Below are 43,699 nucleotides of genomic sequence, written 5' to 3'. Positions count from 1 at the left end.
CAGATCACCAACGCCCTGTTCGAAGTCGGCGGACAGTACCGGCGAAACATGTAGCCCTGTTAGATCTACCGGGGGAAGGGCCTAAAACGCGGGCCCCAGTCGGCCAGCAGTGGCCTCGGCCCCCCCTGAATGCAACGGTTCCCCCTACATTCGGCCCCTGGGGAGCAGGCGCTTCCCTTTTGGTCGAAAAGGGGAGCGGGTGCCATCCGACGAATACATTCTGGAGACCCAGGGCCTCACCAAAGCCTTCAAGGGTTTCGTGGCGGTCGACCGGGTCGACCTGCAGGTGCGCCGTGGCGACATCCACGCGCTCATCGGCCCCAATGGCGCCGGCAAGACCACTTTCTTCAACCTGCTCACCAAGTTCCTGCAGCCGACCCGCGGGGCCATTCACTACCGCGGTATTGACATCACCCGCGACACGCCTGCGCGCACCGCGCGCCGGGGCATCGTACGGTCGTTCCAGATCTCGGCGGTGTTCCCGCACATGACCGTTCTGGAAAACGTGCGCGCAGGCCTGCAGCGTGGGCTGGGCACCTCCTTTCACTTCTGGAAGCCTGGGCTCTCCCTACACGGCCTGCACGAGCGGGCGCTGCAGCTGCTGACCGAGGTCGACCTGCAGAATTTCGCTGACGAGCTCGCCGCCAATCTGCCCTACGGGCGCAAGCGCGCCCTGGAGCTGGCCACCACCCTGGCTCTGGAGCCCGACCTGATGCTGCTCGACGAGCCCACCCAAGGCATGGGCCATGAGGACGTCGGCCGCGTCACCGAGCTGATCAAGAAGGTCTCCACCGGCCGCACCATCCTCATGGTGGAGCACAACATGAAGGTGGTGTCCTCGATCGCCGACCGCATCACCGTGCTGCAGCGCGGTGCGGTGATCGCCGACGGGCCGTACGCGGAGGTCTCCCGCGACCCGCAGGTGGTCGAGGCCTATATGGGCGCCGCCGCTGGCGCCCAGGCCGCGCTGCAAGGAGCGCACTGATCATGGGCCAGACCTTACGCCCGAATCCGCACCCGAGCCTGCAGCAGACGCAGGACCCGTCTTGGGGTCCTGCGCCGTCGGACGACGCATCCTCGCCGCCTGCGCCAGGCACTTCTGCCCGCGAATTGCTGCGCCTCACCGACCTGCACGCCTGGTACGGCGAGTCGCATGTGCTGCACGGGGTCAACCTGAGCGTGCGCGAGGGCGAGGTGGTGTCCCTGCTCGGGCGCAACGGCGCCGGCCGCACCACCACCTTGCGGGCCATCATGGGTCTGGTGGGTCGCCGCCGCGGGTCTATCCGCGTGTGCGGCCAGGAAGCCATCGGGCTGGCGCCGCACCAGGTGGCGCGCCTGGGGCTGGGCTACTGCCCCGAGGAGCGCGGCATCTTCGCCAGCCTGAGCACGCAGGAGAACCTGCTGCTGCCGCCGGTCATTGCGCCGGGCGGCATGCCGGTCGCCGAGATCCACGCCATGTTCCCCAACCTCGCCGAGCGCGCCAATAGCCCGGGTAGCCGACTGTCGGGCGGAGAGCAGCAAATGCTGGCGGTGGCGCGCATCCTGCGCACGGGCGCCCGGCTGCTGCTGCTCGACGAGATCTCCGAGGGCCTCGCACCGGTCATCGTGCAAAAGCTTGCCGAAGTGATCCTGCGGCTCAAGGCCCGTGGTTACACCACCTTGCTGGTGGAGCAAAACTTCCGTTTCGCCGCCCCCCTGGCAGACCGCTTTTACGTGATGGAGCGCGGGGCGATCGTGCGTGAATTCCGCCAGGACGAACTGCAGGCCAACCTGGGCATGTTGCAGGAGTTTTTGGGCGTGTAGCGAATGGAGGCTCTGGGCGAGTGCAGGGGCCTGGCAATAGCTCCCCTTGTCACCTGCACCTTCACTTACTTCTCTCCCACCCCTCTCCCCCCCCCGCTCTCCCACCCCTCGATCCCGCTCCCTTCGTTTTCCACTCTCTCTCCCCTTTCGCTCCCCTCTCGCTCCCCACCCGTCCCGCCTCGTCCCTGCGTTCAGCCCTGAACCCTCCCCTCTTCCCTTCGATCCACCCAAGGAGCTCCCCATGAACAACACAACACGTGCGGCCACCCTCGCCCTGAGCCTGGGCTTCATCGGCCTCCTCGGCGCCCTGTGTGCAGCCCCGGCCGGTGCCCAGCCGGCGCAGGGCCCGGTACGTATCGGTTTCATCACCGATATGTCCAGCCTCTACGCCGACATCGACGGCCCCGCCGGCGCAGAGATGGTGCGGATGGCAGTGCAAGACTTTGGCGGCAAGGTGCTCGGGCGAAACATCGAGGTGCTGAGCGCCGACCACCAGAACAAGGCCGACGTGGCCAGTGCCAAGGCCCGCGAGTGGATCGACAAAGACGGCCTGGCCATGTTGGTGGGTGGCACCAGCTCGGGCGCCGCGATCGCCATGGCCAAGGTGGCGGCCGAGAAGAAGCGCCCTTACTTCGTCATTGGCGCCGGGTCGTCGCGCCTGACCAACGAGGACTGCTCGCCCTACACCGTCCACTACGCCTACGACACGGTGGCCCTGGCCAAGGTAGCCGGTACCGCGCTGGTGAAGGCAGGCAACACGCGCTGGTACTTCCTCACCGCCGACTACGCCTTCGGCCACTCGCTCGAGGCCGACGCGTCGGCGGTGGTCAAGGCCAACGGCGGCACCGTGGTGGGGGCGGTGCGTCACCCGCTCAATGCGTCTGACTTCTCCTCCTTCCTGCTGCAGGCCCAAGGCTCCAAGGCCCAGATCCTGGCCTTGGCCAACGCTGGCGGCGACACCATCAACGCGATGAAGGCGGCCAAAGAGTTCGGCATCACCCAGGGCATGAAGGTGGCCGGTCTGCTGGTCTTCATCAACGACGTCCACAGCCTGGGACTGGCAACGACCGAGGGCCTGCAACTGGCCGACAGCTGGTACTGGAACCAAGACGATGCAAGCCGCGCCTTCGCCAAGCGCTTCTTCGAAAAGTACAAGCGCATGCCCTCCTCTCTCCAGGCCGCCGACTATTCGGCGACCATGAACTACCTCCAGGCGGTCAAGGCGGTCAACACCACCGACGCCAACACGGTGATGGACCACCTGCGCAAGAACAGGATGTCGGACTTCTATCACCGCAACGCCAGCCTGCGCGCCGATGGCCGGGTGATCCACGACATGTTCCTGTACCAGGTCAAGAGCCCGAAAGAGTCGACCACGCCCTGGGACTACTACAAGCTGGTGTCCAAGCTCAGCGGCGACATGGCCTTCACCCCGCTGGCCGAGTCCAAGTGCGCGCTGGTGAAAAAGTGAGGCCGGGGGCAACCTCACTGCGACAACATGGAAATTTTCGGCATTCCCCACCAGGCCTTCCTCGGCCAGCTGATGCTGGGCCTGGTCAATGGCGCGTTCTACGCCATGCTCTCGCTGGGCCTGGCGGTGATCTTCGGCCTGCTCGACATCGTCAACTTTGCCCACGGCGCCCTCTACATGCTGGGCGCGTTCGTCGCCTGGCTGCTGCTGGACTGGCTGGGGATTAATTACTGGCTGGCGCTGGTGCTGGCGCCGCTCCTCGTGGGCGCGCTGGGGATGCTGATCGAGCGCCTGCTGATACAGCGGCTGTATGGGCTGGACCCCTTGTACGGTTTGCTCCTGACCTTCGGCCTGTCCCTGATCCTCGAGGGGCTGTTGCGGGAGCGCTTCGGCGTCTCCGGCCAGTCTTACCCGGTGCCCGAATTGCTGCAGGGCGCCACGAACCTGGGCTTCATGACCCTGCCCAATTACCGGGCCTGGGTTGTGGTGGCTTCCCTGGTCGTTTGCCTCGGCACCTGGTTCCTGATTGAGCGCACCCGGCTGGGCGCCTACCTGCGCGCCGGAACCGAGAACGCCAAGCTGGTGCAGGCCTTCGGGGTGAACGTGCCGCTGATGGTCATGCTTACCTACGGTGCCGGCGCCGCACTGGCAGCGCTGGCAGGCGTGCTGGCGGCCCCCATCGTGCAGGTCACGCCGCTCATGGGCTCCAACCTGATCATCGTCGTCTTTGCGGTGGTGGTGATTGGCGGCATGGGCTCCATCCTCGGCTCGGTCGTCACTGGCCTGGGCCTGGGGGTGGTGGAGGGTCTGACCCGCGTGTTCTACCCCGAGGCCTCGAGCGTGGTGGTCTTTGTCATCATGGCCATCGTGCTGGTGCACAGGCCTGCAGGTCTGTTTGGAAAAGAGGCCTGACATGAAGCGTATATCGGATACCGCCACAGACCGCGCCCTCACCCGGGCTACCTACGCCGGCCTGCTGGCCCTGGCACTGGCCGCGCCCTTTTTGGGCCTGTACCCAGTGTTCGTGATGAAGCTGCTGTGCTTTGCGCTCTTCGCCTGCGCCTTCAACCTGCTCCTCGGGTTTACAGGCTTGCTGTCCTTTGGACACGCAGCCTTCTTCGGCTTTTCCGCCTATGTGACCGGCTGGTGCATCAAGAGCCAGGGCTGGACACCCGAGGTCGCGTTGCTGGCGGGCATGGCGGTAGCGGCGCTCCTGGGGCTGGGCATGGGTCTGCTGGCCATCCGCAGGCAAGGCATCTACTTCGCGATGATCACCCTGGCCCTGGCGCAGATGGTGTTCTTCCTATGCCTGCAGGCGCCCTTCACCGGTGGCGAAGACGGGCTGCAAGGCGTTGGGCGCGGCGCCCTCTTCGGTCTGCTGCCGCTGCAGGACGACCTCACGCTGTACTACGTGGTGCTGGCCGTCTTCCTGGCCTGCTTCCTGGCCATTGGCCGCATCGTCACCTCGCCCTTCGGGCAGGTGCTCAAGATGATCCGCGAGAACGAACCGCGCGCCATCTCCCTGGGCTACGAGGTAGACCGCTACAAACTCCTGGCCTTTGTTCTCTCAGCGGCGCTCTCTGGTTTGGCGGGGTCGCTCAAGACCCTGGTGATGGGCTTTGCCACGCTTTCGGACGTGCACTGGTCCATGTCCGGAGAGGTCATTCTCATGAGCCTGCTGGGCGGGGTGGGCACCCTCTTCGGCCCGGTGCTGGGTGCGGGCATCGTGGTCGGCCTGCAAAACTTGCTGGCCGACAAGGTGGGCGCCTGGGTGACCGTGATCATCGGCGCGATCTTTGTCCTGTGCGTACTGGCCTTCCGAAAGGGAATGGTTGGCGAGTTGATCGCCTGGCGAGAACGGCAGCGTTTGGCGGCGCGGGCCTGAGTCAGACCGCGGCCTCGGCTGTGGCCGTGGCCGTGTCCTTGCCCACACCGGCCTGCGCGCGCCAGGCCGCCAGCACCACCTGGCTCGGCCCGAAGGCCAGCTGCCTGCCCTCGGCCAGCCACAGCAGGTAGTCGGCCTCGGCCGCCAAGGCCAGGTCGTGGGTGGCAAAAACGAGCAGATTGACCTCGCGGGCCGCCCGCCACATGCGGCTCGCGACCGCCTGGGAACGGGCCGCGTCAAGTGCGGTGGTTGGCTCATCGAGGAAGAGGCCGGTCGAGGCCATCGCCTGGGTGGACTGCAGGGCCCGCGCCAGAAAAACGCGCTGGCGCTCCCCACCGGACAGGCCGGAGGCCACATCGCTCGCCTGCGGCAGGCGATCCAACCCGCCCGACGTGGTGGTGGGCCCAGTGCCGTCGGCCCGGGCGCCGGACACGTCGCGTCTGCGGTCGGGTGGCGAGTCCAACTCACTGAGCAGCCAATCCGGGCCTGCGCCTGACGCTGGCCGGCCCAAGAGGATGTTGTCGCCCACAGTGCCGCCAAACAAATACTCCTTCTGGGACAAATAAACGTTGCCAGGCATTCGATCGCATGGAAGGCCCTCGCGCCAGACGCCGCCCTGCGTTGGCCGGTACAAGCCGCAGAGCAACTTGAGCAAGGTGGACTTGCCAGCACCAGAAGCGCCGACCAAGCCCAAGGTTGCCCCCGCAGGCAATCCGAAATCGAGGCCGCGCAGCACCCACTGGCCCTCTGGCGCCCTGAACCCGAGATCGCGCACGGTCAGGGCGGGGTAGGCCTCGGAGTTCGCTCTTTGGTGAGCCGAGTTCGCACCCGAACCGCGCACAGCGCAGGGTTCGTCATCGCCCCCCCGATCAGCGGCCGGCGCGTCCGCACGCAGGGTCTCCCAAAAGGCCGCGCCGGCCCGCCGCGAGGCCTGATAGACGACGCGCCGCTGGATCAACTGGGCCATGTGACGCAACTGGCCAGAGAACTGCCTGAACAGCAAATTCAGAATGACCAACTGGCCAACGGACAGGCGACCCTCCATGGCCTCCATCGCGCCCAGACCCAAAATGGCGGCCTGGGTCAGACGCTCATAGGCCAGCCCGATCAGGTTGCGGCGCAGGACCCGTTGGCTATGACGGTCCACCGCTGCGTCGTGCCCTTGCCGCTCTCTCTGCCAGCGATGCAAGCACGCGCTCCACGCGCCATGCGCCCGCAGCGTGGGCGATCCGGCAAACGCCTCCTGTGCGGTGGTGGCGAGCTTGTCGCGCAGTGCCTGCACCGCCCGCGCGGCATCCCGCAGTGGGCCCTGGGCGGCCAGGAGCAGCAGCCCATAGGCCATGCTCATCGCCAGCACCATCGCACCGAGACCGGCATGTACCAGAAGCAAAGCCGTGGCGGTGACGCCCGCCCCAACGCCCAGCGCCACCCGGCCCACCGCCCAGTCAATCAGAAAGCGGACTTCGCCGCTGCGTGCCGCATACCGCTCCTGCACCAGGCCTGGCGGGAGCGACTCGAGATCCTGATAGCCAAGGCGGGCCAGGCGCGCCAAAAAAGCATCCTCCTCCCGCGCAGCCACGGCCTGGCTCATGTGAAGCAGCAGACGGTCGTTGAGCCAGGCAAACACCAGCTCGCAAAGATGGAAAAACAGGAAGGCGATCAGGACCGCCGCCAGCGTGGCCATCGCCCGGGTGTGAATGACACGGTCAAGGATCAGGCCGACGGTCAGCGCCGGCATGAGCGCCACCAGGGATAACAAGGTGGCCAGCACGGTGCAGGCCAGTCGCTCGGGCCGCCAGCCGACCAGAGCAGGATCAGGGGACTGTCCGCTGGCGCTCACCGATGCTCCCGTAGCGCCTCGCGCCCCAGACGGATAAAGGGGTCCAGCCAGATCTCCAGCGGTAGCCTGCGGCCGACGACGACATCGGCCTGCACCTTCATGCCGGTGCGCAGCGGGGGCAGGCCAGCGGCCAAGCCCGTGGGAGCGGCAGCCTCAGAAAACGCCGCCACCACGGTGTAGTCGGCGATGCCCTCGGGGGAAGGCAGTGGCTCGCGGATCAAGCGCAGCACCTGCGCGGGCCAAGTGCCATGGACGGTATAGGGATAGGCATCGAACTTCACCTCCACCGCCTGCCCGACCTGGACAAAGGGAAAGTCTTCGTTGCGCACCCGCAGTTGGATCTCGTAGCGCGCCGCGTCAGGCGCAATTGCCATCAGCCGATCGCCCGCGCGAAGGAGGTTGCCTGCCAGCTGCGGCGACATCTGCTCGATCACACCGTCAATGGGCGCCTCGACTGCGCCGCCGGCATGAAGCTGTCGCAGCCGCAACCACTCACGCCGCGCAAGCAGGTAAGACTGCTGAGCCTCCTCGCTGCGTTCGGCCCAGGTGCGGCGCTGGTCTGCCAGCAGCAGGGCCTGGGTCGCACGGCGTCGGGCCAGGTCTTCGGTTGCGCGCAGCACCCGGGCCTCCGCGAGTCCGGCCTGCTCCTGCGACTCGACCATCTCCTGCCGCAGCGCCAGCAGTGCCGTCTCGGAGAGAAAGCCCTCAAGCGCCAACTTCTCATGCCTGACCACCTTCTCCCGGGCCAGGGGCAGCAGGGCCAGTGCGCGCCTGCGCCCAGCCTCCTCGACCGCCAGGGCGGCCTGTGCCTCCGCCAAGTCGCGCTCCTGCGCCAGCCGCTGCGCGTGGCGCTGCGCGCGCTGCGCCTCGACGCTGCGTGAAACGGCCAAGGCGATGGCTTCGTCATCGGGCTCTGCCACCTCCTGCGGCGCTGCACCCATCTGCCGGGCGGCGGCGCCGGCATAGGCGCGATGGAGCGCGGCCGCGCGCACCCAGCGAAGCCGGGCCTCGTCCAGCGCAGGCAGAGAGGGCTCTGGCGCGATGGTGACGAGCCGCTCGCCACGCCGGACCCGATCGCCGTCCTTGACATGCACCTGCGCGATGCGACCGGCCAAGGGCGCCCATTGCGGGCTGGCCAGTTCGGTGGCCAAAACCACCCCGGGCGCACGGACCACCTGGTCGATGGGCAGCCAAGCCGCACCTGCAACCAAGCCGGCCAGCATCAGCGCCAGGCTGATCCAGACCAGGTGCAGCAGGCCGGCGGGACGCTTCATGCGGCTTACGCGCCCGCCGAAGTCTGCAGCCGCAACGCCAGCACATCACCCTGATGGCGGTATCCGCGCAGCGCCAGCAGGCGGCAGGTACGCGGTGTCTGGATTTCGCCCGAGGTCCCGAGGTACACGCCTTCGAATCCGTGGCTGGCGGCCAAGCGCGACAGGCCCTCGAACAGCGACAGCCCCACCCGGCCGCCGCGATGGGCGGGGTCCACGTAGAAGAAGCTGCTTTGCAACAGACGCCACTCCAGAGGCGCCAGCCATGCGGGGGCGGCTGCAATGAAGCCGGCCAGTTGGCCGTCTCGCAGGGCCAGCAAGGCGGCGGGGCGCCCACGGGAATCGGGTCTGAGCGCCTGCGCGATCAGCCGGTCGAGGTCGAGTTCGATCGGCCCCAGACCCGTGCGGCCGCTTTCACGGAAGAAGGCCTCGGCCTGGCGCCGCAACTGCCGATAGAGAGCGGCGTCGACTTCCTGGCGCGATGCAATCGGATGCAGACCCGAAGGCAGTTCCACAGCACGGGGTGGCGGACGCGGACCATTCGGCAGGCGTGGCGCCTGCGTGCACAAACCGAGATGCTGGGTCCCGATCCTGCGAAAACCCCGCCGCTCGCAGGCGCGGCGCAAGGCGTCGAGCCGCTGGGCGCCAAAGGTGATCAGGAAAACGTCGACCAGTTGCGGGCTGCGCCGGGCGGCCTCGACCAGGGCGTCGACGAGCAGTGCGCTGGCAGAGCGCAAAGAGCAGGCCACCGAAGGATCGACATACAGGTGCCGGCAGCGCAAGATTCTCTGCTCTGGGTCGACCTCATAGCCCCCGTATTGCGCCAGCGCGAAGCCCTGCACCTGACCCCGGCCCTCGCCCTCGCCCTCGCACTCGCCCTCGCCCTCGCACTCGCACTGGGGCGATCGAAGCAGCAGCACCAGCCACAGGTGCGAGCTCAGGATCTCGTGCAGCCAGGCCTGCAGGCGCGCCGCGTCCGGGCCGTGTTCACTGAAAGCAGTCGTCGCCAGGTAGCGCGTAAAGAGCCGGCTCACGCAGGGCAGGTCTTGCGGGCCTGCCGCGACGACCGATAGGCCGCCAGCCGTGCGGGGTACAAGGTTCTCATTCCAGCGGGTCATCGGGGTGGGACGAATAGGCGCTCAGGGAAAGGGCACCATCCTGGCCAGGCGCTCCGGACGGATCAGGGCGGCGAAGTCACGCGAGAAGGCGCAGTCGAGGTTGAAGTGGGAAGCGTTATCCAGATGGAGGAAGGCCCGCGGGCTCAGCACGCGCACGCACCAGATCCGTCGATGCAGCACGGTGGTCTGCGCGATGTAGGCCAGCAAGGGGCCAAAGCGGCGGTAGACCGAGGCGGCGAACGCCTCGTCGCTCTGAGAGCAGGTGCCAGCCTGGGGGGCACCCAAGCGGCCGTTGGCCTCGGCGTCGGCGTACGGCGCTCCAGCCAGGAGTTCGCGCGCCGTGTCCCTGGTGTTGCACTCGATGAAATAGCGGTGATAGCGGTCGTGCACCAGTGCCTCGGCGCCGGGTTCGGCCATATTGGTCAGAAACACATGGCTTTGCCAAAGCTCTCGCAGCGCCCGATCGGCAGCAGAGCCGATCTCAGCGGTACAGGACAGACCGACGCAATAACGGACCGGCCCATCTGGCTCGCCGCGATAGACCGCCAGCACGATGGCCGCAGCGACCTCCCCCAAGGACAGTTCAATGAAACGCAGCTCACCCCGCTGGGCCAGGTGTTGCGCCAGCAGGGTACCCAGCGGACACAGACCGGCCAGTGCGGCCGGCGTGACATCGCGGCCACCTGCGCCCACCAGCCAATAGCGCAGCAAATACTGCCTCTCCACGAACTCGCGCATCGCGCCCTGCAAGGCACGAGCCAAATCGAAGTGAGCGGCACAGCCGGTGGTGTCCCGGTTAGGCAGGTAGGCGGAGTCGTCCTCCAGGCCCGGCCCGCCGACGGAAAACAGCACGGTGGGCGCCGACACCGCGCGCCACTCCGGCAGCCGGACGACAGGGCTGAGACGGAATGCATGCTGCCGCAAAAGGCTGAGGTGATCGGGCTGGCAGGTCTGCGCCAGGGCGTGGTGCAAATCATCGACCAGGCTCTCGCCGGGCTCGCTCTGGCGACAGGCGTCCAGCGTTCCCTGCGCTTGTCCGCGCACCTCGTGATAGAAATGCCGCCGCTCAAAATACTCGCCCAGCGTGCGGACCAGACTGTCGGCAGCCAGGCCCGAGCCGCTGGCGCTGGCACCCGTTCGGCTCGTGGCCCAGGCATAGCGCGGCCTGCGCGTGCCCAGGGTGGCGTCGAGCACCACCCGGGCCGGCTGGCTCCATCCATCACCGGGGAATCTCAGCATGGTGTGCTCAGCATGGCTTGGCCGGCTGACCCAGAAACTGGACCACCATGGGCAGCAGCTGTGTGGCATCGATCCCCAGGCGGGACGCCACGCGGCAGTCACTGAAGCCAGCCCACACCCGACTGGCCAGCCCCACGGCCTGGGCCTGCTCGGTGACACGCTGGTACATGGAGCCCACCTCCATCTGGGCGAGTCGAAATCCGCGGTGCCGGTATTTGAAGAGGGCTTTGTCCAGATGCACCGCGTAGACAAGGGCAAAGGCGGGCTGGCCCAGCGTGCCTGCGGCGTCACCGGAGAGCGCCGCCAGGAGCGTGGAGGCATCGGCACGCACGGGCAACGGGTTCAGGCTGCGGCTGAAGGGGAGGACCTGAAAAATATCCTGCCCCGCAGGCCAGTCTGTAACGGCATGGGAGGTTCTGCAAAGAAAGGGGAGCACCGGATAGAGGGCACCACCCGAGGGATAGGGCATGCGCGCCGTACCGGGCTGTGATGGCTGCGAAACCAGGGTGCGGGCCAGCAGGTCCAAGACATCCGCGAACCCGAGCGGTGCCGGGTCGAAGCGCGCAGGCGACGGCTGCCGCCATGCCACGCCCTCCCCGACCACGGTATCGATGCGGATGCGCTCTCCGCAACCGGCCACGTCTGACTCACGAAAAACGAGGTTCGCCAAGTGCGCGTCGGAAAGGTGGGTCAAGCGAACGGCATGCCCCAGTTGCGGCAATAGCGCGTAGTGGGCGTGCGCATTGAATGCCAGCACGTCCAGACAGACGGCTTCGTCAGCCAACTCAGAGTAGCGCTGGTGCGCCAATGCAGGCCTCGGGTTCATTCGGAGGGCCCCGCCAGAAACTCAAATTGGCAATCACATCCCGGCCAGTGGGCTGAAGCCTGCTGGGTCAGGGTGAGTCCGTCGATCAGCAACTCACGGCGCACAGTGACTGCATCCTGTAGCAGGGGCTGCGGTGACAAGGCGGTGAGGCCCTCGACCAGATGAACCAGGTAGGCCGCGGCCACCGTGCGGTCGGCAGGCCGCAGCAGACGCGCACCCGGTGCTCGGGAATTGCTGCCCTCGAACCCCCCGAGCAGTTTGGCCAAGGCATGGGTGCCAGGCGTCTTGGCGCGGGCCCGCCCCTCCCAACCCATGTCGCAGAAGTGGCAGGGGGTTCCTTGCGAGGGGACGTAGAGGGTGCTGATGCACAAGGCGCGCAGTCGAAACCAGACGACGAGGCCTGCCGCCTCGGGAATCTGGCGCAGACAACGGTGGAAGGTCTGCGCCGAGGGCTCGTCGTAGTCTTCCAGCAGCAGCAGGCACAGTTCGGGACCGCCCCCCGCGTGAGGCGGTGGCGTGCTGGCGGCGTTGAGATCGGACGGCAGCGAGAGGTGCCGAAGCATCAGGGGTAGAACCTCGCGGCACTGCGACTCAAACTCCGCCGCGATGGGCTCACCCCTTGAAAACACGGTCAAACAGGACAACCGCGTCCCCAGCAAGCCCAAATCCTGGAGCACACCGTGTGAGGTGAGAAAGGCCAGGGCGCTGTCGACCGACAGACCTTCGGACAGCAACTGCGCCTCCAGGCGCGCTCGGACGATGTGGGGACGGGTACCGGCCGCGGAATCGTCGGCCAGCCAGCGGAGGAAGGAGGCCAGGGGAGCGGACGCGAGTTCAATGATTCGGCGCGAGGTCACCAGCAGGGGGCCATCGGGTCGATCCTGGAGATGAAAGGGGTGGACGCGAAAATTGTTCATGTGACGCCTTTGCCGGGCGCAGGCCAGAAGACCCGCGCCCGGCTGGTTTCATCAGGCCTCGTTGGAGCCGCAGCCGCCACTGCCGCTGCCACCGCACCCGCCGCTCCCACTGCCACTGCCGCCACAACCGCCACAGCCGGCGGCGGCAGAGTCACCGCCGCCATCACCACCGCCGCCGCCGCCCTGCGGGCTGGCTGGCATGGGGGACTCATAAACGACTTTTCCGAATTCGATCTGCTGAACACTCATCAGAAATCTCCCTTTCGAAGTCAAACGTGCCGCACGGCACGCCCTCGCGCGACATGCGCAAGCCTGGCATGGCTGCTCTGACGGCAGCAGCGCTCAATGTCCGAAAAAAACCTGGTACTCCTGAGGCGCTGGCGTGGTTGCAGCCCAGTGCCAAAAAAAGCTCGCGTCCTGCACCAGTGCGTCCACAAGGGCCTGCTGAAAAACGCCCGAGCCGGTGAGAAAGCCATGGCCATTGACCAAGGCCTCCAGCGCCACCCGCAGGTCGGGGGCCATGGCCTGAGGGTGGCAATGGCCAGCATGAAAAGGCGCCTCGTACCACTTGTGCGCCGCCGACTCCGCCTCTGGCGGAGCGAGTTCCTGGCGGATGCCATCGACCCCTGCGCACAGCAGCGCCGCCAAGGCCAGGTAGGGGTTGGCCGAGGCGTCGGGAAAACGGATTTCAAGGCGGCAATCCTGCGGCCCGTCGAAGTGGGGCACGCGGATTGCGCAGGTGCGGTTGTGAAGGCCCCAACCGGCCGGGCGCATCAGCGAGTAAAAGTGATTGAGGCGCTTGTAGCTGTTGACGGTGGGGTTGGTCAGCGCATTGAGCGGCCGCAGATGACGCAGCACCCCCGCAATGAACCCCAGGGCCGTCCGGCTGAGCCGCATTTGCCCTGAGGGCGCATGGGGATCAAAAAACACATTGCGTCCATCGCGCCAGAGCGAGAAGTTGATGTGCAGGCCATTGGACTCGGCATAGGCCTGGGGCCGCGGCATGAAAGTGGCTGTCATGCCGGCGGCGATGGCCTCTGTGCGGACCAAGTGCTTGACCAGTTGGATCTGGTCAGCCGCCTGACGCAGGCCAACTGGTGCCAGCGCGATCTCTTGCTGGCTGGGGCCGGCCTCATGTCCGTGGTGGGTGGCGGCAATGCCCAGACCCGCGATCCGTCGGCCCATGGCTTCGCGCAGCGGGGCGAAGGAATCCGTCGGCCCCAGGTGGTACTGCATCGAGCGGTGTCCAACCCGATACCCGGTGCCCAATTCGGCGGCGTTGTTGTCCCACCCATCTTGACTCTGGATCTCGACCAGGTTCTGGTGCATCGAGGTCGCAAAGCGGATTCCCTTGAAGAGGTGGAACTCGAGCTCGATGCCCACACGGGCTTCGTCGGCCAGGCCGGTGTCCCGCAACCAGGCCTCGGCGCGGGTGGCGACAGCGCGCACATCCTTGGGGTAGCTGCCCAGGGCCTGCCCAGGGAGAACGGGCTGTGCGAAGGTGAACCGATGATCCCCGGCCAGGCCGTCGACAAACACGGACTGCGGATCAGCGATCAGTTGAAGGTCTGAATTGGCATCACTTTCCCAGCCCGGAATGAGCGCGCCTGACACGCTGGCGCGCGGCCACGGGCTTGTCTCGGAGGGCGGGGCCTCCCCCAGGCGGTTGACGCCCATGAGAAAGCCGCGGAGGTCGGTAAAGAGATAGGACAGGTCGGGCATTGAGAGCGACGCGGGAGGAGGCTGGTGGCCTGGTCAGTCGGAGGTTCAACACGATGGCCATTGGTGATGTGGCCGACGAGGAATTTGCCAGCACCTGGCAGATTCAAAGTCTGTTTTGACTGACACGACAAACTGTCCCGCAGGTGATGTACCGGGCCACAGCTCAGGCGCTATCCTGCGCACACACAGTCAACCCGCCCATGTTTCATGAACGACCTCTTTTCTCTTCAGGGCCGCGTGGCCCTCATCACCGGCGGCTCGCGCGGCATCGGCCAAATGATCGCGCGCGGCTTTTTGCAGCAAGGCGCCCGCGTCTACATCAGTTCACGCAAGGCGGCCGACTGTGAGGCCACCGCCCAGGCCTTGTCTGCCTTTGGCACCTGCGTCGCCCTGCCCGCTGACGTCTCTGGCGTCGAGGCTGTGCGCGCCCTGGCTGCGGAAATCGGCCGTCGCGAAGGCCAGTTGGACATTTTGGTGAACAACGCCGGCGCCGCCTGGGGCGAAGCCTTCGAGACCTTCCCCGAAAAGGGCTGGGACAAGGTGATGGACGTCAATGTGAAGGCGCCCTTCTTCCTGACCCAGGCCCTGCATCCGCTGCTCAAGGCTGCGGCCGCCAAGCAGCCGGCCAAGGTGATCAACATCGCCTCCATCGACGGCGTCTCGGTCAACCCTTGGGAGACCTATTCCTATGCTGCGAGCAAGGCCGGGCTCATCCACCTGACCCGCCGCATGGCGCTGCGTCTGGCCGAGGACAACATTGTCTGCAGCGCCATCGCACCCGGTGCCTTTCCCTCGGAGATGAACAAGGAAGCACGCGACCACGGCGAGGAGGTCGCCTCACGCATCCCCATTGGCCGTGTGGGCTGCGACGAAGACATGGCCGGCGCGGCCATCTATCTGGCCTCGCGGGCTGGTGACTACGTGGTGGGCGAAACGCTGGTGGTCGACGGCGGCGTGACGCATGCCCGCGGCGGGGCTTGACCCGCCGCCTTTCCGATTAATGCGGGGCTTGACCCGCCGCCTTTCCGATCAATGCGGGGCTTGACCCGCCACCTTCCGAGTCCTTGCGGGGCTTGACCTGCCGCCCTTCGGATCAATGCGGGGCTTGCCCCGCCTCCATCAAAGCGTGTAGTTCTGTGGTCCGCGGCTGGCGATCTTGACCGCACCGACCTGATTGCCCAGCGCCGCACAGCGGGCCAGTGACCAGCCCTGCTCCAGCCCGAACAGCAGCGCGCCGCGCCAGGCGTCGCCGCAGCCGGTGGGGTCGACCACCGCGTTGGCCTTGACCGGCGGCACCAGGGTCTTCTCGCCATCGATCCAGACCTCGCAGCCTTCGCCGCCAAGGGTCACGACCAAGCCCTGCACACGCCGCGAGATGGCGGCGCTGTCCAGGCCGGTGCGATCGGAGAGCATCTTGCCCTCGTAGTCGTTCACGGTGACCCAGGTGGATTGGTCGATGAAGTTCGCCAGTTCCTTGCCGTCGAACATGGGCAGGCCCTGGCCCGGGTCAAACACGAAGGGAATGTCAGCGGCCTTGAATTGCTCGGCGTGCTGGAGCATGGCGTCGCGGCCGTCGGGCGAGATGATGCCCAGCTTGATGTCGGGGCGCGCCTCGATACGGGTGACATGGGCCTGCATCATCGCGCCAGGGTGAAAGGCAGTGATCTGGTTGTTGTCCAGGTCGGTCATGATCATCGCCTGGGCGGTGTAGGTGTCGGTCACCTTGCGCACAAATTCGGCGCTGATGCCAAGCTGATTCATCCGCGCCAGGTAGTCGTCGCCGTCATTGCCCACGGTGGCCATGGGCAAGGGCTTGCCTCCGAGCAGTTTCAGCGCATAGGCGATGTTGCCCGCGCAGCCACCGAAGTCGCGCCGCAGGGTGGGCACCAAAAAGGACACGTTCAGGATGTGAAGCTGCTCGGGCAGGATCTGCTGCGCGAAGCGGCCCTCGAAGTTCATGATGGTGTCGAAGGCGAGTGATCCACAGATTACGGCGGCCATGAGTTCTTTCTTGCCGGTGCGCGGCGGGGAGGGTCAGGGATAGAAGGCCAACAGCCGGTAGCCGGTCACGGTACCAGCGGCTGCAGGGGCGACGGTGAGGGTGACGGCGCTGGCCCATTCGGCGGCTGCGGGCAAGGCCACAGGGGCGTCAGGGCCCAGTTCGGCGGGCTGCAACACCCGGCGAATGACCGCTTGGTCCTGGGTGTCGGTGAGCGTGAGCTCCAGCGCCGGCAAGGCCACGGGCATCGACGCGGCATTGGCCAGCGTGAACTGCAAGCGGAAGGCGTCGGGCTGCAGACGCGAGAAGGCCGAGGCTTCGATGGTGATGGATTCGATGCGCCGCGGCGGGCCAATCCGGCATTGCAGGGGCTGGCACAGGGCCGACAAGAGCGGCGTGAGCACGGGCAGGCGTTGGGCCAGCTCGTCGCGGTGTTCATAGGCCACCTGGCCACCCAGGGCAAGTGCCAGGACCACGGACAGAACCGCGAGGCCGGCGCGGACGACCGGCTTGCGCCAGAAGGCATGGCGGCGGGCCCGGCGCATGAAGGAGACCTTGTCGAGCACTTCGAGGCTGTCATCCCGAGGGGTCGTGCCGGCGCCATTGCCTGGGGCTAAATCGACAGGGCCCGAAGGCGGGGCACTCAGCGCGGAAACATTCGCAGCAACAGGCACAGTATCCGGTGCGGTACCCGGCGTGTCGGCCCAGGTGGGCTCGCGCATGTCGGTGGCCGCAGCCTCCCGATCGAAAGGCGGGTCGGCAGAAAGCACAGGCTCGGCTGGCGACCCGTCCACAGCCTGGGCGGTCGCTTCCTTCTCAGGCGTGTTGTCTGCGGCTGGCACGACAGGCAGCGCAGCCTCCGGCGCTTCGAGCGCCACCAGGATCTCGGAGGCCTCCGGCAAATCTGGTACCTCTGCCACCTCTGGCACCTTTGCCGCCTCGGGTGCCTCCTGAACTTCTGGCGTATCCGCCACCGGGGCAGCGTCTCCCGCCGCAGCGGGCTCGACCACCTCGCTGACCACCGGAACCTGGGGGGAAAGCGTCGCCCGGGCGTCAAACAGTTCGCTGCAACGACCGCAACGAACCCAGCCTCCCGATACTTTGAGCTGGTCAGGCACCACCCGGAACACGGTCGCGCAGGCGGGGCATCGGGTGGTCAGGCTCATGGCGCCTTGATTTTAGTGAGTGGACGCTGGCAGACCCCGGCTCCGGGTCGAGGCCCCATCACCGGTTCAGGGCCGGCGACCGGTCATCAGGATCCAGCCGTCCATGCGGTCAGACACCGCCAGGGCCAGATAGGGCGCGTACGCCGCCTGGAGTTCTTCAGCCTGGCGCTCCAGGATGCCGGCCAGCACCAGGTGGCCGCCGGGCTTCACATGCGCGCAGAGCAGGGGCGCCAGCACCTTGAGCGGCGTGGCCAGGATGTTGGCCAGCACCGTGTCGTACTCGCCGCGGGCCGCATCCGGCAGGCCGGCACGCAGGGCGACGGCATTGGCCTGGGCGTTGTCCTGTGTGGCCCGAACTGCCGCAGGGTCGATGTCGACCGCGTCGATCTCACCCGCGCTGAAGCGCGCCGCGCCAATGGCCAGGATGCCGGAGCCACAGCCGTAGTCGAGCACGCGCTGGCCGGCGACCGGGTGGGTGGCGGTCCAGCGCAAGCACATGCGGGTGGTGGGGTGGGTGCCGGTGCCGAAGGCCAGGCCCGGGTCGAGCCGGATCACCTGGCGCGCCTGCGCGGGCGGCTCGTGCCAGGTGGGCACGATCCAGAACTCGGGGGTGATCTCCACCGGGTCGAATTGCGACTGGGTGAGGCGCACCCAGTCCTGTTCGGGCAAGGCGGCTACCTCGAGCACGGTGCAGCCAGCAAAAAAATCCTGCAGTGGCAGCAACGCAGCGGCCTCGCGGGCGACGGCCTCGTCCGGAAACAGCGCAATCACCCGGGAGCGCTGCCAGCCCTCTTTGGGCGGCGGCATGCCGGGCTCCCCAAACAAGGCTTGCTCAGCCTCGGTGTGGGCGTCCGCGTCCTCCACCGACACGCTGAGCGCGTCCAGCGCGTCGAGCGCCTCGGCGAGGATGTCAACCCGGTCCTCCGGGCACAGCAAGCGCAGTTCGTACAAGAAGGCAGCTTTCGGCAATGGCGTTCAGCGCTTGTGCTGCGCCATCCACTCCTCAAGGTAGTGGATGTTGGTGCCGCCAGCCATGAACTTGGCGTCGACCATCAGTTCGCGGTGCAGCGGAATATTGGTCAGGATGCCCTCGACCACCGTTTCCAGCAAGGCGGTGCGCATGCGCGCCATTGCCTGCTCCCGGGTGTCCCCGTGGGTGATGATCTTGCCGACCATGCTGTCGTAGTTGGGCGGCACGAAGTAGTTGTTGTAGACGTGAGAGTCGACCCGCACGCCCGGCCCGCCCGGCGCATGCCACAGGGTGACGCGGCCTGGGGAGGGGGTGAACTTGAAGGGGTCCTCGGCGTTGACCCGGCATTCGATCGCGTGGCCGCGGATCTGGATGTCGCGCTGGGCGAAGGGGAGCTTTTCACCGGCAGCAACGCGGATTTGGGTCTTGACGATGTCCACCCCGGTGACCATTTCGGTGACCGGGTGCTCGACCTGCACCCGCGTGTTCATCTCGATGAAGTAGAACTCACCGTTCTCGTACAAGAACTCAAAGGTGCCCGCGCCCCGGTAGCCGATCTTCTTGCAGGCGGCCACACAGCGGTCGCCGATCTTGTCGATCAGTTTGCGGGGGATGCCCGGCGCCGGCGCCTCTTCAATGACTTTCTGGTGGCGTCGCTGCATCGAGCAGTCGCGCTCCCCCAGGTAGACCGCATTGCGGTACTTGTCGGCCAGGATCTGGATCTCGACGTGGCGGGGGTTCTGGAGAAACTTCTCCATATAGACAGAAGGATTGCCAAAGGCGGCGCCGGCTTCGGCACGCGTCATCTGCACCGCATTGATCAGGGCGGCCTCGGTGTGCACCACCCGCATGCCGCGGCCACCGCCGCCGCCGGCGGCCTTGATGATGACCGGGTAGCCGACGGCCTTGGCGATACGCCGGATTTGCACCGGATCCTCGGGGAGCTCGCCCTCGGACCCGGGCACGCAAGGCACGCCCGCCTTGATCATGGCCTGCTTGGCCGAGACCTTGTCGCCCATGATCCGGATGGATTCGGGCGAGGGTCCGATGAACTGGAAGCCGCTTTTCTCGACCCGTTCGGCAAAGTCGGCGTTTTCGGACAAGAAGCCGTAGCCGGGGTGGATGGCCTCGGCATCGGTCACCTCGGCGGCCGAGATGATGGCCGGCACATTGAGGTAACTCAGTGGCGAAGGGGCCGGGCCGATGCAGACGGCCTCATCGGCGAGCTTGACGTATTTGGCGTCGCGGTCGGCCTCGGAATAGACCATGACCGCGGTCACGCCCATCTCGCGGCAAGCCCGCTGAATGCGCAGGGCGATCTCGCCGCGGTTGGCGACCAGAATTTTCTTGAACATCACTCGATCATCAGGAGGGGCTGACCGTACTCGACGGCTTGGCCGTTCTCGCACAGGATCTGGGTGACGGTGCCGGACTTGTCGGCCTCGATCTCGTTGAGGATCTTCATCGCCTCGATGATGCAGATGGTGTCCCCCTCCTTGACCTGGCTGCCAACCTCGACAAAGGATTTGGCGCCGGGGCTGGAGGCCCGGTAGAAGGTGCCCACCATGGGCGACTTGACCGCGTGGCCGGCGGCCACCTCGGGGGCGGCAGCCGGAGCGGCAGCGGGCGCGGCCAGCGCGGGGGCCGGAGCAGCCACTGCTACAGGGGCGGCCACGGGAGCCGCCACCTGGACGACGGCCGGTTGCCCCTTGACAATGCGGACCTTGCCCTCGGCCTCGGTGATTTCCAGTTCAGAGACGTTGGATTCCGACACCAGGTCGATCAAAGTCTTGAGTTTTCGCAGGTCCATGGGCGCTCCCGGGTTCCGTCATTCGTAAGCAATCGCAATCGAAGGGCGAATGTAGCCCAAAAAGGGCTATCTGGACCGATTTGACAGGAAATGATGGCGGGTGAGGCAGTAGGTCCTCATTCAGCGCCGCCCGCATCCGAACAGGCGATGGGTCGGGACGGTCAAAAGCCCGGCATCAGGGCTCAGGTGCGTGCGGCTTGCTGCCAGCGGGCGAGCAGCTCCGGGGTTAATTGCCCCATTTTTCTGTCGATAATGCCGCCATCTGCTCCCAAAATGACGGAAAACGGCAGACCACCCGACTCATTCCCAAAGCTGCGGGCGAGCTCGCTACCCTCCAGACCGCCCAGCACGATAGGGAAGCTGACCGGGCTACGAGCCAGAAAGCGCTGCACCGAGGCAGCCTGATCAATAGCCACGCCAAGCACTTGGCATGCATTTGGCGAATTTTGACGATAGAAAGCGTCGAGAAGCGGGATTTCCTCCACACATGGCGGGCACCAGGTGGCCCAAAAGTTCAGCAAGATCGGCCGGCCCCGGAGCTCTGCCAGGGCCAAGGGTGTCCCTTGGGGGGTAGGCAGGCTCAGACGCCATAAGGCCTGAACCGCCGCCGGCACAGGCTTGCCAGGTTGCAACCGCCACACCGCCAGGCCGGCGCCGGCGGCAGTAGCGGCCAAGGCCGCGCCACCGAGCAACCAGCGCCGCTTTGACGTGGACAGGCTCTGCCCGGCGCGGTCATCAACGCTGGACATGGCCAGCCTCCAGATCCATTGTCATCAGCGCGCGCAAGGCAGCCAGGTCACCCCGGGGCGGCCGGCCACGAGCGTCGGGTCGTAAGGCGCCGCGCAGGTCGCCCAGATCGTGTATCAGCAAGTGAACCCCGATGGACTCCCCCAACTCGGCACACCGGGCCGAGACGCTCAGGGCATCGACCGGTTCGCCCAAGAAGCCATTGACGCTGCGCGCCTCGAAGGCCACACCCTTGTCGATCAGGGTGATCTCGGCCGACTTCGGATCGTCACAAAACAGTTGAAGGTAAACGTCGGACAGCCGGGTGGCGGTGCCGTGCCAGACCGCACCGGCCAGATGGGGGCGGAATTCGGCCAGGCGCTCCATCCAGACCGCAGCCAGGCGGCGCAGGGCGGCCAGTTCGGCGGGCTGGGTGTCGGCGCAGAAGATGTCGATGTACTCGCGGACGGCGTCCTCGACCAGGTCATTGGCCGGCAAGGCGGTGCGCGGGCCCAGGCCGAGCACCTTGAGGGCGCGGCGCTTGGCCGGCCCCCACTCCAGTCCCTCCTCGACGACGAGGCGGGCCGCGGCGGCGGCAATTTCCTGGGCGACACTTTCCATACTCGGCATTGTCCACGCCCCGGGCGCCCGTCCGCCTCGCAGGGTCATGCACCGGCCACCTTTTGGGACCAAGCGCCCCAGCCCGGGCAGCGCCCGCGCCGATAATCCCGGGCCATGCACATTCATATCCTGGGCATCTGCGGCACCTTCATGGGCGGCTTGGCCGCGCTGGCCCGCGAGGCGGGCCACCGGGTCACTGGCTGCGACGCCGGTGTCTACCCCCCCATGAGCGACCAGTTGCGGGCGCTGGGCATCGACCTGATCGAAGGCTTCGGCGACGACCAAATGGCCCTTCAGCCCGATGTCTGGGTGATCGGCAATGTGGTTTCCCGCGCCCGGCTCCCGGACGGCAGCCCCAAATTCCCGCTCATGGAGGCCATCCTCGAGTCTGGGCAGCGCTATGTGAGCGGGCCGCAGTGGCTGCTGGAAAACGTGCTGCAAGGGCGCCATGTGCTGGCGGTGGCGGGGACCCACGGCAAGACCACCACCACGTCCATGCTGGCCTGGGTGCTGGAGCGCGCCGGCTTGGCGCCGGGCTTTCTGGTGGGCGGGGTGCCCATGAACTTCGGCGTGTCGGCCAGGCTCGGCGCCCCCACGCTCCCGGCTTTGCGTGGTTCGCGACCTCCCGAGAGGGCTGGTTCACCTCGGAGCGGCCCGACGCCGAACCCCGGCGCGGCCCCGACGGACAGGCGTCCGCTCTTCGTGATCGAAGCCGACGAGTACGACACCGCCTTCTTCGACAAGCGCAGCAAGTTCGTCCACTACCGGCCGCGCACCGCCATCCTGAACAACCTGGAGTTCGACCACGCCGACATTTTTGACAATCTGGCGGCGATCGAGCGGCAGTTCCACCACCTGGTTCGCACCGTGCCGGCCTCGGGTCGGCTGGTGGTCAACGGCCTCGAGGAAAGCCTGACCCGGGTGCTGCACCAGGGCTGCTGGAGCGAGGTGCGCAGCTTCGGCGCGGCGGTGAGCGACTTCAGTGCCGAGGGCGAGCCCCATGCCTTCGAAGTTTTGCGGCAGGGCCGCCCGGTCGGGCGGGTGGAATGGACGCTCTCCGGGGTGCACAACCAGCTCAACGCATTGGCAACCATTGCCGCGGCCGAGCATGTGGGTGTGGCGCCCGAGGTCGCCGCGGCAGCGCTTGCCGACTTCCAGAACGTCCGGCGCCGCATGGAAAACCGGGGCACGGTCAAGCAGATCACGGTCTTTGACGACTTCGCCCACCACCCCACCGCCATCCGCACCACGGTCGACGGCCTGCGTCGGCAACTGCCGCCGGGTCAGCGCATCCTGGCAGTGTTTGAACCCCGTTCTAACACCATGAAGCTGGGCACGATGAAGTCGCAGCTGCCCTGGAGCCTGGAGCAGGCCGATCTGGCGTTTTGCCACGCCGGCGGGCTGGACTGGGACGCCCGGGAGGCGCTGGCATCCATGGGCACCCGTGCCGAGGTCGCGGCCGACATCGACACCTTGGTCCGCCAGGTCGTGGCCGCCGCCCGGCCAGGCGACCAGATTCTTTGCATGAGCAACGGCGGATTTGGTGGCATTCACGCCAAGCTGCTCGCGGCCTTGGCGCACTGAGCGCCGCGCGTCATTGACGAGCGCGCGCTGAACGCACGCAGGACTGGGCGGTCACCCCCGACCCACCAAGGGCCGCGTCTTCAGGCGCGCCGCTTGCGGACCGCCTCCGACAGGAGCGCCAGCACCTGCTGCGAGGGCTCCCAACCCAGGCAGGCGTCGGTGATGCTCTTGCCATAGACCAGCTTGTTCACCTCGTCCTTGCCAGGGGTGAACTTCTGAGCGCCAGCCTCCAGGTGGCTCTCGACCATCACGCCAAAGATGCTGCGTGAGCCCGCGGCGAGCTGCTGGGCGATATCGACCGCCACATCGAGCTGCTTCTCATGCTGCTTGCTGCTGTTCGCATGGCTGCAGTCCACCATCAGGCTGGGGGGCAGGCCCGCAGCGGCCAGGTCCTTGCAGGCAGCCGCGACGCTGCTCGCGTCGTAGTTGGGCGCCTTGCCGCCACGCAGGATGACGTGGCAGTCCTTGTTGCCCTGGGTCTGCACGATGGCGACCTGGCCATTCTTGTGGACGGAGAGGAAGTGGTGGCCACGGGCTGCCGCCTGGATGGCGTCGGTGGCGATGCGGATGTTGCCGTCGGTGCCGTTCTTGAAGCCGATCGGCGCCGAGATGCCCGAGGCCAGTTCACGGTGGACTTGGCTCTCGGTGGTGCGTGCGCCAATGGCGCCCCAGGAGATCAGGTCACCGATGTACTGGGGCGAAATGGTGTCGAGGAACTCGCTGCCAGCGGGCAGTCCCTGGCGGTTGATTTCAATGAGGAGCTGGCGGGCGATGCGCAGGCCCTCGTCAATGCGGTAGCTCTCGTCGAGGTAGGGGTCATTGATCAAGCCCTTCCAGCCGACCGTGGTGCGGGGCTTTTCGAAGTAGACCCGCATCACGATCTCGAGCGTGTCGGCGTACTGCTCACGCAAAGGCTTGAGCCGGCGGGCGTAGTCGAGGGCGGCGGCCGGGTCGTGGATGGAGCAGGGGCCGATGATCACCAGAAGGCGGTCGTCCTTGCCGCTCATGATGTTGTGGATGCGACGGCGGGTGTCTGTAATGAGCCGCTCCACCGCCGTGCCGGCGATCGGGAAGAAGCGGATGAGGTGTTCGGGCGGTGGGAGCACAGTGATGTCCTTGATGCGCTGGTCGTCGGTCTGGCTGGTCTTGTCGACGGGGTTCGCATACCAGGAGGTATCGGTGGTGGGCTTGGCGGACATCGGGGGGCTCCTGTTCAAGTTGTGATTCGAGAGGGATTGCAAGGGGCGAAAAAAAACCGCCGGTGGGGACCGGCGGTTTTTCGGGATTCTTGAGTGCGTTTTTTTGGTGCGCTCAGGTCTCTCGGCCGCCGGTGGGGCTGGAGAAGTACCAAAAGTAGCCAAAAAAGAAAACGCTGTGGCAAGGCATGAGAGGCAATTTAGCACACAAAACGGACGGTCAGACCAGCAGGGGTGTCGCCTGCGCAACCGCCTGTGTGAAAGCGCGACCTTCCGAGAGAACTGAACAACACGGCTTTTGCTCAGGCGTAGCGATGCGCCCGCGTTAGGCGGTACCGCCGACGGTCAGTCCGTCGATGCGCAGAGTGGGCTGGCCCACGCCCACCGGCACGCTCTGACCTTCTTTGCCGCAGGTACCCACACCGGAGTCGAGCGCCATGTCGTTGCCGATCATGGACACGCGAGTGAGCGCGTCCGGGCCGTTGCCGACCAGGGTGGCGCCCTTGACCGGGTAGAGGATCTTGCCGTTTTCGACCCAGTAGGCCTCGCTGGCGGAAAAGACGAACTTGCCCGAGGTGATGTCGACCTGGCCGCCGCCGAAGTTGGTGGCGTACAGCCCCTTCTTGATGCTGGCCACGATCTCCTCGGGCGCCTTGTCGCCACTGAGCATGTAGGTGTTGGTCATGCGCGGCATGGGAATGTGCGCATAGCTCTCGCGCCGACCGTTGCCGGTGGCCTTGACACCCATCAGGCGGGCATTGAGCGAATCCTGGATGTAGCCGCGCAGGATGCCGTCCTCAATGAGAACGTTGCGCTGGCTGGCATGGCCCTCGTCGTCGACGTTGAGCGAGCCGCGACGGTCGGCAATGGTGCCGTCGTCGAGCACGGTGACGCCCTTGGCGGCCACACGCTGACCGATACGGCCGGAGAACGCGCTCGAGCCCTTGCGATTGAAGTCGCCTTCGAGGCCGTGGCCGATGGCTTCGTGCAGCAAGACGCCGGGCCAGCCGGGGCCAAGCACCACGGTCATTTCGCCAGCCGGGGCCGGACGTGACTCGAGGTTGGTGAGGGCAGCCTTGACCGCCTCATCCACATAGGTGGTGATCCGGGCGTCGTCAAAATAGGCCAGGCCGAAGCGGCCGCCGCCGCCCGCAGCGCCCGACTCACGCCGGCCCGCCTGCTCGGCGATGACGCTCACCGACAGCCGCACCAGCGGGCGCACATCGGCGGCGAGGGTGCCGTCCGCGCGGGCCACCATGATCACGTCCCATTCGGCAGCGAGACCCGCCATGACCTGCACGATGCGCGGGTCACGGGCGCGGGCGAGCTTTTCAACCTTGCCCAGAAGCTCGACCTTGGCGGTGCTGTCCAGGGTGGCGATCGGGTCGAGGCCCGCATAGAGCGAGCGACTGGCGGCCACCTTGCGCGCCGGGGTCTTGACCCGGGCCTTGCCGCCGGCTGCGCCGATGGCCCTGACCGTGCGGGCGGCGTCGAGGAGGGAGGCCAGCGAGATGTCGTCGGAGTAGGCGAAGGCAGTTTTTTCGCCGCTCACTGCACGCACGCCCACCCCTTGGTCGATGCTGAAGCTGCCGGTCTTGACGATGCCCTCCTCCAGGCTCCAGCCCTCGTTGCGGGTGTACTGGAAATAGAGGTCGGCGTCGTCAACCCGGTGCGAGGTGATTTCGCCCAGGGCGCGTGTCAGGTCGGACTCGGTCAGGCCAAAAGGCTCGAGCAGCAGGCGCCGGGCGGTGTCCAGGCGTTCGAGGGTCGGTTCGCGGGAAATCATCAGACGATTATGTCTGCACCAGCCGCTTGCTGCGGGCGATGGACATCAGAATCCCCAGGCCCAGGCCCAAGGTCACCATGGCGGTACCGCCATAGCTGATGAAGGGCAGCGGCACCCCCACCACCGGCAATATGCCGCTCACCATGCCCATGTTCACGAAGGCATAGGTGAAAAAAATCATGGTCACTGCGCCCGCCAGTAAGCGGGAGAAGACGGTCGAGGCCTCGGAGGCAATCGTCAGGCCGCGCAGCACCAGAGCGACAAAACCCGCGATGAGGAACAGGTTGCCCAGCAGCCCGAACTCCTCAGAGAAGGCGGCGAAGATGAAGTCGGTGGTGCGCTCGGGGATGAACTCCAGATGGGTCTGCGTCCCCTGCATGAAACCCTTGCCGAAGATACCGCCGGAGCCGATGGCGATCATGCCCTGGAGGATATGGAAGCCCTTGCCCAGCGGGTCCTTGCCGGGGTCGAGCAAGGTGCACACCCGCTGCTGCTGGTAGTCATGCAGCAGCGGCCAGTCCATCCCAGGCGCGCACAGCTGCGCCTCGAACACCACCAGCAAGATGATGCCGAGCAGCCCCAGGAGCACCGGCGGGATGATGAGGCGCCAGGACAGGCCCGCAAAAAAGATCACCGAAAGGCCAGCCGCCAGCACCAGGAGGGCGGTGCCCAGGTCAGGCTGCTTGACGATCAGCCCCACCGGAATGGCCAAAAGGAGGCCCGCGACCAGGAAGTCCAGCGGCCGCATCTGGCCTTCGCGTTTTTGGAACCACCAGGCCAGCATCAGCGGCACCGCGATCTTGAGGATCTCGCTGGGCTGAATGACGATGCCAACGCTGACCCAACGCTTGGCCCCCTTCTTGGTGATGCCAAACAAGGCCACCGCCACCAGCAAGGCCACGCCCAAGGTGTAGAGCGGCACCGCCAGCGTCATCAGGCGCTGGGGTGGCACCTGGGCGATGACGAACATGACAAAGCCGGCAATCAGCATGTTGCGGCCATGGTCCACGAAGCGCGTGCCGTGGTCGAAGCCGGAGGAATACATGGTCAGCAGGCCGGCACAAGCGAGCATGAAGACGGCGAAGGCCAAGGGGCCATCGAACCCGCGCACCAAAGGTGCGGCCCGTTGCAACAGGGAGGGTTTTTCGATGACGGCGGGCATGGCCCCGAATTATCGCCGCTGGCGTCAGGAGTAGCCCCGTCCTGTCCAGCCTGCGTGGGACAATCCGGGCATGTTCGTTCTGTATGAAGACGCCGGCAAATTTCACACCGGCCGCGTGCTGTCCGAGGCCGAGGCCTCGGCCCAGGTGGAGCTTGAGACCGGCAAGCGGGTCAAGGTCAAGTCCGCCCACATCCTCTTGCGCTTCGACAAGCCCAGCCCCGCCGACCTGCTTGCAGGCGCCCAGCGCGTGGCCGCCGAGATCGAGCTTGCGCTGGCCTGGGAATTCGCGCCCGAAGAAGAGTTCGGTTTCGCCGACCTGGCGCGCGAGTACTTCAGCGCCCAGGCCAGCCTCGAGCAACAAGCGGCAGCCCTCCTGCGCCTGTTCGAGGCGCCGCACTACTTTCGGCGCGCCGGCAAAGGGCGCTTTCGCAAGGCGCCGGCCGAGATCGTGCAGCAGGCTCTGGCCGCCATCGAAAAGAAAAAACAGGTCCAGGCCCAGATCGATGGCTGGGCCGGCGAGCTGGCCGCCGGCCAATGCCCCGACGCGATCCGCGAGCAGCTCTTTCGCATCCTGTTCAAGCCGGACAAGAACTCGCCCGAATACAAGGCGGTGGTCGAGGCCGCGCGCAGCACCCAGCTGGCACCGCTGAACCTGCTTCGGCAAGCAGGCGCCATCGAATCGGCCTACCAGTTCCACTGGAAGCGTTTCCTGTTCGAGCATTTCCCCAAGGGCACCGGATTCCCCCCCCTGGAGGCGCCCCCGATCACCGACGAACTGCCGCTGGCACCGGTGCCGGCCTGGTCCATCGACGACTCGGCCACCACCGAGATCGACGACGCGCTGTCGGTGCAGGGCCTGGGTTCGGGCACCGTCACCCTGGGCGTGCATATCGCCGCGCCTGGCCTGGCGCTGGCACCTGCCTCCGCGGTGGATCAGGTGGCGCGCCAGCGCCTGTCCACCGTCTACATGCCGGGGCACAAGATCACCATGCTGCCCGACGCGGTGGTACAGGCCTACACCCTGCAAGAGGGGCGCGACTGCCCGGCCGTCTCGCTCTACGTGCGCTTTGACGAGGCCACCCTGGCGATCCAGGGTGCCGACACCCGGCTGGAGCGGGTGGCCATTGCCCACAACCTGCGTCACGACAAACTCGACGCCACCATCACCGAGCCCTGGCTGGAAGACCCGAGCAACCCCGAGTACGAGGGCGATCCGGTGCCCGAGCCTGCGGCCTCGCTGCGGCCCGAGTTGTCCTTCTTGTGGCGGCTGGCGCGCCATCTCAAGGGTCTGCGCGAGGTGGTGCGGGGCAAGCCCGAAACCTTCAACCGGCCCGACTACAACTTCCGCTTGGTCGACGCGGCGGGTGATGAACCCTCGGGCCAGGAGCAGGTCGAGATCAGCGTGCGCCGGCGCGGCGCGCCGCTCGACCTGATCGTGGCTGAGGCCATGATTCTTGCCAACAGCCAGTGGGGCCAGTGGCTAGCAGAACTGGGCGTGCCCGCCATCTACCGCAGCCAGGCCAGTTTGGCACCGGGCGTGAAGGTGCGCATGGGGACCAAGCCGGCGCCCCATGCCGGTATCGGGGTCAAGTGCTATGCCTGGAGCACTTCGCCCCTGCGCCGCTACACCGACCTAGTGAACCAGTGGCAGATCATCGCCGCCGCGCGCCACGGGCGCACCGCCGCCCTAGCGGCGCCCTTCAAGCCCAAGGATGCAGAACTGTTCTCCATCATCTCCAGCTTCGACGCCGCGTACTCGACCTACAACGCCTACCAGGCGGGGATGGAGCGCTTCTGGACACTTCGCTACCTGGCGCAGCGGGGCATCCAGGAGCTCGATGCGACCGTGTTCAAAGAGGGGCTTGTCCGCGCCGACACCCTGCCCCTGGTGCTTCCGGTGATGGGCACGAACGGCCTGCCACGCGGCGCGCGGGTGCGGGTGCGTCTGGGCGCGGTCGACGAGATTGCCCTGGACCTGGGCGGCACGGTGAGCGAGCGGCTCGATGCCGAAGCCCTGCCCACAGGTGCCGAGGATGACGGTGCCGACGATGACGAGCCAGTGGCCGGCCCCTTGGCGATTGCGGTGGACCTGTCCGAAGCCGACGCTGGTGAGACCCCCAGCAGCGCGCCGGCAGCAGGCTGAAACCGGGCGAGGGCTATGGGCCTGCGAGAGCTCGTCACCCGCGCGCTGTATCGCCGCAAACGGGGCGAGCCCGGCGAGCCTGGCGAATTCGGTGAATTCGGGGAGAGCCGCGGCACCGGGCCGCAGGCACCGCGGCGGCTGCGCCTCACCACGCTGCAGATTGCCCTGCTCATTTCGGTGGCGGTGCATGTGGCCCTTCTCACCCTGCGCATCGTCGACCCGGAGCGCTTTGACCGCATCTTCCAGGACACGCCCCTGGAGGTGGTGCTGGTCAATGCCCGCAGCAAGGAGCGGGTCGACAAGCCGCAGGCCCTGGCCAACGCCTCGCTCGCTGGCGGCGGCGAGGCTGAGCGCGGGCGGGCCACCTCGCCACTGCCGCCCTCGCCCACAGCCCAGGACGGCGATGCGCTGGAAGAAACCCAAAAGCGCGTCGCGGCAATGCAGGCACAGCAGACCGCCCTGCTGGCCCAGGTGCAACAAGCCCTGGCCACCCTGCCCCCAACCGACCCGCGTGTTGAGGCCGACAGCCCCCAGGCGCGCGAGCGCGAGCAGCGCCGCCGCCAGCTCACGCAACTCTTGGCCGAAATTGAGCGGCGTATCCAGGAAGAAAACGCCCGTCCCCGCAAACGCTTCGTGAGTCCGGCGACCCGCGAGGCCATCTACGCCACCTATTACGACGCCCTGCGCCGGCGGATCGAGGACCGCGGCACGCAAAACTTTCCGACCCTGGCCGGGCAAAAGCTCTATGGCGAACTGACCCTGCTGCTCACGGTCAACCACGACGGGCGGGTGCTGGGCGCGGAGGTGGTCGAGAGTTCGGGTAACCTCAACCTCGACCGGCGGGCGATGGCCATTGCCCGACTCGCCGGACCCTTTTCCCGCTTCAGTGAGGGCATGCGCCGCCAGGCTGACCAGATCGTGGTGGTCTCGCGCTTTCGCTTCACCCGGGAGGAGACCCTGGAAACCCGCATGAGCGGCCGCTAGGGCGCTGGGCCTGTCCCAGCCCCAGGCGACCCTGGATCCTCATATAGACATGGACCCGCTTGGCATGAGTCGGAAGGCATGAAGGCATGAAAGCACTGGTGCGCTGGCTGCTGATTGTGGTGGTGGGGCTGCTGGGCTTGCAGCTGTTTTTCGTGCTGCGCATCGCCACGATGGCGCTGATCGCGCCCGAGTCCACCGCCTTCCAGCGCTCCGAAGCCTGGCGCATTGCCCAGGAGGGGAAAAACGGCCTGCGCTGGCGCCAGGAATGGGTGCCCTACGCGCGCATTTCCGACAACCTCAAGCGCGCGGTGATCGCCTCGGAAGACGACGGCTTCGCCAGCCACGACGGCGTCGACTGGGACGCGATTGAAAAAGCCTGGCAGCGCAATGCGCGGGCCGAGCAGCAAGCGGCGCGGCGGGCGCAGGCCGGTCGTAACGCCAAGCCCCGCATCATGGGCGGATCGACCATCACCCAGCAACTGGCCAAGAACCTGTTTCTCTCGGGCGAACGAACCCTGGTGCGCAAAGGCCAGGAAATCGTGCTGACCTTCGCCCTTGAACAACTGCTGTCCAAGGAGCGCATCCTCGAGATCTATCTCAATAGCGTGGAATGGGGTGAGGGCGTGTTCGGCGCCGAGGCCGCAGCGCGCCACTACTACCGCAAGAGCGTGTCCCAGCTCTCACCCTTCGAAGCCGCGCGCCTGGCCGTCATGCTGCCGCGCCCGCGCTACTTCGAAAAACTGCCCAACTCCCCCTATCTCTCCGGCCGGGCCGAAGTGATCGTCGGGCGCATGGGCGGCACCGAGCTGCCCTGAATAGTCCGCGGCGCCGAGCTGCCCTGATCAGTCCGCAGCGCCCAGCGGCCGCAACCGCCGCCGCGCAACGCCACTCTGCGCGATTGCCCGCCGCTCACTCCGCCGCGCGGCGCAGCGTCTGGGCCACCGGCTGGCGCAGCACCTCGCGCAGGGTCCACCAGCCCGCCGCCCAGGCCAGCAGGGCGCCTGCCAGCGCACCACCCAGAGGCACCCAGGGCGATACCCTCCAGCTGAAGTCAAAGACCCAGCGCGCCAGCGCCCAGCCCACCACGCTGGCCACCGAGGCGGCCAAAAAACCCGCCAGCAGGCCCACCCCAATCAGCTCGGCCCGTTGCACCTGCCGCAGCAGCGAGGCACGGGCGCCCACCGCCCGCATGATGGCGAACTCGCGGGCCCGCTCCTCGCGGGTGGCGGTGATGGCGGCGAAGAGCACCACCAGGCCGGCGGCCAGGGTAAAGCCGAAGAGGAACTCCACCGCCTGAATTACCTGATCCAGCACACGCTGCACCTGGCCGAGCGTGGCGCTCATGTCGATGTTGGTGATGTTCGGAAAAGCGCGCACGAGGGCATTGTCAAAGCCAGGCTGCGGCGGCGCGCGGAAGGCGCTGATGTAGGTGGCCGGCAAGTTGGGCATCTGCGCGACGGTGTACATGGCGAAGAAATTCGCCCGCATCGAACCCCAGTCCACCTTGCGCAGCGAGGTGATGCGCGACTCCTGGCGCAGGCCGCCGATGTCAAAGACCAGGGTGTCGCCAAGCGAAAGACCGAGCGTCTGCGCGATACCCTCTTCCATGCTGATCGCGCTGGCGTCTCCTGGCTGCCAGCGGCCGCTCACTACCTGGTTATGGGCTGGCATCTCGGCGCTGTGCGAGAGGTTGAACTCGCGGTCCACCAGACGCCGGGCGCGGTCGTCGTCAAATTGATCGGGCGAGACCGGCCGCCCGTTGATCGTGAGCAAGCGGCCACGGATCATCGGGTACCAGTCGTAGCGGGCCACGCCGGCGCGTGCCAGCGTCTGCTGAAAGTCCTGCGCTTGCTCGGGCTGGACATTGATCACGAAGCGGTTGGGTGCGTCGGGCGGGGTGGCACGGCGCCAGCTCGAGATGAGGTCGGTACGAATCAAGACCAGCAGCACCAGGGCCAGCATGCCCACCGCCAAGGCACTGACCTGGACCACGGTGTAGGCCGGCCGGGCGGCGACCTGGCGGGTCGCCAGCACCAGCCAGCGCGGCGCGGTGGCCTCATTGACGGCGCGCCGCAGCAGACGCAGGGCCAGCGCCGCCAAACCGGCGAACAGCAGCACCGCGACGGCGAAGCCACCGACCGCAATGCCGCCCAGCGCCGGATCACGGCTGGCGGCAAGCAAAAGCGCGGCAAAGCCGGCGACGCCCAGGCCCAGCACGCCCAACGAGGCCGGCTTGAGACCGCCAAGGTCACGGCGGATCACCCGCAGCGGCGGCACCTGGGCCAGTTGCAGCACCGGCGGCAAGCCAAAGGCGACCAGCAGGGTCAGGCCCACGCCCAGTCCAAACAGGGCCGGCCAGGCGCCGGGCAGGGGCAGCGTCGCCTCCACCAGGCCGGCGAGCAGTTGCACGAACACAAAATGGACCGCGAAGCCCAGCGCCACACCCAAAGCACTCGCGGCCAGCCCCACCAGGCCGAACTCGAAGGCGTAGGCCCGGGCGATGCCTGCCTGGCTCTGGCCCAGGACCCGCAGCATGGCGCAGTCATCCAAATGGCGGCTGGCAAAGCCGCGCGCCGCCAGGGCCACCGCCACCGCGCTGAGGAGGGCCGCCAGCAGGGCCACCAGGTGCAGGAACTTGCTGGCGCGGTCGAGGGTCTGGCGCATCTCGGGTCGGCCCGCCTCCATCGACTCCAGCCGCACGCCGCGCAGCGACGACTCAGCCTCAGTCTGGGCATTGGCAGCGGCGCGAGCAGGTGCCGTCGCCGACGAACCGGTCACGGGCTGGATCTGCGCTTGCGCCCAGTCTTGGAAACGCTTGACCGCCGGGTCCCCGCCAGCGACTGCGAGCCGCCAGGTGAGCCGGCTGGCCGGTTGCACCAGACCTGTGGCCGCGAGGTCGCCCTCATGGATCATCACCCGGGGCGCAAAGCTCATGAAGCCAGCACCGCGATCAGGTTCGGCGGTGATCACGCGGCTGATGCGCAATTGGGAATCGCCCAGGCCCATCAGGTCGCCCACCTGCAGCGCGAGCGCATCCAGCAGGGGGGCATCCACCCAGGCCTCGCCGCGCGCAGGGATCTCAGCGGTGGGCGCGCCCGCCTCACCCGGTGACTGGGCCACCCGAACTCGGCCGCGCAAGGGGTAGCCAGGGCTCACCGCTTTGAGCGCCACCAGCCGCGTAGCGCCGCCGCGGGCCTCATCGGCCCGGGCCATGGTGGGAAAGGACACGGTGGCGGCCACCTGCAGGCCTAGCGCCCGCGCCTGCGCGGCGAACTGCGGTGGCGTCGGGTTGCCGCTGACCACCACCACGTCGCCCCCGAGCAGCTGGCGAGCGTCACGCGCCAGGCCGGCCTGCAGCCGGTCGGCGAAAAAACCCACGGCCGTCAGCGCCGCCACCGCCAGGAGGATGGCTGCCACCACCAGGCCCAGCTCGCCGGCGCGCAAGTCGCGCCGGAGCATTCGCCAGCCGAGTTGCCAAGAGGACGGGGGGCGGTGCGTGGTGGCCATGGACGATACGGTACCCCATCGCGCTTATCCAGTGCGGATTGGAGGGCGTTGGCCAGTTCGCCCAGCCCTGGCTCGCGCATCACCGAAAAGTGCGAACCGCCCACATCCCGGCTCTCGATGCGGCCTCGTACCCAACGCTCCCACCCCAGGCAGGGGCCGGCCGCCAGATAGGGCACCTCGGCCTGGCGCGCCTTGATCAGCAGCAGATCGCCGTTCCAGACCGGTGGCTGGTAGCGCGCTTGCACCTCGATGAAGTTGCGAAACAGCACGGCCTCGGCCAGCTCGGGCGGCAGCGCCTCGCCGCGCGCGCGCGCGGCCAGCGCCTGCGCGTGGCGAGCGTTGTTACCTCGCCCCTGCAGGCGCCTCACCGGCCAACCCAGCGCGAAGCGCAGCGACCAATGGCGCATCAGCCACAGGCGCCGCCACCAGGGCAGCCGCTGGCGTGCGGCGACCGGGCACAGGGTGTCAATCATCGCCAGCAGATCAACCCGCTGCCCGTCGGCCTGGAGCTGGCGCGCCATCTCCATCGCGATCACGCCGCCAGCCGAATAGCCCGCGAGGCGATAGGGCCCCTCGGGGCAGACCTCGCGCAGGGCGGCGAGGTACTGCGCTGCCATCGCCTCGACGCTGGGCAGCGGCGCCAGACGTCCGTCCACGCCCTGAGCCTGCAGGCCGTAAAAGCCCTGGTCGGGCGAGAGCTTGTCGGCCAGGAGCCGGAAATTGAGCACATTGCCGCCGGCGCCATGGACGCAAAACAGGGGCGGACGGCTCGGGAGGTGGGTTCCTTCGGCGGGCCGGGGACCGGGACGGAGGTTCACCAGCGGGGACCAGGGCGCGGGTGTCCTCGGAGCCGCGGTGTGATCGGACGCCTGACCAGATCTTTGATCGGCTCGTTGATCGGCTCTTTCGTCGCCGATCGGATCGACGCTCTGATGCGCCGTCGGATCTGTCTGCGCAGCGCCTGGCGCGCCGGGCACCGGACGCGCACGATCCGTCGGCGGCGCGGCGCTGCCACTGCCACTGCCACTTCGGGTGGCCGGCGCAGACGGTGCCGACGGCGCGGGCTGTGCGGCCGTCACACGCGCAGCCAGGCTGGCCAGCGTGGGCGCTTCGAACAGCGTCGACAGCGGCAGGTCGACGCCCAACTCCCGGCGCAGGCGCGCGAACAGGCGCACCGCCACCAGGGAGTGGCCGCCCAGGGCAAAAAAGTCGTCTTCGGGTCCGGGCTGCGCCACGCCGAGCAGTTCGCGCCAGGCCTGCGCGAGGGCGGCCTCGACCGGCGTGAGGGCGGCTGCCGAAGGAGCGGGAACGTCTGATCGGACCTGCGAAGCCGGCCGGCATGCCCCCTCTGGCACGGGCGGCATGGGCGAGCCATCCAGCGCTGCCGCCCTTCCTGGCAGCAACCGCGTGGCTGCTTCGGTACCAACGCAAAGCGCTCCGCCAACAGGAGGCGAGAACCGCTCCTGCAAGCGGGCCAGGTCCATCGACGACACGGTGACCAGCGGCGCAGCCGATCCGAGCGCCCGCTCGAAGACGGCAGACGCTTCCTCGGCGCGGATGCCGCCCGCCACCAGCGCCTGCAGGGCCCGGATGGCGAACACGCTGGCGCCCGGGGGCGGCGTGTCCTGGCGCGCCAGCCCTGCGGGATCCACCGGCTTCAGCACCAGGCCCCGCACCCAGCCGAGAACCGGGCCCTCCGTGCTTTGCAGTTGCACGTCCAGCGACAGCCGGCCGCCGGAGAGCCGTTCCCTGCGGGTGCACACGCTGACCAGCCGCCCCGGCAGCGCCGGCGGCAGGCAGGCCTCAGCCAGGGCCACCGGCGCATAGAGCAGGGCTACGAGGTCGTCCTGATCGCCCTGCCCGGCCTGCTCGCTTCGCTCGCCGGCTTGACGGGCCGGCAAGCCCATGGTGAGCGCGATGTCCATCAGCGCGGGGTGCCAGGCGAACTGCGCAAGGTCGGGTGCGAATTCGGACGCGAGGGCCAGACGTGCGACTGGCAGCACCGTCGAAGCGGGACACGCAGGCGATGCATCGACGTCGCGACGGGCCCATGACCACCCGTTGACCTCGGTCGCACCCATTCGCTCCGTGCTTGCCATGTGGCCCGTGTCCTGCGCGCGCTGCACGCGCTCCCCGCGCGCTACGCCCTCCAGGCAATCCCAGCGCGGCCCCAGCGTGAGTGCGGGGTGCGCCGCCTGGGGTGCCTGCGCCCTCGTCCAGGGGCCAGGCACCCGCCTCGCAGGGGGCGCCTTGACCGCATCTGTCGCTGCGCCCACCCAGGCCAGGCGACCGCGCGCATGGCGGGTCCACGTGGTCTCGCCCGGGCCAAGGCTGTCGATGCGCAGGTCCCAGCCTGTCGGCGCAGGGGATACCGGGCTTGACTCACAGGCTTGCTTGATGGGATGGACTCGGCTTGCATCGCCTGCACCCGGCCTGGAGTGCGTCTCCTGTGTGCCCCGCACCGCATCGAGCGTCAGGCGCACGCGCCGGGGTGCGTCTGCAAAGACCATCGCCGCCTCCCAGGCCCAGTCGCGAACGACCAACCAGGCCGCGTCGTTCTGGCCTTCAGCCCTGCGCGGCGTTCGGGTGGCGCGCCGGATGGCCGCATCCGTCTCGATGGAGGCCATCGCAGCCCGCGCCATCTCCAGGTAGGCGGTCCCCGGCAGCACGGGGCGCCCTGCCACCTGGTGCTCGCGCAGCGACCACAGCGCGTCGGGCGCGAGAAGCACCTCGAAGCAGGGGCTGCCGGTCGCCGTGACCCGCGCACCCAGCAGGGGGTGCGCGTCGGAGTGCGCATCCAGCAGGGGGTGCGCATGGGAGTGCACACCCAACAGGGAGTACGCGTTGGCGTGCGCATCCTCGAGCGGGCGCGCATCGACCTGCACGCCCAGGGCCGGGCGCGCGCCGGTCCGTGTGACAGGCGCTGGCGGCGTCTGCTCCATTCCGGCGCGCCGCGCCGCCATGCCCCGGTCCGCCCACACGCCCCAGCGAATCGCCAAGCCGTCTGGCCGGCGGGCGGCAACCGATTCCAGCACCGCATTGGCGGCCACATAGTCGACCTGACCGGGCGGGCCCAGCAACACGCTGGTCGACGAGAACACCACGAACAAGTCCATGGGCTCGGGCAAGAGGCGGTCCAGCACCAGCGCACCACCGGCCTTGCCCGCAATCAGGCGGCGCATCTCGGCCAGTGGCCGCTGCGCCAGCGACGCGTCGCCCATGTCGCCGGCTGCGTGGAAGACCCCGTGAATCTCTCCCCAACGCAGCGCGCAGGTGTGGACCACCTGGGCCATCTGGGCGGGGTCGGACACGTCGGCGCAAAACACCTGCACCTGCGCGCCAGCGGCCTCGAGGGCCTGCAGCTCCCACTGCCGCTCCGTCGGCAGCGGATGGCGGCCGACCAGCGCGAGCCGGGGCGCACAACGGCGCGCCAGCCAATTCGCCAGGGTCAAGCCCAGGCCCCCCAGTCCGCCGGTGATCAGGTAAATGCCGCCGTGACGCAAGCGCAGGCCCGGCGGCATGGCCGGCTCGGGTGGTGCCGCAGTCGCGCGGCGACGAACCCAGCGTTGGCCCTGCCGCCAGGCCACCACAGGCGAAGGAAGCGGGTCAGCCCAAGCCGCATCCGCAGCGGCCTCCGAGCGCAGCCAGTCGGCCAAGGTGGCGGGCTCGGCATCGGGGTCGAGATCGACCAGCCGCGCCTGCACACCGGGCAATTCACGCGGGATCACCAGCGCTGGCCCCAAAGCCAGGGCCTGCGCGGGTGACCGCGGGGGCAGGCCCGACACCGCCAAGGCACCCGCGGTGACGAAGAGCCAGCGCGAGGGCGCCTCGATGCCGGCCTCGAGCCACTGGCGCGCCAGACCGATCGCCGGCTCAAAAGCCGCGGCCTGCTGCGCCCGAAGGCCGGCCAGGGCGCCCGACTCGGGGACCGCTTGCTCCGGTCCAACCTGCCCTGGATGCCCTTGCACCGTCTCCTGCCTCTCCTGCCTCTCCTGCCCCTCAGCCCGCTCGTATGAAGGGGGCCAGAGCGGACCCGGGCTGTCGCCATCGAGCGCACCCAAAAGAAGCACTACCGCCGGCGGCGGGTGTCGTGACAGGCCCGCGTCCTCCGGCAGGCACTCAACACCGGCCGCGACCAGCGCCCGGCGAATGCCTGCGCCTGCTGCTGAGGAACCCCCCAGCACGAGCCAAGCGGGGTGGCCCGTCGGCGCCAGCGGCAGCGGCTGGCACTCCCACACATCCTGGCTGAACCAATCCGGCCCCAAGGGCAAGCGGGGAGCCGGCGCGAGCGCGCCTGCCTTGGCAGATGTCGCAGCGCTGGGCCTGGGCTCGGCCGGCGGGCTCGTCACCGACCCGGCCATGCCGTGCAGGTCATCGGGGTGATTGGCAGGCGGGTCGACCCAGTGCCGAACCCGCTCGAAGGGGTAAGTGGGCAGGGAGACTCGCCGGCCGGTCCGGCCGGTCCGCAGCGCCTCCCATTGCAGCGGCACGCCCGCGCACCACAGCGCGCCCGCGGCAGCCAGCAGGTGAGGCAGGTCTTCGCCACCCTCCTGCGGCCGGCCCGCCGAGGCCAGAAGCAGCCGCTCGCCGCAGCCATTGGCGCGCGCCAGCGAGGTCAGGGCCTGGCCTGGCCCGCACTCGAGCCAGGCTGCGCCCGGATGGTCATGCCCCAGTCGCGCCATGGCCTGCGCGCAGCGCACCGGCTGGCGCAGGTGCCGCCCCCAGTAATCGGGGGGCAGCGTCTGCCCCGGCAGGATCCACTCGCCGTCCAGCGCCGAGAGAAAGGGCCGCCACGCTGGCAAAGATCGCAAATCGGCGCAGCGCTCGAGCAGGACAGGCACCAGGCCATCGACCGCGCGCGAGTGGGCCGCAACCGCCACCGGCAAGGGACGCGACCCGATCCCCAGGCCCTGCAGGTGCGCGGCCAGGCGTGCCAGCGCCTGCGGCGAGCCCGAGATCGCGCATAGTCCTGGCGCGTTGACGGCCGCCAGGTCCAGGCCCTCCTGCGCCAGCCAAGGGGCCAATTGCACCTCTGACGCTTCGACCGCGAGCATGGTGCCGCCGACCGCCTCGAGCAACTCGCCACGCCAGCAGGCCAGCGCCAGCGCATCGGGCAGGGACAGCAACCCGGCGGCGCAGGCGGCGGCCACTTCGCCAGCGCTGTGCCCCATGAGCGCACAAGGCGTGACGCCGACCGCCTCCCACAGGCGTGCCAGCGCCAGTTCGAGCACCAGCAGCGCCGGCAATTCGAACCGGGGCGAGGTCTGTCCTTCGGGGGCCACGGGCTGGACGGCGAGTCGCTGCGCCGGCCCGAGCGCGCAGGCCGGGTCGCGGTCTTGGGCATCCACGTGAGCATGGCCGCGCCCAGTGGTTTCCCCCAGCCAAGCAGACCGCAGTCCCTCGGCCACCTCGAGGGCGACGCCGGCTGGCCAAGCTTCAAGGCAAGCCTGCACTGCTTCGCGGAAGGCCGGCAGCGCCAGCAGGTCTTGGCAGGCACCCGGTCGATGCGAGCCAGCGCCGGGGAACAACCAGGCCACCGGCGGCGGCGCATCCGGCGCCGACCCGTGGAGCCGACGCGCTGGCGCCTCCGCCACCGAGCCTGCGATGGGCGGGGCAGACACGACCTGCGTGCCCGGCGCTGCCAGGGCGCTGCGTAACTGCGTGTGATGACGCGCCACCCAGACCGATCGACAGGGCTGGTGGATGCGCCCTTCCTGCAGGGTGAAGGCCGCGTCCACTAGGTCCGCCAACTCCATCGGGCCCGCCGCATTCGCTGCACCCAGTGGATCGCCCGCTTCGTCTGCCAGCCAGGCTTGCCAACGCGCTTCCAGGGCCACCAGGGCCTGGGGCGTGCGCGCCGACAGCGGCAACAACTGCCAAGACAGAGGGCGGGGGGTCGTGGCGGGTGGACGAGGCGCCTCCTCTAGGACTAGGTGCGCATTGGTGCCGCCGACGCCCAGCGCGTGCACCGCAGCGCGCCGAGGTCGGGCGCCGGACGGCCAGGCTCTCGCCTCGGCGAGCACCTGCAGCGGAAGATGGGCGCCGAAGCGACGGTTCGGCCTTTGGAAGTGCAGGCTCGCGGGCAACTGGCCATGGCGCAGGGCCAGGCACACCTTGATCAGGGAGGCCACGCCGGCGGCCGTGTCCAGATGCCCGATATTGCTCTTGACCGAGCCCAGCCCGATGGCGCCAGGCGCCGCACCCGCGTAGGCCTGGGACAGGGCCGCCACCTCGATCGGGTCGCCCACGGGCGTGCCGGTTCCATGGGCCTCGATGTAGTCAATGTCGGCCGCCTGCAGGCCGGCCATCGCCAGGGCTTCGGCCGCAACCTCGGCCTGACCGTCCTGGCTGGGCGCCAGGTAGCCGGCCTTGGCGCGACCGTCGTTGTTGATGGCGGAGCCGCGGATGACAGCCCAGATGGCATCGCCATCACGCAGCGCATCTTGCAGGCGCCGTAGCACCACCACGCCCACGCCGCTGCCGAAAACAGTGCCCGCTGCGGCGTCATCGAAGGCGCGACACCGGCCGTCAGGCGAGAGAATTTCGCCGGCCGCGTGGCGGTAGCCTTGGCGATGCGGAAGCTCGATGCTCACGCCGCCGGCCAGCGCCATGTCGCACTCGCCGGCCAGCAGGCTCTGCGCCGCCAAGTGCACCGCCACCAAGGAGGTGGAGCAGGCCGTCTGCACGCCGACGCTGGGCCCGCGCAGGTCGAGCAGGTAGGAGACCCGGGTGGTGAGGAAGTCCTTGTCGTTGCCGGTGTGGCGCAACAGGAACAGGCCCATGGTCCGCAGCAACTCCGCGTTGGGCAGCAGGTGCCGGGCGAAATAGGCCTGCAGCCCGCAACCACCGAAGACCGCGACGGCGCCGGGAAAGCGCCCTGGCCCACTGCCAGGCACATGACCGGCGTCCTCCATCGCCTCCCAGCAGCATTCGATGAAGTGCCGGTGCTGCGGGTCCATCACCGCCGCATCGCGGGGGCTTATGCCGAAGAAGCGGGCGTCAAAGCACTCCATGTCTGCCAGCGGCAGGCAGGCAGGCACATAGGCGGGGTCAGCCAGGTCGCGGGCACTCACGCCAGCCGCGCGCAAGGCAGCCTCATCCAGCCAGCAGGTGGCCTCACGGCCCTCACGCAGCAGGCGCCAGAAAGTGCGCCAGTCGGGCGCACCGGGAAATCGCCCCGCCAGGCCCACGACCGCGACCGAGCCAGAGGGGGCAGATGCACTTTCCATGGCCTGCCCTCAGCCCGAAAGGCTGTTGCGCAAGGCGCGGCGCGCCATCGCACGGTCCTGCGCAACGGAGAACATGCTGGCTGCAAGGGGCGCAGCGGTCGCCGCCGAGTTCGCGGCGAGGTGACGGGCCAGCGAGGAAATTGTGGTCAAACGGAACATGTCAGTCACCGGGATCTCGACCCCGCAGGCCTCGCGCAGGCGCCGCTGCACCTGGATGACAGCCAGCGAGTGACCGCCAAGGTCGAAGAAGTTGATCTCGCGTCCCACCTCCTGCCGGCCCAGCACCGTGCGCCAGGTCTGGGCCACGACGGCCTCCAGCGCCTCCAGCGCCTGCGGTGTGCTCGCAGTCGCTGCCAAGCACCCCCGGCCTGGCAGGGTCACCGTGCTGGCCACCAGCGCAGGCGCTGGCCGCGAGGGATGTCGCTGATGTGGCTGATGTGGCTGATGTGTCGGCGTCGATGGCATCAGCCGCCGAGGCTCGCCCGTGCGACTGGCTGCCACCAGCGCCTGGCGGTCGATCTTTCCGTTGGGTGTCTTGGGCAAGTCATCGCGCAGGGCGATACCCCGTGGCAGCATGAACTCCGGCAGCTGTCGTCCTAGAGCGCGCGCCAGATCCAGAGGCTGGGGGGACTGCCCGGGACGCGGGGTGACGAAGGCCTGCAGCCAGGCCTCGCCCACACTGTCGCGGCAGGCTACCACCACCGCCTCGCGCACACCGTCCATGGAGGCCAGCGCGGACTCGATCTCGCCCAGCTCAATGCGGTGCCCGCGGATCTTCACCTGGTGGTCCAGCCGGCCGAGAAAGGCGAGGCGGCCGTCCGGTTCGCGCCGGACCTGGTCGCCGGTGCGGTACAGCCGGCGGCCCGGGCGCAGGGGGTCGTCGACAAAGCGCTCGGCGTCCAGCGCGGGGCGCGCGTGGTAACCCTGCGCCAGGCAGGCGCCCGAGACGCAGAGTTCGCCCGGGACAAAGGCCGGACACTCCTGACCCCAGGCGTTGCGCAGGTGAAGTTCGGTGTTAGACAGCGGACGGCCCAGGGAGATCTCCATCGACCCGGAGGCCTGCCCTGCCATGTCACCCGCCATGTCACCCGCCATGCCACCGGGCATGCCACCGGACTCCCGCGATGCTGCCCGTGCAGGCAGCGCCCAGGCACTGCACCACACGGTGGCCTCGGTGGGGCCATACATGTTCAGCACCAGACCGGGCACCTGATCGCACAGCGCGCTGGCCATCGTAGGCGGGAGCGCCTCGCCGCCCACCAGCAGGGCCGACAGCCCTGATAGCCCCTGCCGGCCCGCCTCGTCAACCAGCAGGATCGCCGCTTGCGAGGGCGTGCATTGCAGGTGGGTGATGCGGTGATGCGTGAGCGCGGCCCCCACCGAGAGGGCGCGACCTGCAGACTGCGCGGCATGTGCGGTGGGCCTTGCTACCGGCGTCGTCCCCGTCCCCGTCCCTGTCCCCAGCTTGGCCTGCGCCAGCTCCGTCAATCGGTGCAGGTCGGGCAGGTGCGCCAGCACCTGGTCGGCTGGGATACCGAAATCAATCAGGCACGCGATCTCGTGGACCCCGATTTCGGCGAGCTGCGCCACCAGGCCCATACAGCGCTCTGGCGTACCGATCAGGGCGCTGCTGCGCCAATAGCGTTCGAACGCGTGATCGAGCAGGGCCTCTGTCTCCTCCTGCGTTGGCGGGCGCGCGGCGAACTCGCTGAGACCATCGGCTGGCCCGACGGGCCCGGCGAGAACGACGGTTTGGCCTGCGGGGAGCGCCTGGCCCTCCGGCGTCGCGGGCGAAGCACCACCGGTGGGCGTCGCGAAGGTAGGAAAGCGCCAGTCGGCCCGGCGAATCAAATCCATGGCCTCGCGCAGATAGGCCTTGAGCGGTCCGCGCGCCATCTCGCGCACCGCGTCCTCGTCCTCCCCGACAAAGGTGTGCAGCATGAGCGCCACCTGGCCCCAACCCGGATGGCCGGCAGCGTCCCAGGCCGCGCGGTACACCGCCACCTTTTCGGCGAGCTCCTGGACCGACTGCCCCAGCAAGTGAGTGAGCACATGGCATCCGGCACGGCCGGCCTCGGCAAAGGTCTGCGGGTTGCCAGCCACCGTCACCCACACCGGCAATTCAGCCTGCACAGGCCGCGGCAGGGTGCGCACCGTCACCGTTTGTCCCTCAGGCCCGGGCCAGGCCAGAGCCTCGCCCCGCCACAAGCGGCGCACCGCGTCGATGCCCTCGAACATCTGCTGGCGCCGGCCTGCCCACGCCGCCGGCGCGAGCACAAAGTCCTGCGGCTGCCAGCCGGCAGCGAAGGACACGCCCACCCGGCCGCCCGAGAGCCGATCGACCAGGGCCCAGTCCTCGGCCACCGTGAGCGGATGGTGCAAGGGCAGTACGCAGCTGCCCGCGCGCAGCTGCACATGGCGGGTGACCATGGCCAGCGCAGCGGAGATGAGCGCCGGGTTGGGAAAGGGCCCGCCAAAGCCGTGAAAGTGGCGTTCGGGGGTCCAGACCGCGGCAAAGCCGTGGGTGTCGGCAAAACACGCGGCGTCGATCAGCAAACGATAGGCCGCCCCGGCGTCTTCGGCGGCGGCGCCTTCGCGCTGGCTGGCAAAGTGAAAGAGGCTCCACTGCGGAGCGCGTCCCGGCATCCGCGCCGGTGGGGCAGCAGGTTCAACCGCCTGCCCCGGAGCGGCGGCCTGCTGCGCCGGGCCGAAGGCCGCGCCAAT

The 43,699-nt window shown here is 68.2% G+C and carries 31 protein-coding genes; 10 read left to right on the top strand and 21 right to left on the bottom strand.

Annotated features, from left to right (window positions below):
• Positions 1–199 precede the first annotated feature (199 nt).
• From QE494_RS12490 to QE494_RS12470, 5 genes are all read left to right on the top strand, one after another.
• The gene (locus tag QE494_RS12490) at positions 200–985 is read left to right on the top strand and encodes an ABC transporter ATP-binding protein (protein ID WP_300043740.1); all 786 of its coding nucleotides are present in this window, start codon (positions 200–202) and stop codon (positions 983–985) included.
• Positions 986–987: 2 nt separating this feature from the next.
• Positions 988–1,803, top strand: coding sequence for an ABC transporter ATP-binding protein (locus QE494_RS12485; protein ID WP_300043739.1), 816 nt, complete (start codon positions 988–990; stop codon positions 1,801–1,803).
• A gap of 241 nt (positions 1,804–2,044) precedes the next feature.
• Positions 2,045–3,274: an ABC transporter substrate-binding protein gene (locus QE494_RS12480; protein ID WP_300043738.1), complete on the top strand. Its 1,230-nt coding sequence runs from the start codon at positions 2,045–2,047 to the stop codon at positions 3,272–3,274.
• 27 nt (positions 3,275–3,301) lie between these two features.
• Complete coding sequence (locus QE494_RS12475; protein ID WP_300043737.1) at positions 3,302–4,186, top strand: branched-chain amino acid ABC transporter permease; 885 nt, start codon at positions 3,302–3,304, stop codon at positions 4,184–4,186.
• Position 4,187: 1 nt separating this feature from the next.
• A complete protein-coding gene (locus QE494_RS12470; protein ID WP_300043736.1) occupies positions 4,188–5,159 on the top strand; it encodes a branched-chain amino acid ABC transporter permease in 972 nt (323 codons plus the stop codon).
• Between the two features lies 1 nt (position 5,160).
• Here QE494_RS12470 and QE494_RS12465 read toward each other — a convergent pair whose 3' ends face one another.
• The 8 genes from QE494_RS12465 to QE494_RS12430 all read right to left on the bottom strand — a co-directional run bounded on the left by QE494_RS12465 (position 5,161) and on the right by QE494_RS12430 (position 14,092).
• On the bottom strand, positions 5,161–6,999 hold the full coding sequence (locus QE494_RS12465) for an ATP-binding cassette domain-containing protein (RefSeq protein ID WP_300043734.1): 1,839 nt from the start codon (positions 6,997–6,999) through the stop codon (positions 5,161–5,163).
• Positions 6,996–8,273 carry an HlyD family efflux transporter periplasmic adaptor subunit gene (locus QE494_RS12460; RefSeq protein WP_300043733.1) on the bottom strand — a complete coding sequence of 426 codons (1,278 nt, stop codon included), beginning with the start codon at positions 8,271–8,273 and terminating at the stop codon, positions 6,996–6,998. The genes QE494_RS12465 and QE494_RS12460 overlap by 4 nt, the downstream gene beginning before the upstream one ends.
• Before the next feature lie 5 nt (positions 8,274–8,278).
• Positions 8,279–9,388: a GNAT family N-acetyltransferase gene (locus QE494_RS12455; protein ID WP_300043732.1), complete on the bottom strand. Its 1,110-nt coding sequence runs from the start codon at positions 9,386–9,388 to the stop codon at positions 8,279–8,281.
• A 21-nt stretch (positions 9,389–9,409) separates the two neighbouring features.
• Positions 9,410–10,627, bottom strand: coding sequence for a YcaO-like family protein (locus tag QE494_RS12450; protein ID WP_300043731.1), 1,218 nt, complete (start codon positions 10,625–10,627; stop codon positions 9,410–9,412).
• 7 nt (positions 10,628–10,634) lie between these two features.
• Positions 10,635–11,453 (bottom strand): SagB/ThcOx family dehydrogenase, encoded by an 819-nt coding sequence (locus QE494_RS12445; protein WP_300043730.1) that lies wholly within the window; start codon positions 11,451–11,453, stop codon positions 10,635–10,637.
• Positions 11,450–12,370, bottom strand: coding sequence for a hypothetical protein (locus tag QE494_RS12440; protein ID WP_300043728.1), 921 nt, complete (start codon positions 12,368–12,370; stop codon positions 11,450–11,452). The genes QE494_RS12445 and QE494_RS12440 overlap by 4 nt, the downstream gene beginning before the upstream one ends.
• A 51-nt stretch (positions 12,371–12,421) precedes the next feature.
• Entirely contained in the window at positions 12,422–12,619 is a 198-nt protein-coding gene (locus tag QE494_RS12435; protein WP_300043727.1) for a hypothetical protein, read from the bottom strand.
• Between the two features lie 93 nt (positions 12,620–12,712).
• Positions 12,713–14,092, bottom strand: a complete 1,380-nt coding sequence (locus QE494_RS12430) for a hypothetical protein (protein ID WP_300043725.1) — start codon at positions 14,090–14,092, stop codon at positions 12,713–12,715.
• Positions 14,093–14,299: 207 nt separating this feature from the next.
• Here QE494_RS12430 and QE494_RS12425 point away from each other — a divergent pair, with 207 nt between their 5' ends.
• Positions 14,300–15,073, top strand: a complete 774-nt coding sequence (locus QE494_RS12425) for an SDR family oxidoreductase (protein ID WP_300043723.1) — start codon at positions 14,300–14,302, stop codon at positions 15,071–15,073.
• A 138-nt stretch (positions 15,074–15,211) separates the two neighbouring features.
• Here QE494_RS12425 and QE494_RS12420 read toward each other — a convergent pair whose 3' ends face one another.
• From QE494_RS12420 to QE494_RS12390, 7 genes are all read right to left on the bottom strand, one after another.
• Positions 15,212–16,093 carry a carbohydrate kinase family protein gene (locus QE494_RS12420; RefSeq protein WP_300043721.1) on the bottom strand — a complete coding sequence of 294 codons (882 nt, stop codon included), beginning with the start codon at positions 16,091–16,093 and terminating at the stop codon, positions 15,212–15,214.
• Positions 16,094–16,126: 33 nt separating this feature from the next.
• Complete coding sequence (locus tag QE494_RS12415; protein ID WP_300043719.1) at positions 16,127–17,257, bottom strand: zinc-ribbon and DUF3426 domain-containing protein; 1,131 nt, start codon at positions 17,255–17,257, stop codon at positions 16,127–16,129.
• Positions 17,258–17,323: 66 nt separating this feature from the next.
• Positions 17,324–18,208 (bottom strand): 50S ribosomal protein L11 methyltransferase, encoded by an 885-nt coding sequence (gene prmA / locus QE494_RS12410; protein WP_300043717.1) that lies wholly within the window; start codon positions 18,206–18,208, stop codon positions 17,324–17,326.
• Positions 18,209–18,232: 24 nt separating this feature from the next.
• Complete coding sequence (gene accC, locus QE494_RS12405; protein WP_300043716.1) at positions 18,233–19,582, bottom strand: acetyl-CoA carboxylase biotin carboxylase subunit; 1,350 nt, start codon at positions 19,580–19,582, stop codon at positions 18,233–18,235.
• Positions 19,582–20,037, bottom strand: a complete 456-nt coding sequence (accB, locus tag QE494_RS12400; protein WP_300043715.1) for an acetyl-CoA carboxylase biotin carboxyl carrier protein — start codon at positions 20,035–20,037, stop codon at positions 19,582–19,584. The genes accC and accB overlap by 1 nt, the downstream gene beginning before the upstream one ends.
• Positions 20,038–20,219: 182 nt before the next feature.
• Positions 20,220–20,786 carry a TlpA disulfide reductase family protein gene (locus QE494_RS12395; RefSeq protein WP_300043713.1) on the bottom strand — a complete coding sequence of 189 codons (567 nt, stop codon included), beginning with the start codon at positions 20,784–20,786 and terminating at the stop codon, positions 20,220–20,222.
• Positions 20,773–21,384: a hypothetical protein gene (locus QE494_RS12390; RefSeq protein WP_300043712.1), complete on the bottom strand. Its 612-nt coding sequence runs from the start codon at positions 21,382–21,384 to the stop codon at positions 20,773–20,775. Before QE494_RS12390 ends, QE494_RS12395 begins: the two co-directional genes overlap by 14 nt.
• 114 nt (positions 21,385–21,498) lie before the next feature.
• On the opposite strand from QE494_RS12390, the gene mpl reads away from it, so the two are divergent.
• A complete protein-coding gene (gene mpl / locus QE494_RS12385) occupies positions 21,499–22,968 on the top strand; it encodes a UDP-N-acetylmuramate:L-alanyl-gamma-D-glutamyl-meso-diaminopimelate ligase (protein WP_300043711.1) in 1,470 nt (489 codons plus the stop codon).
• Between the two features lie 80 nt (positions 22,969–23,048).
• On the opposite strand, the gene QE494_RS12380 is transcribed toward mpl, so the two are convergent.
• The 3 genes from QE494_RS12380 to rodA all read right to left on the bottom strand — a co-directional run bounded on the left by QE494_RS12380 (position 23,049) and on the right by rodA (position 27,112).
• On the bottom strand, positions 23,049–24,167 hold the full coding sequence (locus QE494_RS12380) for a 3-deoxy-7-phosphoheptulonate synthase (RefSeq protein ID WP_300043710.1): 1,119 nt from the start codon (positions 24,165–24,167) through the stop codon (positions 23,049–23,051).
• Positions 24,168–24,489: 322 nt separating this feature from the next.
• Positions 24,490–25,950 (bottom strand): metalloprotease TldD, encoded by a 1,461-nt coding sequence (tldD, locus tag QE494_RS12375; RefSeq protein ID WP_300043708.1) that lies wholly within the window; start codon positions 25,948–25,950, stop codon positions 24,490–24,492.
• Between the two features lie 7 nt (positions 25,951–25,957).
• On the bottom strand, positions 25,958–27,112 hold the full coding sequence (gene rodA / locus QE494_RS12370; protein ID WP_300043707.1) for a rod shape-determining protein RodA: 1,155 nt from the start codon (positions 27,110–27,112) through the stop codon (positions 25,958–25,960).
• Positions 27,113–27,182: 70 nt separating this feature from the next.
• Between rodA and QE494_RS12365 the strand changes: the two genes are divergently transcribed.
• The 3 genes from QE494_RS12365 (at position 27,183) to mtgA (ending at position 31,054) form a co-directional block, all read left to right on the top strand.
• Entirely contained in the window at positions 27,183–29,255 is a 2,073-nt protein-coding gene (locus QE494_RS12365) for a ribonuclease catalytic domain-containing protein (protein ID WP_300043706.1), read from the top strand.
• 15 nt (positions 29,256–29,270) lie between these two features.
• The gene (locus tag QE494_RS12360) at positions 29,271–30,239 is read left to right on the top strand and encodes an energy transducer TonB (protein WP_300043705.1); all 969 of its coding nucleotides are present in this window, start codon (positions 29,271–29,273) and stop codon (positions 30,237–30,239) included.
• Between the two features lie 86 nt (positions 30,240–30,325).
• Positions 30,326–31,054, top strand: a complete 729-nt coding sequence (mtgA, locus tag QE494_RS12355; RefSeq protein WP_300043704.1) for a monofunctional biosynthetic peptidoglycan transglycosylase — start codon at positions 30,326–30,328, stop codon at positions 31,052–31,054.
• A 94-nt stretch (positions 31,055–31,148) separates the two neighbouring features.
• On the opposite strand, the gene QE494_RS12350 is transcribed toward mtgA, so the two are convergent.
• The 3 genes from QE494_RS12350 to QE494_RS12340 form a co-directional block, all read right to left on the bottom strand.
• Positions 31,149–33,698, bottom strand: coding sequence for an ABC transporter permease (locus tag QE494_RS12350; protein WP_300043703.1), 2,550 nt, complete (start codon positions 33,696–33,698; stop codon positions 31,149–31,151).
• The gene (locus QE494_RS12345) at positions 33,623–40,975 is read right to left on the bottom strand and encodes a type I polyketide synthase (RefSeq protein WP_300043701.1); all 7,353 of its coding nucleotides are present in this window, start codon (positions 40,973–40,975) and stop codon (positions 33,623–33,625) included. Before QE494_RS12345 ends, QE494_RS12350 begins: the two co-directional genes overlap by 76 nt.
• Positions 40,976–40,984: 9 nt before the next feature.
• A partial coding sequence (locus tag QE494_RS12340) for a MupA/Atu3671 family FMN-dependent luciferase-like monooxygenase (RefSeq protein ID WP_300043699.1) occupies positions 40,985–43,699 on the bottom strand: 2,715 nt, incomplete at its 5' end.

The sequence above is a fragment of the Ramlibacter sp. genome (genome assembly GCF_029866045.1).
Lineage (GTDB): Bacteria > Pseudomonadota > Gammaproteobacteria > Burkholderiales > Burkholderiaceae_C > Ramlibacter.
The sequence above is the reverse complement of the archived record's forward strand: the minus strand, read 5'-3'. Positions and strand labels throughout refer to the sequence as shown.

What these genes read in the sequence shown, in the direction of transcription:
- tldD (WP_300043708.1), bottom strand. Translation starts at nt 25,950, where the DNA reads ATGATTTCCCGCGAACCGACCCTCGAACGCCTGGACACCGCCCGGCGC.
- QE494_RS12415 (WP_300043719.1), bottom strand. Translation starts at nt 17,257, where the DNA reads ATGAGCCTGACCACCCGATGCCCCGCCTGCGCGACCGTGTTCCGGGTG.
- QE494_RS12440 (WP_300043728.1), bottom strand. Translation starts at nt 12,370, where the DNA reads ATGAACAATTTTCGCGTCCACCCCTTTCATCTCCAGGATCGACCCGAT.
- QE494_RS12430 (WP_300043725.1), bottom strand. Translation starts at nt 14,092, where the DNA reads ATGCCCGACCTGTCCTATCTCTTTACCGACCTCCGCGGCTTTCTCATG.
- QE494_RS12445 (WP_300043730.1), bottom strand. Translation starts at nt 11,453, where the DNA reads ATGAACCCGAGGCCTGCATTGGCGCACCAGCGCTACTCTGAGTTGGCT.
- QE494_RS12350 (WP_300043703.1), bottom strand. Translation starts at nt 33,698, where the DNA reads ATGCTCCGGCGCGACTTGCGCGCCGGCGAGCTGGGCCTGGTGGTGGCA.
- QE494_RS12450 (WP_300043731.1), bottom strand. Translation starts at nt 10,627, where the DNA reads ATGCTGAGATTCCCCGGTGATGGATGGAGCCAGCCGGCCCGGGTGGTG.
- QE494_RS12455 (WP_300043732.1), bottom strand. Translation starts at nt 9,388, where the DNA reads ATGACCCGCTGGAATGAGAACCTTGTACCCCGCACGGCTGGCGGCCTA.
- QE494_RS12485 (WP_300043739.1), top strand. Translation starts at nt 988, where the DNA reads ATGGGCCAGACCTTACGCCCGAATCCGCACCCGAGCCTGCAGCAGACG.
- QE494_RS12425 (WP_300043723.1), top strand. Translation starts at nt 14,300, where the DNA reads ATGAACGACCTCTTTTCTCTTCAGGGCCGCGTGGCCCTCATCACCGGC.
- QE494_RS12365 (WP_300043706.1), top strand. Translation starts at nt 27,183, where the DNA reads ATGTTCGTTCTGTATGAAGACGCCGGCAAATTTCACACCGGCCGCGTG.
- mpl (WP_300043711.1), top strand. Translation starts at nt 21,499, where the DNA reads ATGCACATTCATATCCTGGGCATCTGCGGCACCTTCATGGGCGGCTTG.
- QE494_RS12390 (WP_300043712.1), bottom strand. Translation starts at nt 21,384, where the DNA reads ATGGAAAGTGTCGCCCAGGAAATTGCCGCCGCCGCGGCCCGCCTCGTC.
- QE494_RS12345 (WP_300043701.1), bottom strand. Translation starts at nt 40,975, where the DNA reads ATGGAAAGTGCATCTGCCCCCTCTGGCTCGGTCGCGGTCGTGGGCCTG.
- QE494_RS12380 (WP_300043710.1), bottom strand. Translation starts at nt 24,167, where the DNA reads ATGTCCGCCAAGCCCACCACCGATACCTCCTGGTATGCGAACCCCGTC.
- QE494_RS12395 (WP_300043713.1), bottom strand. Translation starts at nt 20,786, where the DNA reads ATGTCCAGCGTTGATGACCGCGCCGGGCAGAGCCTGTCCACGTCAAAG.
- QE494_RS12420 (WP_300043721.1), bottom strand. Translation starts at nt 16,093, where the DNA reads ATGGCCGCCGTAATCTGTGGATCACTCGCCTTCGACACCATCATGAAC.
- QE494_RS12480 (WP_300043738.1), top strand. Translation starts at nt 2,045, where the DNA reads ATGAACAACACAACACGTGCGGCCACCCTCGCCCTGAGCCTGGGCTTC.
- mtgA (WP_300043704.1), top strand. Translation starts at nt 30,326, where the DNA reads ATGAAAGCACTGGTGCGCTGGCTGCTGATTGTGGTGGTGGGGCTGCTG.
- QE494_RS12470 (WP_300043736.1), top strand. Translation starts at nt 4,188, where the DNA reads ATGAAGCGTATATCGGATACCGCCACAGACCGCGCCCTCACCCGGGCT.
- QE494_RS12360 (WP_300043705.1), top strand. Translation starts at nt 29,271, where the DNA reads ATGGGCCTGCGAGAGCTCGTCACCCGCGCGCTGTATCGCCGCAAACGG.
- rodA (WP_300043707.1), bottom strand. Translation starts at nt 27,112, where the DNA reads ATGCCCGCCGTCATCGAAAAACCCTCCCTGTTGCAACGGGCCGCACCT.
- accB (WP_300043715.1), bottom strand. Translation starts at nt 20,037, where the DNA reads ATGGACCTGCGAAAACTCAAGACTTTGATCGACCTGGTGTCGGAATCC.
- QE494_RS12460 (WP_300043733.1), bottom strand. Translation starts at nt 8,273, where the DNA reads ATGAAGCGTCCCGCCGGCCTGCTGCACCTGGTCTGGATCAGCCTGGCG.
- accC (WP_300043716.1), bottom strand. Translation starts at nt 19,582, where the DNA reads ATGTTCAAGAAAATTCTGGTCGCCAACCGCGGCGAGATCGCCCTGCGC.
- QE494_RS12435 (WP_300043727.1), bottom strand. Translation starts at nt 12,619, where the DNA reads ATGAGTGTTCAGCAGATCGAATTCGGAAAAGTCGTTTATGAGTCCCCC.
- QE494_RS12475 (WP_300043737.1), top strand. Translation starts at nt 3,302, where the DNA reads ATGGAAATTTTCGGCATTCCCCACCAGGCCTTCCTCGGCCAGCTGATG.